Genomic DNA, 47,435 nt, shown 5'->3' with positions numbered 1-47,435 from the left:
GTGGCGGGCCGGTGGCCGGGAGGTTGAGCGGGGAGGCGTCCCGCTCCCGGGAGCGGGACGCCCGCTCGTCGGCCAGGGCGCGGTCGGCGAGCATCTCGCGGACCGGCTCCGCGCGCTGGTCGCCGTCGTCGCCGCCGGCGTACACCACTAGGCCCAGGCAGCAGGTCACGCCGCCGGCGAGGGCGAGCCGGACGGGAACGGCCGTCAGCAGGGCGCGGGCGCCGCGTCGGGGCGGTTCCGGGGCCCGGTGTCGGCCGATCCTCCGTTCGTTGGATGGGGCGTCGGCCGGACGGGTAACCCTGCGGGTATGGGTCTGCTGCTGCTCAGGGGAGTGGTCGGCAGGCACTCGCCGAGGCTAGAGACCTCAACGCCGGCTGCCACCGGGGCTATTGGTGGCATGCGCCACAGTTTGCCATGATCAGGGTGGGCAATTACCGTGCCTCACCACGAAGGCAACCTATGACGCAGTTGCCATCTGTCGTATATTTCCCTCTTTATCTAGACCGATTGCCGAGGGTTTCCGCTGCCGGACGCCCGGCTCGACACCCTCCTCCGTTCGGGTGAACTGGTCGGTCCGTACCGGCGAATGGGTGTCCGCCGGCCGGGGGCGCCGATGTCCCACCCGCCCGCGGGCCGACGGCCGGCAGCCCCGGCCGTCGGCGCGGTGACCGCTGCCTCAGCGCCGGCCGTTGTCGGCGGGCGTCACCGTCAACCGGTGCCGGCTGGCGTCCCCGCTGGAGAAGGGCCAGATCCGGTCGGCGTGCGCGACCAGATCGGCCAACTGCTCGCGGCTCAGCCCCGCCGACGAGATCGACGCACGCACATCGGCGTGGTAGCGGCCGTCGTCGTCGCGGCCGAGCTTCGCCTCGGCGGTGACCTGGACGGTGTGCGCCTCGTCGGTGATCTCCCCGGCCACCTCCACCGCCGCGTGGTGCAGGCAGGAGGCGAACGCGGCGGCCAACAACTGCTCCGGCGTCAGGCCCGTGCAGTGCGGCGCCAGCGGTGACGCCAGCGCCGTGGACAAGCCGCCGTCCTCGGTGCGGACATGACCGCCGCCCGCGGTCGCGGTGGCCTCGTGCAGCCAGGAACTCGGATCCGGCATGGCGTTCCTCCCGTCACTCACCGGCCGGCGTTCCCGACCTCGATCCGGTGAAACGCACCGCCGACGCGCGGCTCAGGTCGGACGGGACCGCTCGTCGAGGGCGACCGCCTCGGTGACCTCGGTGGCGGCCCGCTGGCTCCACGGCGAAATCGGCGCGGAACGGGGCCGGGGCACCGAGGCCAGCATCGGCACGTACACCCGGGCGTCCACTGCCTCGGCCAGCAGCAACGCGGCCATCAGGCTGGTCGGCCGGCGGGTCGGATTCTCGGCCAGGCAGCATCGGCACAGGTCGGCGACCTCCGCAGGCAGCCCCTCGACCGGCGGCAGCGGCTCGGGCACCACCCGACGGCGGGCCCCGACCAGTTGGGTCGCGGTCGTACCGGCCGCGTACGGCAGCCGTCCGGTGAGCCCGTAGTAGAGCAGGACGCCGAGTGCGTACATGTCGGCGGCGGGGGTGGCCGGCTGCCGGTCGAACTGCTCCGGAGCCAGGTACGCCGGCGTGCCCACCACCATCCCGTCCGGGGCCTCGTCGGCCGCGCCGGCCGGCGTGGCGATGCCGAAGTCGAGAACCTTGACCCCGCACGGGGTCAGCATGACGTTGGCGGGTTTGACGTCGCGGTGCACGATGCCGTGCGCGTGCGCGGCCGCCAGCGCCGCCGCGACCTCGGCGCAGACCCGCACCGCGATGCGCCAGTCCAGCGGCCCGTGGCGCAGGTGCGCGGCGAGCGTCTCTCCCTCGGCCAACTCCATCACCAGGTACGGTGCCTCCTGCCCGTCCGGCGTGGAGGCGGTGCCGAAGTCGTGCACGCTGGCCACGTTGGGGTGCACCAGGCGGGCCGCCGAGCGCGCCTCGGCCCGGATCCGCGCCACCGAACTCTCCTCGCCGTGCCGCTCGGGCGATATCAGCTTCACCGCCACCGGCCGGTCCAGCACCAGGTCGTGCGCGCGCCACACCTCGGACATGCCGCCCACGCCGATGCGCTGTTCGAGCTCGTACCGCCCGGCCAGCGTCCTCATCGACCCGCTCCCGTCCGTCTCGTGCCTCGTCACGTGTTCCGCGGTCGGCGTTCCGCAGCCGGTACCCTGGGCGCGAGCTGGACAAACCTTCTTCCTCAGCATCCCCCGCCCGGAACACGCCGTGCGGTACCTTGCCAGCCGGGGCACCCGGCCTACCTGGCCGAGGCGGGCGCGGGACAGGGGGCACGGATGGATGAGGTGGCCGTACGCTTCGTCGGTGGGCCGGCCGACGGGCTGCTCCGCGAGCTACCCGCGGACGCTGACGGCGAGCCGCCCGCCCAGTGGATCCTGCGGCACCCGGACGGCGACCAGCCGGCCGGCGGTGCCGGCCCGGACCACCTCTACGCCCGGCAGGCCCGCGCCGGCACCGGCCCGTGGACCATGCGTTTCGTGCGCACCTACCCTCTTGGCGTCGGCGAGTAGCGCCGTCCGGACCCTCTTGGCGTCGGCGAGTAGCGCCGTCCGGACCCTCTTGGCGTCGGCGAGTAGCGCCGTCCGGACCCCCTGTGCGTCGGCGGGTAGCGCCGTCCGGCGCGACCGGGCCATCCTGATCGCACAGCGGGCGCACAGGATAGCCACAGGCCGGCGCAAGCCGCGCCACGCACGATGGGGACATGGTGATGGAAGGGCAGGCAGCACGGCACCGGATCGAACTGCGTCGCCCCGACGGCGGGCCGGTTCGGGTGCTGGTGGTCGACGACGAGCCGACGCTGACCGACCTGCTGGCGATGGCGCTGCGCTACGAGGGCTGGAAGGTGCGCAGCGCCGGCGGCGGGATGGCCGCGGTGAGCGCGGCCCGGCAGTTCCAGCCCGACGCGGTGGTGCTCGACGTGATGCTGCCCGACCTGGACGGCTTCCAGGTGCTGCGGCGGCTGCGCGAGCAGGCCCCGACCGTGCCGGTGCTCTTCCTGACCGCCCGGGACGCGGTGGAGGACCGCGTCGCGGGGCTGACTGTGGGCGGCGACGACTACGTCACCAAGCCGTTCAGCCTGGAGGAGGTGATCGCCCGGCTGCGCGCCCTGCTGCGCCGGTCCGGCTTCGCGATCGCCAGCCGTGAGGAAGCGGTGCTCACCGTCGGTGATCTCAGCCTCGACGAGGACAGCCACGAGGTACGCCGCGGCGGTGACCTGGTCACCCTCACCGCCACCGAGTTCGAGCTGCTGCGGTACCTGATGCGCAACCCACGCCGGGTGCTGAGCAAGGCGCAGATTCTCGACCGGGTCTGGAACTACGACTTCGGCGGGCAGGCCAACGTCGTGGAGCTGTACATCTCGTACCTGCGAAAGAAGATCGACGTCGGCCGGCCCCCGATGATCCACACGTTGCGCGGCGCCGGGTATGTCCTCAAGCCCGCGGAGTGACCTGATCGGCCGGTGGCGCCGGGTACCGGCCGGCTGGTCGTTGCGCCGCCGGCTGGTGCTGGCGGTGGTGGCGCTGCTCGCCCTGGTCAGCATCGGCATCGGCGGGCTGACCACGGTGGCGTTGCGCCAGTTTCTGGTTGAACAGGTCGACAACCAGCTCGCCCAGGGTGACCGGCCGCGCGGCGGGCCGTTTCCGTGGAACCGCCCACGGGGCGAGGCACCGAAGCCGGATTCATCGCCGTGGCAGCTTCGACCCGACCCGCCACCCGGGTTTCCCGCCGAGTCGATCACCGCGCGGGTTGCCGGTGGTGCCGTCGCGTCCGCGCGCATCCGTACCCCGAGCGGCCCCGCCGAGGCCGTCGCCGCCGACCAGGTCGCCGCGCTGGCCACCCTGCCCACCGATGGACGGCCGCACACCGTCGACCTCGGCGACCGGGGCGACTACCGGGCGGTCGCCCGGCCGCTGACCGGCGGCGACGTGCTGGTCTTCGCGATCCCACTGGCCGGGGTGCAGGAGCTGGTCCGGCAGATGGTCGCGGCCCAGGCTGCCATCGCCACCGCCGGGCTGCTCGTCGCCGGCGGCCTGGGGCTGCTCATCGTGCGCGCCACGCTGCGCCCACTGAACCGGGTCGCCGCCACCGCGGCCCGGGTCGCCGAGTTGCCGCTGGACCGGGGTGAGGTCGCCCTGTCGGTGCGGGTGCCCGAGGCCGACACCGACCCGCGCACCGAGGTCGGGCAGGTGGGGGCGGCGCTCAACCGGATGCTGGGGCACGTCGCCGACGCGTTGGCCGCCCGGCAGGCCAGCGAGACCCGGGTACGCCAGTTCGTCGCCGACGCCAGCCACGAGCTGCGTACCCCGCTGGCCGCGATCCGCGGCTACGCCGAGCTCGCCCGGCGCGGCCGGGACCAGGTGCCGCCGGACGTCGCCCACGCGCTTCGCCGGGTCGAGTCGGCCAGCACCCGGATGACCGGGCTCGTCGACGACCTGCTGCTGCTCGCCCGCCTGGACTCGGGTCGGCCCCTCGCGGTCGAACCGGTCGAGCTGACCGCGTTGATCCTCGACGCGGTCAGCGACGCGCACGCCGCCGGGCCGCAGCACCGCTGGCAGCTCGACCTTCCCGACGAGGCGCTGCAGGTGCCCGGCGACGCCACCAGGCTGCACCAGGTGGTGGCGAACCTGCTGGCCAACGCACGGGTGCACACCCCGCCCGGCACCACGGTCACCACCCGGCTGGCAGCCGTGGCCGACGGCGTGGAGATCAGCGTCGCCGACGACGGACCGGGCATCCCACCGCAGTTGCAGGACGAGGTGTTCGAGCGCTTCGCCCGGGCGGACAGTTCCCGGTCCCGTGAGCACGGCAGCACCGGGCTCGGCCTGGCGATCGTGGCGGCGGTGGTGGAGGCGCACCGCGGAAGCGTCCAGGTCCGGAGCCGGCCCGGGCACACCGTCTTCACGGTTCGCCTGCCCGGAGCCGGACATCCCCTGCCCTGACCCTCGTCCCCGTGCCGGCGCGGTCGGCCGTCGTGGGGCCGTGGCAGGGTGGGCGGCGTGTACCGGGAGTGTCGAGCCGGCCGGATCGCCGGTGCGGTGATGTGGGCCAGCCGGAGCCGTCCGGGTGCGGCGCCGATCAGGGTGCTGCCGGACGGCTGTCTGGATCTGCTCTGGTCACGTCGGTCCGGGCTGCTGGTGGCGGGGCCGGACCGGACGGCCCACATCCCCCGCTGTGTGCCGGGGGAGCGGTGGCTGGGCCTGCGCCTGCCGCCCGGCACCGGCCCGGCGGTTTTCGGCGTCCCCGCCGACGTGCTACGGGACCGCCGGGTGCCGCTCGACGCGCTCTGGGGCCGGGCGGCGGGCGAGGCCGCCGAGCGGCTGGGCGACCGGCCGAGCGCCGCCGCGTTGGAGTCCGTGGCCGTCGACCGGCTGGTCGCCGCGGGTGGGCCGGACCCGATGGGCTGCCGGATCGCCGCCTCGCTCGCCGCCGGGGCGAGCGTCGCCGCGACCGCCGCCGATGTCGGCCTCGGCCCGCGGGCCCTGCACCGGCGCAGTCAGGCCCTCTTCGGGTACGGCCCGAAGACCCTCGCCCGCATCCTGCGGATGCGCCGGGCGTTGGCGCTGGCCCGCGCCGGTGTCCCGTGGGCCGACGTGGCGGCCCGCAGCGGGTACGCCGACCAGGCCCACCTCACCCGCGACGTTCGCGAGTTGGCCGGCGTCCCACCCACCCGGTTGCTGCCTGGTTGACTGGCGCCCTGGCGGCGGCTGCGGGGGCGCCGGCGTGCCGCCGCCGAAAGCCGTCCGGTTGGTGCCGCACCGCGTACCGCTGCCCGCAGGCCGGTGTGTCGACGGGCGTCCTGAACGAATCGGTCGGACGGTGGCCGGTGTGGCCCCGCGGGAGCCGCCGACCACGTACGGTGGAAAGGAACAACTCCGGCGTCAACGGTCTAAATGCCGCATACAGGCGTGCCTGATGCCGGGATGACAACGGCGAAGGAAGGGAGCGGTTGGTGATGCACCTGGCCTACCTGGACGCGGGATCCGGCAGCCTGATCGTGCAGGCGGTCGTCGGCGGGGTCGCCGGGGCGGCCGTCGCCGGCAAGCTCTACTGGCGCCGGCTGGTTGACCGCTTCCGGCGGCAGCCCACCGACCGCGGCTGAAAGCCTCACCGATGACCAGCTCCGACCTCGGGATCCGGGCCGATCCCGGCTCCTTCCGCGACCCGGCGAACCGGGTGTTCCACGCCGCCGGGCAGGTGTTGCGTGGGCTCGACCCGCAGGCCGCCCGCCACTGGGCCGCACTGGCCGACAGCACGTTCTTCACCGGGCTGCTCGCCGAGGGCAAGGTGTGCGGCACCGAGCAGGTCGAACCGGCGGTGCTGCCCGGCTGGGCCGCTGTGCTGCGCCACGAGCGCATCCCGTTCGTCTCCCACCCGTACGAGTGGTCGTTCGGCATGCTCCGCGACGCGGCGCTGCTACACCTGGAGATCCTGCGCCGGGCGTTGCCGGCCGGCTTCACCACCAAGGACGGTTCGGCGTACAACCTGCAGTGGCGGGGGGCCAGTCCGGTCTTCATCGACGTCGGCTCCTTCACGCCGCTGGTCGACGGCGAACCGTGGGCCGGCTACCGGCAGTTCTGCCAGACCCTGCTCTACCCGCTGCTGCTCCAGGCCCATCTCGGCCTGGACTTCCAGCCCTGGCTGCGGTCCCGGGTCGACGGCATCGAGCCCGACCAGATGCGCCGCCTCTTCCGCGGCGTCCGGCGCCTGCTGCCCGGCGTGCCGACCCACGTCCACCTGCACGGCGCGATGCAGCAGCGCCACGCCCGGGCGAGCAGCGTCGACGTGCGCGCCCAGCTCCGCTCCGCCGGCTACTCCCGCGAGCTGGCACTGGCCACCGTCCGGGGCCTGGAGAAGCTGGTCCACCGCCTGGACCGGCGCGAGAAGCCCAGCCACTGGGTGGACTACCAACGCACCTGCAGCTACAGCGCCCAGGACCGGGCGGAGAAGGAACACTTCGTCGAGACGGCGGTGCAGGCCGCCGGCACCCCTTGCCTGGTGCTCGACCTCGGCGCCAACGACGGCCGGTACGCCCGGATCGCCGCCGGCCACGCCGCCGCGGTGGTCGCCGTCGAACAGGACCCGGCGGTGGCCGACGCCCTGTACGGGGCGCTGCGCGCCGAGGGCGACCGACGGATCCTGCCGCTGGTGATGGACCTGGCCGACCCGTCCCCGGGCGGCGGGTGGGGTGGCGTCGAACGGGCCGGTTTCGCCACCCGGGCCCACGCCGACGTGGTGCTCGCCCTCGCCGTGGTGCACCACCTGGCCATCGGCCGCAACGTCCCGCTGGGCCAGGTCGTCGACCAGCTCCTCGGCTTCCTGCGCCCCGGCGGCCGGCTGGTGGTGGAGTTCGTTCATCCCGACGACCCCATGGCACGCCGGCTGCTGGCCAACAAGCCGGACGGCCTCTTCCCCGAGTACCGCCGCGACGTCTTCGAGCGGCTGCTCGCCGCGCACTGCCGGGTCGAGCGCCAGCGGGAGCTGCCCTCGGGCACCCGCACGCTCTACCAGGTGGTCGCGGGTGGCTGACCGTACCCTCACCGCCGCCGCGCCGCCGTGCCCGGCCGACGTACGGCCGGGGCAGCCGCCACCGTCGCCGGGCGGCTGGCGGGCCGAGCTGCGCCGGCTGCTGGAGGTGAGCGCCCTGGTGGGGCTGGTGGTCACCCAGCCGCTGCTCGACGTGCTCGGCCGCAGCCCGGACTTCTTCCTGTTCCACCGGGCAGCGCCCGGCGACGTGCTGGTGCTGGTGGGGTTGATCGCCGTCCTGCCCACCGTGCTGGTCGCCGCGTTCGGCCTGGCCACCCGGCTGGCCGGCGTACGGGCCCGGACGGTGGCGCACACCGCCGTCGTGGGGCTCCTGCTCGCCGCGCTCGCCGTGCAGGTCGGCCGGCAGGTCACGCCGCTGCGTGGGGCGCCACTGCTGGTGGCCGCCGGGGTGGCCGGCGTCGCCGGGGCGGCGGCGTACCGACGGTGGCGGGCGGCCGGGCGGGTGCTGCGGGTCGCCGCGATCGGCCCGCCGGTCTTCGTGGCGCTGTTCCTGTTCGCCTCGCCCGCCTCGGCGGTGGTGCTGCCCCGGGCGCACAGCGGGGCGGCCGGGGTGGTCGGGCCGGGGGAGCACCCGCCGGTGGTGCTGATCGTCCTCGACGAACTGCCGCTGGTCTCCCTGCTCGGCCCGGACGGCCGGATCGACGCCACCCGCTATCCGCACTTCGCCGAGCTGGCGGCCGGCTCGACCTGGTACCGCAACGCCACCGGGGTCAGCGGTTGGACGCCGTACGCGCTGCCGGCCATGCTCACCGGCCGCTATCCGGCCCAGTCGTACGCCCCGCACTACGCGCAGTACCCGGACAACCTCTTCACCGCCCTCGGCGGCCTGTACGACATCCGTGCCGAGGAGAGCATCACCCGACTCTGCCCACCGAGTCGTTGCGACCAGCCGGTCACCCCGGAGCACGGCCTGGGTGTACTGGTACGGGAGAGCGGCAAGCTGCTGCGTCGCCTGGCCGCTCCGGTGGACAGCCGGGTCGATCCGCAGGAGTCCTACCGGGAACGGACCGCGGCCGAGGCCGGTCTGGACGCCGCCGAGCCGGTCCCGGACGACCCGAAGTTCCGTTGGGACAGCCTGGACGACAACCAGCCCGCCCGGTTCACCCGCTTCCTGGCCGGGCTGCGTGCGTCCAGCCGCCCCACCCTGCACTTCCTGCATCTGTTGATGCCGCACGCGCCGTGGGTGTACCTGCCGTCGGGGGCCCGCTACGAAGCCCCGGAGGACCTGTCCAACCAGGGTGCCGGCTGGGCCGAACTGGCCCGGGCCCGGCACCTGGCCCAACTGGCATACACCGACCGGCTGGTCGGCGAGACGCTCCGGACGCTGCGCGCCACCGGCCTGTACGACCGGTCACTGCTCGTGCTCACCGCCGACCACGGGGTCAGCTTCCAGCGTGACTGGCAGGGGCGCGGGTTGGGGGCGATCAACCACGCCGCCGGCGAGGTGGCCTGGGTGCCGACGTTCGTGAAGACGCCCGGCCAGCGGGCGGGCCGGGTCGACGACCGCAACTGGGAGCACGTCGACCTGCTGCCCACGATCGCCGACGAGGTGCACGTGCGGATCCCCTGGCAGATGGACGGCAGGTCGGCGCGGCAGGCGCCGCGCGAGCGTACCGAAAAGGTCTTCTACGACCGGCCGGGGCAGCCGTTGACGCTGCGCGGTGGGCTGCCGACCCGACCGCCGGGCCCGAAACCGCATCCGCTGCTCGGCACGACGGTCGCCCAGCGTCCCATCGGCGGGCGGGCCCGGGTGCACAACCGGGCGGCCTTCGACGCCGTCGATCCGGCCGCGGGCGAACTGCCGGCCCTGGTGTGGGGCAGCGTGTCGCCCGAGGTGCCCGACGGTACGCTGCTCGCGGTCGCGGTCAACGGCACGATCGGCGCGGTGGTGCCCGCGGTGCCGCAGGACGAGGGGGGTCGCCGCTTCGCCGCCTTCCTCCCCGACGACCACCTGTTCCGGGCCGGCGCCAACCGGCTGGACCTGTACCGGATCGATCCCGACGGCGGCGGCCTGCGCCGGTTGGCAGTCGACTGATCCCTTCCTCCCCGACGTCCGTCATCGTCGGATTCGCCCGTACCGACCAGGGTTTCCGATCCTTCGGGTCGGGAATGAGGTGACGCATACCTCACCACCGACCCACGACGGGCGGTGTCCCGGAAGCCGCGAATACGGTAGAAGCGAAGGCAATTCAAGGAAGATTCGCCGGCGAAGCGAGGAACCACATGTCGGAAGTCAAGCTCGATCACCCCGGTGGGCAGCTCTCGATGCCGGTGAACGACGCGGTCGAGGGCCCCTCGGGCATCGGGGTGAGCAAGCTGCTGAAGGAAACCGGGATGACCACCTACGATCCCGGCTTCGTCAACACCGCGTCCTGTTCGTCCGCGATCACCTACATCGACGGCGACGCGGGCATCCTGCGGTACCGCGGCTACCCGATCGAGCAACTGGCCGAGAAGAGTTCCTTTCTGGAGGTCTCCTATCTGCTCATCTACGGCGAGCTGCCGACCCAGCAGCAGCTGACCGACTTCAGCGAGCGGATCCGCCGGCACTCGCTGCTGCACGAGGAGATGCGCCGGTTCTTCGACGGCTTCCCGCGCGAGGCGCACCCGATGGCCGTGCTCTCCTCGGCCGTCAGCGCCATCTCCACCTTCTACCAGGACAGTCTGGACCCGTTCGACTCCGGGCACGTGGAGATGTCCACGGTACGGCTGATGGCGAAGGTCCCCACCATCGCCTCGTACGCCTACAAGAAGGCGATCGGGCAGCCGCTGCTGTACCCGGACAACGCGCTGGGCTACGTGGAGAACTTCCTGCGGTTGACCTTCGGTGTGCCGGCGGAGCCGTACGAGGTCGACCCGGTGATGGCCCGGGTGCTGGACATGTTGTTCGTGCTGCACGCCGACCACGAGCAGAACTGTTCGACCTCCACGGTACGGCTGGTCGGCTCCAGCAACGCCAACCTCTTCGCCTCGGTCTCGGCGGGCGTGAACGCCCTGTTCGGGCCCCTGCACGGCGGCGCGAACCAGGCCGTGCTGGAGATGCTGGAGAAGATCGCCGCCGACGGCGGCGACGTGCAGGCATTCGTCCGGAAGGTGAAGGACAAGCAGGACGGCGTCAAGCTGATGGGCTTCGGCCACCGGGTCTACAAGAACTACGACCCGCGCGCCGCCATCGTGAAGAAGGCCGCCCAGGACGTGCTGGGCCGGATGGCCAAGCCGGACCCGCTGCTGGACATCGCGGTGCAGTTGGAGGAGATCGCGCTCGCCGACGACTTCTTCGTCTCCCGCAGGCTCTACCCGAACGTGGACTTCTACACCGGCCTGATCTACAAGGCCATGGGCTTCCCGACCAAGATGTTCACGGTGCTGTTCGCCCTGGGTCGGCTGCCCGGCTGGATCGCCCAGTGGCGCGAGATGATCAACGACCCGGAGACCAAGATCGGCCGGCCGCGGCAGCTCTACACCGGCGCCGCCGAGCGGGACTACGCCCCGATCTCCGAGCGCTGACCCCACCCGGTCCGCACCCGACACAGCCGCCGGCCCGCTGGGCCGGCGGCTGTGTCGTTCGGTGTGATCGACTCCGGTTGCGCCGAAGTGCGCCCTCCCCGGGCGCTGATCCACCCACCTGCCGCAATCGGAGTCCACCCCGCCCGGCCAACCGGCCCGACCGGCGGGACCGGTCGACCCCGCGGGCGGTCAGCGCAGGCCGGCGGCGGCGAGCAGGTTGCCCTGCGGGGTCGGCGCGACGGTCCGGCCGACGGTCATCCGCAGCTCGGCCCGGGCTGCCGTGAAGGCCGAGTCCCCGGCGATCGCCGCGGCGTAACTGGCCGCGGTCCGATGGGCGATGGCCGACCAGCCGTACTGCTCGCGGACCATGTCCCGGGCCCGGCGGGCGAGCAGCCGGGCCCGGTCCCGGTCCGACAGCAGCGCGTCGACGGCCTCGCTGAGCCCGTCGGGGTCCTGCGGGGCGAAGGTCACTCCCGTGACGCCGGGCTCGACGATCTCGGCCAGCCCGCCGGTGCGGGCCACCGCCAGGGGTGCTCCGGCGGCGGCGCCCTCCAGCGCGACCATGCCGAACGGCTCGTAGATGCTCGGCACCGCGAAGCAGTCCGAGGCGGCCATCACCGCGGGCAGGTCGGTGCCGCCGAGGAAGCCGGGCATGCTGACCATGCCCCCGAGGCCGAGCCGGTGCACCTCGGCCTCCAGCACCGACCGGTACGGGCCGTCACCGACGATCACCGCGCGCAGCCCCGGGTGCCGCTCCCGCAGCCGGGGCAAACCGGCGAGCAGGTGCTGCACGCCCTTCTCGTACACCAGCCGGCCGGCGAAGGTGACCAGTGGGCCGTCGCCGGCGAAGCGGGCCCGGGCCGAGGCGACCGCCGAGGAGGGCACCCGCCAGCGCTGCGGTTCGACGCCGTTGGGCACCACGTCGATGCGGTCGGCGTTTACCCCGAACAGCGCGCCGACCTCTTGGCCCATGTAGCCGGAGCAGGCGATGATTCGGCCGGATTCGCTGGTCAGCCAGTGTTCGACGCCGTGGATGGTGCGGTTCATCTCGTCGGGTAGCCAGCCTTGGTGTCGGCCGGCTTCGGTGGCGTGGATGGTGGTGACCAGGGGGATGTCGAGGTGTTCGCGCAGGGTGATGGCGGTGTGGGCGACGAGCCAGTCGTGGGCGTGGATGACGTCGTAGGTGCCGGTGTCGGTGGCGCGTAGGGCGGTGCGGGTGAGGGTGTGGTTGAAGGCCATGGTCCAGGCCAGGAGGGTGTTGGTGGCGAGGGGGAAGGTGACGGGGTCTTCGGGGGCGCGCAGGATGCGTACGCCGTCGGCGTATTCCTCCAGGGGTGCGCCGTCGGCGTGTCGGGTGATGACGGTGACCTCGTGGCCGGCGGCGGCGAGGGCGACGGAGAGGGCGTGCACGTGGCGGCCGAGTCCGCCGACGAGCACCGGCGGGTACTCCCAGGAGAGCATCAGCACCCGCTGGTGCCGGGCGGGGTTGATGTCGATCACGTCGGCGTCAGGTGACATGCGGCCCCCTTTGAGTTGTGTCCGGGACACGCGCGGATGGACACCGAAGGGGGTGCCGTCGCCCTGGCCCGGGTTCGGGCCAATCCTGCCGACTGGTGGCTAACCAGCGGAGACGTGGGGATTGCCGGTGTGTAACGCGTGCCTATCCGGCTTTCCGGACGCGCAGCAGCTCGGCCACCGACCACGCCTGGAACGGGCAACCGGTGGCGGCGTGCGGCGCGGTGCCGTCAGCCGTCTCACTCACCGATCCTAGGCCATACTCCCCCAAATGGCCTACAAGTCCGACCAAAAGGTCATCGGTGGCTAGTCCGGCCTTCCGGTACGCGTCGACGAACGGGCCGATCAGCCACGGCCAGACGGTCCCCTGGTGGTAGGCGGTGTCCCGTTCCGCCGGCCCGCCCCGGTGCCGGGGCGCGAACTCCGGACAGTCGGGGGAGAGGCTGCGCGGCCCCAACGGCGTGGCCAGCCCGGCCGCCAGTCGGCGCAGCACCGCCGGCTCCGGCGCAAGCGGGGCGTACGGCAGCGACCAGGCCAGCAACTGGTTCGGCCGGAGCAGGTCGTCGTCGTGGTGCGCCGCCCCGCCCAGCGGGTACGCCGGGGCCGGCGCGTCCACCACGTCGTGCAACCAGCCGGTCGATGCCGGGAACCGCTTGCCGAACGCCTCCTCGGCCCGGGCGTGCAGCCGCCACAGCTCGGCGGCGTCCCCGCCGGCCAGCTCGGTCAGCTCCGCCAGGCCGGCCAGCCCGCTCACCCAGAGCGCGTTGACCTCCACCGGTTTGCCGGTACGCGGGGTCACCGGCACCCCGTACACCCGGGCATCCATCCAGGTCAGGGCGGCACCCGGGGTGCCGCCCTGGGTGATCAACCCATCGGCCGGGTCGACCCCGATGCCGTACCGGGTGCCAACCACGTGCGCCCGGACCACCTCGTGCAGCGCCGGCAGCAGCTCGTCACCGAGATCCGTGTCGCCGGTGACGGTGACGTGCCGGCTCACCGCGTGCAGGAACCACAGGGTGGCGTCGACGGTGTTGTACTCCACCCGCCCGGTGTCGGCGGTGTTCGCCAGCATCCCCTCCGACAGCGTCGCCGCGTACGACCGCAGCAGCTCCCGCCCCTCGTCGGCCCGACCCGTGCCGAGGAACAGCCCCTCGTACGAGGTCATCGTGTCCCGCGACCAGGCGCCGAACCACGGGTACCCGGCCACCACGTCCGGCCCCGTGGCGGTGCGCACCACGAACGCGTCGGCGGCCAGCGCGAGGGTGGCACCGACGTCGTCGGCCGGCCGGGCCGCGGCCACCACCTGCCGGTTACGCCGCCGGGCGGCCTCGACCACCTCGGTCGCCGGTGGCGGCTCCGAGCCGAGATCCTGCGCCCAGGCCCGTACCGACACCGTGTCGCCGGGCCGCTCCAGCGCCCCGGCGAAGCGGCCCGCGTACCACAGGTCCTCCTCCGGGTGCAGGCCCCGGGCCGCCTCCTCGCGGTGGCGCACCCCCAGCCACCACTGCCCCTCCGGCCGCCAGTCCGGCCCGGAGAGCCGGTACGCGCCCTCGACCACCGCGCCGTCGTCGACCGGCTCCATCCGCAACGGCGGACCGTCGGCCCGCCGTTCGCCGTGCGCGTCCCGCCAGGTGCACGCCGCGCTCAGTTCCAGCCGAACCGGCCCGCCCGCGACCAGCCGGTGCACCACCGCCACGCAGGACCGGCCGGGCAGCATGGCGATCTCCCGCTCGATCACCACGTCACCGATCCGCCACCGCCAGCGGGGCAGCCCGTCGACCAGGTCGAAGCGTTCCAGCAGCTCGAAGCCGCGCGGGTCGACCACCCGGGAGGACCACTCGTGCACCCCGAGGCGCACCCGCGCGCCGGAGGGCAGCAGCACCGCCGGGTCCAGGCTGACCAGCCCCACCTTCCGGGCGGCCGGGGTCTCCCCGGAGGTCACCAGCAGGCCGTGGTAGCGGCGGGTCCGCAACCCGCTCACCGTACCCATGGCGTACCCGCCGAGACCGTCCGGCACCAGCCACTCCCGGGTCGTCCCGGTGGCCAGATCAGCGCAGACCTGCGGCCCGAACCCGATGTCGATCACCTGGTTTCCTCCCACTGCGGCGAGGTGTAACACGACACGACGACAATGGCCGCTGTGGTCAAGTACCCCGACGACGTCCAAGATGTGCTGGTGTTCACCGACAGCTCACCCTCCGACGCACCCTTCCCCGACGCCGAACGCCTCCGGCTGGCCCAGGCCGACGCCGGGGAGCAGGACTGGCGCGCATGGGGCCCCTATCTGTCCGAGCGGGCGTGGGGAACGGTCCGAGAGGACTACAGCGAGCACGGTACGGCGTGGGACTACTTCCCGCACGACCACGCGCGGTCCAGAGCCTACCGGTGGAACGAGGACGGCATGGCGGGCGTCTGCGACGACCGGCAGACCTTCTGCTTCGCCCTCGCCCTGTGGAACGGCCACGACCCGATCCTCAAGGAGCGGATGTTCGGCCTCGGCGGCGACGGCGGCAATCACGGCGAGGACGCCAAGGACTACTGGTGGTACGAGGACTCCACCCCCACCCACTCCTGGATGCGCTGGCGGTACCACTACCCGCAGGCCGCGTTCCCCTATGACGAGCTGGTCGCGGTCAACGCGCTGCGCGGCCGGGACGAGACCGAGTACGAGCTGGTCGACACCGGCGTCTTCGACGACGACCGGTACTGGGCGGTCACCGTCGACTACGCCAAGGCGTCCCCGACCGACATGTGCATCCTGGTGACCGTGGCCAACCGGGGCGACGAGGCGGCCACCCTGCACGTGCTGCCGCACCTGTGGTTCCGCAACACCTGGGCCTGGGGTCTGCCCGGCGCCGACCGGGTGCCGAAGCTGGTCGGGAAGGGCTCCCGGCTGCTCGGCGAGCACTGGGTGCTCGGGCAGGTCCTGCTCGAGGGCGACGGTGATCCGACCCCGCTGCTCTGCGACAACGACACCAACGCCGAGCGGCTGTGGGGGCTGCCGGGCCGGTCGCCGTACCCGAAGGACGGCATCAACGACCACGTCGTGGCCGGCGCGGCCACCGTCAACCCGGCGGGCGAGGGAACCAAGGGCGCACTGCACTACGTCCTCGACGTCCCCGCCGGCGGCCAGCGGCAGATCCGGCTGCGGCTGACCCGGACCGCACCGCCACCCGGCGGCGCGACCCCACCGCGATCCGACCTCGGCGCCGGCTTCGACGCCGTGGTCTGGGCGAGGCGGGCCGAGGCGAACCACTTCTTCGCCGGCGTCATCCCCGCCGCGGCCAGTGCGGACGAGGCCCTGGTCGCCCGCCAGGCCATCGCCGGGCTGATGTGGGGCAAGCAGTTCTACCACTTCGACGTCAAGCGGTGGCTGGAAGGCGACCCCGGCTCGACGCCCCCGCCGGCCGGTCGCCGGCACGGGCGTAACAGCGCCTGGTGGCACATGACCAGCTTCGACGTCATCTCCATGCCCGACCCCTGGGAGTATCCCTGGTACGCCGCCTGGGACCTGGCGTTCCACTGCGTGAGCATCGCCCGGGTCGACCCGGGCTTCGCCAAGGAGCAACTGCTGCTCCTGCTGCGCGAGTGGTATCTGCATCCCAACGGGCAGATCCCGGCGTACGAGTGGGCCTTCGGCGACGTCAACCCGCCGGTGCACGCCTGGGCGGCGCTCAAGGTGTTCGAGATCGACGGGAGCCGGGACCACGAGTTCCTCGCCCGGGTGATGCACAAGCTGCTGCTGAACTTCACCTGGTGGGTCAACCGCAAGGACACCGGCGGCAACAACGTCTTCGAGGGCGGTTTCCTCGGGCTGGACAACGTCGGTCCGTTCGACCGGTCGGCCGCGCTGCCGGTCGCCGGGGTGCTGGAACAGTCCGACGGCACCGGCTGGATGGCCATGTACGCGCTCAACCTGCTGGACATGGCGATCGTGCTCGCCGAACACGACCGGGCGTACGTGGACACCGCCACCAAGTTCTTCGAGCATTTCGCGTACATCGCGGCGGCGGCGTACGAGCAGGGGCTCTGGGACGACGAGGACGCCTTCTTCTACGACGTGCTGCGGCTGGCCGACGGCAGCAAGGTGCCGCTGAAGGTCCGCTCGGTGGTCGGGCTGCTGCCGTTGGCGGCCACCACCCGGCTCACCGCCCGTACCCTGCACCGCCTGCCCGAGCTGGGTGCCCGGCTGCGGTGGTTCCTCAGCCAGCGTCCCGAGTACGCCGCCGTGATCGGCACCCGCCGGATCGGTCCGGACGGCCGGCAGCAGCGGCTGCTGTCCATGGTCGCTCCGGAGCAGGTGGTCCGCCTGCTCGCCCGGATGTTGGACCCGGACGAGTTCCTCTCCGAGTACGGCCTGCGCACGCTCAGCCGGGCACACCTGGACGAGCCCTTCTCGGTCACCCTGGGCGGGCACGAGTTCAGCGTCGGCTACGAGCCGGCGGAGTCGACCAGCGGCCTGTTCGGCGGCAACTCCAACTGGCGCGGGCCGATCTGGATGCCGACGAACTTCCTGCTGATCAGCGCGCTGCGGGACTACGCCGCGTTCTTCGGCGACGACCTTCAGGTCGAGTACCCGACCCGCTCCGGGCGCAAGTGCACTCTGGAACAGATCGCCGACGACCTCTCGGCCCGGCTGATCTCGCTGTTCACCCGGGACGGCTGGGGCCGGCGGCCGATCTACGGCGCCGCCCAGTTGTTCCAGACCCACCCGGACTGGCGGGACCTGATCTGTTTCCCCGAGTACTTCCACGGTGACAACGGCGCCGGCCTGGGGGCCTGGCACCAGACCGGCTGGACGGCCCTGGTCGCCGACCTCATCCTCACCCTGCGCCGGGAACCGCCACCTGCGGCGAAAACCGGCTGACCCGGTCGACGGCCCGCAGTAGCGTCTGCCGGACATGGAGACCGGGAGGGGCAGGATGTCACAGCGCCACAACGCGGCGGTGCTCGTCTTCGACGCCGACGACACGCTCTGGGAGAACAACCTCCTCTTCGAGCGGGTCATCGACGACTTCCTGGACTGGCTGGACCACCCCACCCTGGACCGCCGCGAGATCCGCGCCGTGCTGGACGACATCGAGGCCGCCAACGCCGTCGCCCACGGCTACGGCAGCAAGATTTTCCTGCGCAGCCTCGCCGAGTGCCTGGAACGGTTGCGCGAGCGCCCGGCCACCGACCGGGAACGCCGGGAGATCGACGAGCTGGCCGCCGCGCTCGTCGCCCACCAGGTCGAGCTGATGCCGGGGGTCGCGGACACCCTCGACGCCCTCGCCGGCCGGTACGACCTGCTCCTGCTCACCAAGGGCGACCGGGAGGAGCAGCAGCGCAAACTCGACGCGTGCGGGCTGCTGCACCACTTCGACGCCGCGCACATCGTGCCGGAGAAGAACGCGGCGACCTACCGGTGGCTGGCCCGTGAACACGGCTTCGACCCGGCACGCGCGTGGATGGTGGGGAACTCCCCGAAGTCGGACATCCTCCCGGCCAGGGCGGCCGGCATGTCCGCCGTCTTCATCCCGAACGACAACACCTGGGTGCTCGAACACGACGAACTCGACCCCGACGACCCCGGTGTGCTGCGCCTCAAGGAGTTCCCCGAGCTGCTTCGGCACTTCTGAGCGCCGGGCAGGTTCAGGCGACCTCGCCGCGCACGATCGCCACGGCCACCCGGCAGAACTCGTCCATGTCGGGCTGGAAGCCGGCCGCGATGTCCGGGTGCAGGCCGGATCGGGTCTCGTCCAGCAGCGACTGACAGACCTGCTCGACCGGCTCTCCGGCGTAGCTGGCGCGGACCCGGTCCGCGGCGGCCTGCAACGCCGAGGTCAGCTGCTCCTCCAGCGGACCGCGCAGCTTCTCCTGCACGGGATCGCGGGGGTCCAACGTGACATGTGGCTCTGACATCGGCGCTCCCTTCGTCGGCGTCCGCGGTACCCCACCGCGGGCGTCGGTCAAACCACGGTGGGCACCGCGGCCACCCGCACCTGGTAGGAGAAGTCCTCCGCGGGCTCCTCCCGGTACGACAACCGGCGAATCTGCCGGTCGTCGTCGTAGAGCGCGACGTCGACCAGGACGCCGAGGTGGGCCAGCCCGATGCTGGTGACCCGCTTCTTGTCCTGGAGCACCGCGCACACCCCGCCGAGCAGGGTGCTGGCGTCCGAGGTGCGGTGCCCCGGTGGGCACCGCAGGGTCAGGTCGACCTCGACCGGCCCGTCCAGCGGCGTCCAGCCGGTGCGCTGGGCCGCGGCGCAGGCCGCTTGGAGCAGGGCGCGGACCCTCGTCGCCTGCCGGTGCCCGGCGGCGAAGATGGACAGCGCCTCGGTCTTGACCGGTGGCAGGCCGCTCACCTCGAACGTCAGGGCGAGAGCGCGGGTGTCCTGCACGACGGCACCTCCTCGTGAAAGCGATCCTGCCCAACCGGTGGATCGGCAGAGGGCGGTTCGCGCGAGAACCAACCGATCGGGCGGGCCGGGTCGGCCGAGGCGTGTCGACGACGGTGGCGGACGCGCAGGTCGATGCTAGTCCACCCGGGCGCTCGGAGTAATCGTCCGTTCACTCGGTCAGACGAGGCGGGAAGGCGCAGAACTGGGTGCCTTCCGGGTCGGCCAGCACCCACCAACTGATCTCCGCGTCCGGCTCGCGGACCAGTCGCGCGCGCCCGCCCGCAGCAACGGCGCCCCGCCCGGCTGCGCCGGACCGTCAGCGGCGACCGCGCTTGATCTCGTGGAAGACCGGCATCCGCAGCAACGGCAGCACCGAGTCCCAGACCGTCAGGGCGTCGTCGAGCTCGGGCACCTCGGTGAAGATCGGCCCGTGCAGGCCCCGATCGGCGTCCGGCACCATCAGCACCGGCGAGCCGATGTCCGGACCCGCCGAGGCGTACGCCAGGGCGTGCGAGGCACGTACCGCCTCGTCCCAACCGTCGTCGTCGAGGGCCGGCGCGTCCGCGCCCAGCCCGGCCGCCGCGACGGCCGCCTCCACCAGCTCGACCGACAGCGGGTCGCCGGCCTCGTGGGTGCGCGCGCCCAGTTCCGTGTAGAAGCGCCCGGCATCGTCGGCGCGGCCCTGCGCGTGCAACGCCTCCACCAGCCGCAGCGCCCGACTCGACGCGGCCAGCACCGGGGCGAACTCCGGCGACACCTTGCCGTCGTTGAGGATGGCCAGACTGAACGACCGCCACTCGACGCTCAGCCCGCGCGCCTGCGCGACGGTGACCAGCCAGCGCGAGGCGCGCCAGGTCCACGGGCAGACGGGGTCGAAGAAAAAGGTGGCATCCATCGGCCGAGCCTACGAGGGCACCACCCGAAGCGCCCGCCAGGGCCGCCGCCGGTGATGTTTCGCGACGTCACCGCTCGGGCAGTGTAGGCGCACGAAACGTCCGGGGGCGGCATACTTCACGACCCGCCCGTCCCGGGCCGTATCGCCGTGCACCGGGGCACGGGTGCCTCCCCGGTTTCTCGCCGAAGGAAGGGGGAGGGCGATGACGGACCCCGAGGCGCCTGGACACCGACGCCGACCGGGCGTACGGGTCGGCGCGGCAGCCGCCGCGCTGGCGCTGGTCGCGCCGCTGGCCGCGTGCGGCTCCGGCGACGACGGCGGTACGCCCACCATCAACCTGTACTACCCGCCGGAGCAGAACCTGCAACAGGTGGTCGACGACTGCAACGCCCAGGCCGGGGGCCGCTACACGATCGCCTACCGAGTGCTGCCCCGGCAGGCCGACGACCAGCGGGTGCAGCTGGTGCGCCGGCTCGCCGCCGAGGACAGCGGCATGGACGTGCTCGGCCTCGACGTCACCTGGACCCAGGAGTTCGCCAGCGCCAACTGGATCCGCGAGTGGACCGGCCAGGACCGGGCCGAGGTGGAGCAGGGCACCCTCGCCGGCCCGCTGGACACCGCCCGGTACGAGAACCGGCTCTACGGCGCGCCGAAGAACACCAACGTCCAGCTGCTGTGGTACCGCACCGACCTGGTTGCCCAGCCGCCGGCCACCTGGGACGAGATGATCTCCGCCGCCCAGGAGCTGAAGCGGCAGGGCAAGCCGTACCAGGTGCTCACCATGGGCGCCCAGTACGAGGGCCTGGTCGTCCTCTACAACACCCTCGCCGCGAGCGCCGGCGGCAAGATCGTCAGCGACGACGGCCGGCAGGCTGTCATGGACGAGGGTGCTGTGCGGGCGCTCGACCTGCTCAAGCGGTTCGCCACGTCGGGCGTGACCTCACCGTCGTTCAGCAACGCCACCGAGGATCCGGTCCGGCTGGAGTTCCAGTCCGGCAACGGCGCCTTCCAGGTCAACTGGCCCTTCGTCTACCCCGCGCTGCAGGAGGCCGACCCGGCGCTGGCGCAGAAGGTGCGCTGGGCCCGCGTCCCCGGTGTCGACGCCGGCACCCCCAGCCGGGTCACCATCGGCGGGATCAACCTGGCGGTCAGCGCCTACTCCCGGCACCCCGCCGAGTCGTTCGAGGCGGCGAAGTGCCTGCGCAACGCCGAACACCAGAAGTTCTCCGCGGTCAACGACGGCGTCCCGCCCACCATCGAGAAGGTCTACGACGACCCGGAGATGGCCGAGGCGTACCCGATGAAGGAGACCATCCTGGCGGAGTTGAAGGAGCCGGCGGTACGTCCGCTGAGCCCGGCGTACCAGAGCATCTCCACGGTGATGTCGGCGATCCTGTCTCCGCCCTCGGCGATCGATCCGCAGCGGACAGCCGACGAACTGCGGCAGGCGGTCGCCGCCGCGCTGGAGTCGAAGGGGGTCCTGCCGTGAGCATCAACGTCACTCCCGCCGGTGCGGACGTGAGCGCCGACGCGGAGCACGGCACCGGCCGGCACGCGGCCGTCCCGGCGCAGCGGGCCCGCCGCCGGGCCAAGACCCCGCTCAGTGAGAACAAGAAGGCCGAGCGTCGGCTGGGCTGGCTGCTCTGCGCCCCGGCCGCGCTGGTCATGGTGCTGGTCACCGCGTACCCGATCGTCTACTCGGTCTGGTTGTCGTTGCAGCGCTTCGACCTGCGCTTCCCGGACCAGCGTGAGTTCATCGGGCTGGAGAACTACGTCACCGTGCTCACCAACGAGTTCTGGTGGACCGCGTTCGGTGTGACCATGCTGATCACGGTGGTCACCGTCGCGGTCGAACTGGTGCTCGGCATGGGACTGGCGTTGATCATGCACCGCACGCTGGTCGGCCGGGGCATCGTCCGCACCGCCGCGCTGATCCCGTACGGCATCGTCACGGTCGTCGCCGCCTTCTCCTGGCGGTACGCCTGGACGCCCGGCACCGGCTACCTGGCCAACCTGTTCTCCGACGGTGCGCCGCTCACCGAGCGGGCCAGCTCGCTGGCGATCATCATGCTGGCGGAGATCTGGAAGACCACGCCGTTCATGGCGCTGCTGCTGATGGCCGGCCTGGCGCTGGTCCCCGAGGACCTGCTCAAGGCGGCCTCGACCGACGGGGCAACCGCCTGGCAGCGGTTCACCAAGGTGATGCTGCCGGTGATGAAGCCGGCGATCCTGGTCGCGCTGCTGTTCCGCACCCTGGACGCGTTCCGGGTGTTCGACAACATCTTCGTGTTGACCGCGGGCGGCAACGAGACCTCCTCGGTGTCGATGCTCGCCTACAACAACCTGATCCGGGGCCTCAACCTCGGCATCGGCTCGACGATGTCGGTGCTGATCTTCCTCACCGTGGCGATCATCGCCTTCGTCTTCGTGAAGCTGTTCGGTACCGCTGCCCCCGGCAGCGACGACGGAGAGAGGCGCTGAGATGGCCGTCGACACCACCACCCGGGCGAAGCTGCGCTGGGGTCTGCTGGACGTCATCGTCGTCGTCTTCGCGCTGATCCCGGTGCTCTGGATCGCCTCCCTGTCGTTCAAGACCCCGGCCACCCTCACCGACGGCCGGTTCTGGCCCCGGGAGTGGACGCTGGACAACTACCGGAGCATCTTCACCACCGACCAGTTCCTGCGCGCCCTGGTCAACTCGATCGGCATCGCCCTGATCGCCACCGCGATCGCGGTGGTGCTCGGTGCGATGGCCGCGTACGCGATCAGTCGGCTGGACTTCCCCGGCAAGCGGCTGCTCGTCGGCGTCTCTCTGCTGATCGCGATGTTCCCGCAGGTGTCGCTCGTGTCGCCGCTGTTCGAGATCGAACGGCAGCTCGGCCTCTTCGACACCTGGCCGGGACTGATCCTGCCGTACATCACCTTCGCGCTGCCGCTGGCGATCTACACCCTGTCGGCGTTCTTCAAGCAGATCCCGTGGGACCTGGAGAAGGCGGCGAAGATGGACGGCGCCACCCAGGGTCAGGCGTTCCGCCGGGTGATCGCCCCGCTGGCCGCGCCGGGGCTGTTCACCACGGCGATCCTGGTCTTCATCTTCTGCTGGAACGACTTCCTGTTCGCCGTCACGCTCACCTCCACCGAGCGGGCCCGGACGGTGCCGGTGGCGCTGTCGTTCTTCACCGGCGAGTCGCAGTTCGAGGACCCCACCGGGGCGATCTGCGCCGCCGCCGTGGTGATCACCATTCCGATCATCCTGTTCGTGCTCTTCTTCCAACGCCGCATCGTCTCGGGCCTGACCTCCGGCGCCGTCAAGGGATAGGTGACAACAATGGCTGACATCGTGCTGGACAAGGTGAGCAAGCGCTTCCCCGACGGCACCACCGCGGTACGCGACGTCGACCTGGAGATCGCCGACGGCGAGTTCGTCATCCTGGTCGGCCCGTCGGGCTGCGGGAAGTCCACCACCCTCAACATGATCGCCGGGTTGGAGGACATCAGCTCCGGCGAACTGCGCATCGGTGGGCAGCGGGTCAACGACAAGGCCCCCCGGGACCGGGACATCGCCATGGTGTTCCAGTCGTACGCGCTCTACCCCAACATGACCGTGCGGGAGAACATGGCCTTCCCGCTGCGACTGGCGAAGCAGGACAAGCAGACCATCGACTCGAAGGTCGAGGAGGCGGCCAAGGTCCTGGAGTTGACCCCGCTGCTGGACCGCAAGCCGGCCAACCTCTCCGGCGGCCAGCGCCAGCGGGTCGCCATGGGCCGGGCGATCGTTCGGCAGCCCAAGGCGTTCCTGATGGACGAGCCGCTGTCCAACCTCGACGCCAAGCTGCGGGTGCAGATGCGCACCGTGGTGTCCCGGCTGCAGAAGCAGCTCGGCACCACCACCGTCTACGTCACCCACGACCAGACCGAGGCGATGACCCTCGGCGACCGGGTGGTCATCATGCGAGGCGGCGCGATCCAGCAGGTCGGCCCGCCGCAGGAGCTGTACGACCACCCGTACAACCTCTTCGTCGCCGGATTCATCGGCTCACCGTCGATGAACTTCCTGCACGCCGCCGTCGAGGACGGAAAGCTGCGTACGACCCTGGGCGACGTGCCGATCGGCGAGCGGATCCGCCGGCAGCTCGAGGGCGCCGACGCGCCCCGCGAACTGATTCTCGGCATCCGTCCCGAGCACTTCGAGGACGCCGAGCTGGTCGACGACGACACCCGCCGCCGGGGCATGGAGTTCACCGCGCCGGTCGACATCGTCGAGTCGATGGGCTCGGACAAGTACGTCTACTTCACCGTCGAGGGACAGCGGGCCAGCGCCGCCGAGCTGGAGGAACTGGCGGCCGATGCCGGGGCCGACTTCAGCGGCGGCGGCGCCAGCCTGGTCACCCGGCTGTCGGCCGAGTCGACGGTACGGGAGGGCGAGGACCGGCGGGTCTGGTTCAACCTGGAGAAGATCCACCTGTTCGACCCGGGCAGTGGACACAACCTGACCCTGCACGAGGGTCGGTCGGGTGGGGCGCTCGCCGACTGAGCGCGGGCGCCGGATCCGGTGATCAGTCGGCCCACTCCACGAGGGTCGGCAACCCGAGGAAGCGCGCGTACGGGTCGACGGCCGCCACCACCCGCTCGCGCGTCGCCGGGTCGAGCCCGACCAGCGGATGCAGGGCGACCCGGACCCGGGTCCTGGTCACGGTGCGCTTCCAGGTGCCGACCACCCGGCCGGCGCGAACCACGGTGGGCCGGAAGACACCGTTGCCGCCCGGGACGATGGCCTGCTGGTGCACCGGGTCGAGCATCAGCGTGCGGTCCTTGTAGCCGAGCAGGTACTCGTCGAAGCCGGGCAGGGCCAGCACGTCGTCGGCCGGCTTCCGGGAGGCGTCGAGCAGTGCCGGGTCGAGCAGCGCCTCGACCCCGTCGACCTGGACGGCGGCGAGCGCGTCGCCGGCGACCGCGACGGCCCGCCGGGCGTCGGTGGCGGTCAGGCCCGTCCAGCCGGCGAAATCCTGCCGGGTGGTCGGCCCATGGCTGCGGAAGTACCGGGTCGCGAGAATGCCGAGAGCCTCGTCCCGTTCGGGCCGGTGCGGGTCGGGGGCCCACTCGTCGAGCAGGGCGAACGTCTGCTCGGTGCCGACGTGCGGGGCGATGCAGGTGACGCCGCGTTGGCTGGCGTACCAGAGCAGGTGGTAGCCGCGCTGGCCGGCGCAGTCGATACCGGCCGCGGCGAGCGTGGCCAGGCACTCGGCGCGGGTCAGCCGGACGCCGCCGGCCAGCGCCGTGCCGAGCACGTCGGCGGCCCGGTCGGCCTCCGCCTCGGTCAGGCCGAGCACCTCACGGCGCCGCTGCGCCCCCATCAACGCCCGTACGCCGGTGACCGCCAGCATCCACCGGGCGTCGCGCGACGGTACGAGGTGCACCGTCCCCCGCATCGGCCAGGTGCGCAGCGCCTCCCGTCGCTCCAGCGCCGCCTGCACGTCGGCCACCGTGCACCCGGGCAGCCGGACTCCCAGCGACCACATGCCGCTCGCGGCGTCCTGGGCCTGCATGGCGCCAAACCACCGCACGACACCGGCGACGTCCTGCGGCCGGCCTCGCGGGTGCGTCCGCAGCAGCAGGCTGGTCATCCGCAACGCCAGCGCCTCGTCACCGGTCAACCGCACGTCGGCCGCCCTTCCTGAACAGATCGACCGTCAGCCTAGGCGCAGCCACCGACACGTCTGCCGGTCGCGGCCGGCGGCACGGAGACGACACCGGGCGGACGGGCTGGTGCCCGTCCGCCCGCCGCCCCGGCACCCGCCGGGACCGTCGTGGTCAGCCGCGCCGTCGTGCCGACTCCGGCACGTCGACGTCGATCCGCTCCCGGCGAACCTGCTCGTCGATCGGCTGTTCCTCGACGATCTCGTCCTTGGCCAGCCGGACCCGCTCGACCGGGACCTGTTCCTTACCGACCACCGGACGCTCGGCGCGCAGCTCCATCTCCCGCTGCTCGTCGCGGATGTCCGGCCGGATCTCACCCCGGTTCGCGTCGGTGATCGGCTCGCGGATGACGCGCACCTCGTCGTGCTCGACCGGCACGGTGGTGTGCACGTTCTCGGTCACCACCTGCTTGCTCAGCCGGGCGGTGCCCGCCGGCTCGCTCTCGGTGCCGACCCGCAGCCGTTCCTCCGACCGGGTCAGCTCCGGCGAACCGGGCATCCGCTGCGGCGGACGCTCCTGCTGCTGGAGCTGGTAGTGCCGGTAGAGCTGGGCGAGCCGGTCGCTGCCGAGCGGCTGCTCGGTGCCGGCCTCCACCGTCGGTGCGCTCTTGACGGTCGCCTTGTCGTACGGCACGGTCACCTTGCCCTCGGATATGCCGGCCCCGGTCAGCGGGGCCATGTGCTCGTGCTGGCCCATCATGCCGGTCTTCACACTGACCCAGGTCGGCTCGCCGGCGGCGTCGGCCCAGACCTGTGCCACGCTGCCGATTTTCGCGCCCGAGCGGTCCTGGACGTCCTGTCCGTACAGCGAACGGACCTGCTGTTCGGTCAGTCGCATGGTTCGTCCTTCCTCTCGTGGGTCACCGCTGGCTACCCGACGGGTCAGGGCAGCATTCGTCCAAGCCGGCGTGGATACCGGCGCGGCCGGTGGTTCCCGCGGCGGGACCACCGCCGGTGCGCCTGGCGACGGGAGTGCGGCGTGCCGCTGCCCGGCGTCTACCTGCGAGGTGAGGCGGGAGGTCGACCGGAGAGATGTGGGGAGTTGGTCGACCTGAGAGGTGTGGGGGGAGTTGGTCGACCTGCGGGCACCCGGTGCGGTGTCGGCCCGGCGCTCGGATCCGGCGGCCGGTTCCGCCGTCATCGGGGCGCGACGAGGGCGGGCCGAGCCTCGCCCGGCACAGCGGGCCGACGACCTGCACGACGATCTCCGGTAGAGAGCGGTAGCCAGGCCGTCGACCCGCTGGCGGATCCCCCCAGCTGGAACGGGCCCCCTGATCGCGCTACGCCCGCCGTCGCGCGAGCGGAGCGCGATCCCCCGTTCAGGTTCCCCGGTGTCGGCGACGTTTGCGCCCCGTCGACATCCGTGCGAACAGGATCCCGGTTCGACCACGACCATGGCATCGCTCCCACGCAGAACTTGCGCAAATCTTGAGCTGAGTCGGGTGGGACTTCAGAGACGCCGATGCATGACCAGCAGATCGACGTCACCCTCGGTCGGGTGCCGGAATCCCGCCGGGATCCGACCGACCACCTCGAAGCCCAGCGATCGCCAGAGCGCGCCGGCCCGGGTGTCGGTCGCCACCACCGCGTCGAACTGCATCGCCCGATAACCGTCGGCGCGCGCCAACTCCAGCACGTGTACGCCGAGAGACCGGCCCACCCCCCGACCCGCCGCGGCCGGCGCCACCATGAAGCTGGCGTTGGCGACGTGGTCGCCCGGGCCGGCCTGGTTCGGCACCAGTTTCGCCGAGCCCAGCACGGTGCCGTCGGAGTCCACGGCCACCACCGTCCGCCCCGGTGGCCGGACCAACCACATGCCCCGGGCCGCCTCCTCCGACACATCCCGCGGCCAGGTGTAGGTCTCGCCGGCACCGACGATCTCCCGAAGGAAGGGCCAGATGGCCGGCCAGTCAGCGTCGGTTGCCGTCCTGATTCGCAGGCCCTGGAGCATCGCACGAAGTTTGACGGCGCAAACAACGGGTAGTCGCCGAAGCTGACCCGAAACGAGGAGGAATCGATGGACGGCCAGGTCAAGGTCGCGGTGATCTACTACAGCGCCACCGGTATCACCTACCAGATGGCGCAGGCAGCCTGCGAGGCAGCCGGGGAGGCTGGCGCCGAGGTCCGCCTGCGCAAGGTGCGCGAACTGGCACCCGACGAGGCGATCCGCTCCAACGCCGGCTGGCAGGCGCACCGCCTGGAGACCCAGGACGTCATGGAGGTCGAGATCGACGACCTGGCGTGGGCCGATGTGGTCATCCTCGGCTCGCCCACCCGATACGGCATGATCGCCGCGCAGCTCAAGCAGTTCATCGACACCACCGGCCCGCTCTGGGCCAACGGCGCGCTGGCGAACAAGGTCTACAGTGCGTTCACCTCCGCCGCCACGGAGCACGGTGGGCAGGAGTCCACCCTGCTGTCGCTGTTCACGGTCTTCCACCACTGGGGCGGCATCGTGGTGACCCCCGCCTACACCGATCCCAGTCAGTTCGTCGCCGGCAACCCCTACGGTGCCTCGCACACCAGCAACAACGGGGAGGTTCCCCCGGACCACGTGGCGCTGGCCGCGACCGCGCTGACCGCCAAGCGGGCGGTGCAGATCGGCGCGGCCCTCAAGCGCGGCCTGGCGGCCGGCTGACCACTGACGGGGCCCGGTGAGGCCGGGCCCCGTCATCGTCCGCCTACCGGCGATCCGCGGAACCGTGCGTGGTCAGTGCCGGATGCGCCAACAGGTGGCCGAGCAGGTCCGCCAGGACGGCCATTCCGTCCCGGCTGAGCACCGACTCCGGATGGAACTGCACCCCGGCGAAGCCGGGTCCGCGCAACGCGTGCACCGCCGCGTCGACCGGGTCGCGGGACAGCTCCGCCGCGCCGTACGGGGTGGTGACCCGGTCGGCGTCGGCCAGGGCGGTGAACGTGGAGTAGAAGCCGACCCGTCTCGGCGTGCCGAAGACGCTCACCTCACGTTGCAGCCCCTGGTACGGCGCCTCCCGCCGGTGCAACCGCAACCCGAGCAGGCCGGCGAGCAGTTGATGACCGAGACAGACCGCCAGCGTGGGCAGACCGGCGGCCAGCCGCGCGGTCAGCAGCCCACGCAACGCCGCCATCTTCGGCTCGTCCACCGCCCGCGGGTCACCCGGCCCCGGACCGATGACAACCAGGTCGTACGGGTCGAGCCTGCCGGGCCGCAGCCACGGGCGTACCTCGACGGCGAGGCCGAGCGCACCCAGCTGGTGGGCCAGCATCCCGGTGAAGGTGTCCTCGCCGTCGACGATCAGCGCCCGCCGGCCGACCAGCCCGGGCAGAGTGGCCGCCCCGGGCAGTCGCTGGTCGAGCCAGAACCGGGCCAGCGGGATGTTGCGCTCGGCGAGCGCCGCCTGTACCTGCGGGTCGTCGGCGAGCGCCGCGCCCGGCCCGTGCCGAACCGGAGGCGGGGTGGGAACGGGCGCCTGCGGGCCGAGCCCGAAGGCGGCGAGCACCCCGGCCGCCTTCGCGTGCGTCTCGGCCACCTCGCCGGCCGCCGTCGAGTGCCGTACCAGGGTCGCCCCCACCGGCACCCGCAGCTCGCCCGCGGGGGAGATCTCCGCCGTCCGGATCAGGATCGGGGCGTCCAGTGTCTGTCGGCCGCCGGCGTCCCGTCCCAGCAGGGCCAGCACCCCGGAGTAGTAGCGCCGGCCGGTCCGCTCGTGCCGGGCGATCACCCGGCAGGCGTTCTCCATCGGGCTCCCGGTCACCGTGGGGGCGAACATCGTCTCCCGCAGCACCTCCCGGACGTCCCGGGTTCCCCGACCCGCGAGCAGGTACTCCGTGTGCGCGAGGTGGGACATCTCCTTCAGGTACGGCCCGACCACCTGCCCGCCCTGGTCGGCGACCCTGGCCATCATCTTCAGCTCCTCGTCGAGGACCATGTACAGCTCCTCGATCTCCTTCGGATCGCTCAGGAAGCGCAGCAGCGCGTCCCGGTCCGCAGCGGCCCCGGTGTGCCGGAAGGTTCCGCTGATCGGGTTCATCATCACCAGGCCGTCGTCGACGCTGACGTGCCGCTCGGGGCTCGCCCCCACCAGGATGCGGGTCCCGGTGAACACCAGGAAGGTCCAGTAGGCCCCCCGCTCGGCGAGCAGCAGCCGGCGCAGCGCGGCGGACGCCGCGGCCAGCGGCGCGCCCTGCACGTTCGCGCGCAGCGTGCGGTGGATGACGAAGTTGGCTCCCTCGCCGCGCCCGATCTCCTCGGCCAGCACCCGCCCGACGATGTCGGCGTACTCCGCGTCGGTGACGTCGAAACCGGCGTCGTTGGTCACCACCGGCGCGTCCGGCAGCGCGGCGAGCGCGTCGGCCAGGGCGACCGGGACGTGTCCGGCTATCTCCAGGTACTCCAGCGGCGTGCCGTCGTCGACGCACTCGAAGCCGCGCTCGACGACCTGCCGGTACGGCACCAGCGCCAGCGTGCGGGGCCCGGCTGGGCCGTCCGGCAGCGGTAAATCGGTGAGCCGGTCGGCGACGCGCACCTGGCCGGTGAAGAGGTCCAGGTGATCGGCGCACTCGCGGCGGATCAGCGCGAACGGGCCGGGGTCGGTGCCTCGGGCGAGGGCGGCGAGTAGGCGGTGCGGGTTGATCATGGAATCTCCTCGATGGCCTTCGCCGTCCGCCGGGGCGGCTCGGGAGCCGGGAGAGACCGGCGGCCGCCTCGTCGGGCGGCCGCGGAAAGCTACGCGCGGAAGGGGGCCGCCAGGTCGGCGGGCCACCAGTAGGACAGGGGCGCGAGCATGTCGTCACCCTATGCCGGGACGGCCCGGGCCCGGTAGCCGTTCCCACTTCGTGGCGGAAGGTTCCGGCGACCGATCGCGACGTCGCCGGCCCGGTGGTTCGGTACCGTGACCCGGGATGAACATTCTCGCTCTCGACCTCGGCACCTCCTCGGTACGCGGGCTCGTGCTCGACGCCGACGCGAAGCCGCTGCCCGGCGCCCTGGCCCGGCGCCGGCTGGGCGTGGCGGTGGCCGACGACGGCACCGGCACCCTCGACGCGGCCGGCTATCTCGCCTGTCTGGTCGAGTGCCTGGACGAACTCGCCGACGGCGGGCACCTGCGCGACGTGACGCTGGTCGCGCTCTCCGCCCAGTGGCACTCGGTGGTTCCGCTCGACCCCACCGGCACGCCGCTCGGGCCGGTGCTCACCTGGCTGGACACCCGCCCGGAGCCGCTGCCCGGCGCGGTCGGCCCGGCCGATCCGGCCGCGTTCCACCAACGTACCGGCACCTGGTGGCACCGGTCCTACTGGTCGGTGCGGCTGCCGTGGTTGCGTGCGCGCTGCGGCCCGGTCGGCCGCTTCGTCGGGCTCGCGGAGTACGCCCTGGGCGAGCTGCTCGACGCCGCGCCCACCTCGGTGTCGATGGCCTCCGGCACGGGGCTGCTCGATCTGCGCGCGATGGACTGGGACGCCGAGGCCTGCGCGCTGGCCGGCGTTCGCCCCGGCGAACTGCCCGAGCTTGCGCCGGCGGGCTGGCGCGGGCGGCTACGCCCGGAACATGCCCGGCGTTGGCCGCCGTTGGCCCGCGCCGAGTGGGCCGCCGCGATCGGCGACGGAGCGGCCTCCAATGTGGGCTCCGGCTGCGTCGACCCACATCGGGTGGCGGTCACCGTCGGCACCTCCGCCGCGGTGCGCCTGGTGCAGCCGGTGTCCGTCGACGCCGACCTGCCTGCGCTGCCCGAGCAGCTCTGGCGGTACCGGGTGGACCACGAACACGTGGTGACCGGCTCCGCCTACTCCTGTGGAGGCAACCTGTTCGCCTGGGCCAACCGGGAGCTGCGGCTGCCGCAGGGGCCGGATCTGGACGCCGCGCTGGCCCGCGTGCCGCCGCACGGTCAGGTGGCGACGAATCCCCGCTTCGGGGGTGACCGGCCGCCAGGCACCACCCCGGCCGGGGCGGGCGAGTTGCGCGGCCTCACCTTCTCCACCACCGCGGTGGAGATCCTGGCCGGGTTGATGGCCGGGCTGTGCCGGATGGTCGCCGACGACCTGGTCGTCCTGGAGTCCGTGGTGGACGGCCCGGTCGACGTCGTGCTGGGTGGGGGAGCGGTGACCGCGTCCGCCTGGTGGCGATCGGCGTTCGCCGCCACCCTCGCCCCCCGGCAGGTCCGGCACCGCTCCGAACCGGAGATCGGGGCCACCGGCGCGGCGTTGGTGGCCCTCGGGCGCTTCGCCGCGGCGCGACGGCTCGCCGCTTCCGGTCCGACGGAGCACGCCTCGTCCGTACATCCGGCCGCTCCGGCCACCGACGGAGGCCCCCAGGGCCGTTGACACAGCTCGCTGGCCTGGTTGGATGGACCCCGCTCCCCGACGACGGGGAGCGGGGGGCCGAGGAGGCAGGTGTGGGTGCAGGTCCCGATCCGACCGGGGGCGGACAGATCGGTGGCGGCCGATCGGGTGCCGCAGTCGTCCCACACCGGCGGCGGTCGCCGTTGCGGCTGCGGGACTGGCGTATGCGGACGAAGCTCGCCACCGTGCTGGTCATCCCGTCGGTGGCCTTCCTGGTGCTGGCCGGTGTGCAGACCACCACGCTGGTGGGACGGACCACCGCGCTGAGCGACTTCGCGCGGCAGGTCGGCGTCGGCCGGCAGATCACCGTCCTGGTGGACCGGCTCCAGCAGGAACGCGACCGGACGGCGGGCGAGTTGGCCGAGCTGCGCCGAGACGGCCTCTCCTCCGACCGGGCGGCGACGGCGCTGACCTTGCGCCCGTTGCAGGACGACACCGACGCCGCAGCCGGGGAGCTGCGCCGCGCTGCCGCGCCACTGGCCGACGCGGACGCCTCCTGGCGGGTCTCCTACGGCAAGGCGTTGGAGGCGTACGACCAGGTCCGCGCCATCCGTGCGGCGATCCTGCCGGCGGTACTGAGTTCCGAGACCATCCTGGGCAACTACCACCGGGCGGTCGACACGCTGCTCAGCCTGTTGGCCGAGCCCTCGCCCGGTGAGGAACAGCCGGAGCTGACCGACGCGGTGCTGCGCTACGTGCAGCTGGCCCGGGTCAAGGAGCTGTCGTCGCGGGTCCGCGCTCAGCTCTACGCCGCCGCCCGGGCGGGCCGGTACCAACTCGACGACCAGATCGCCCTGACCGACCTGCGGGCCCAGCAGTTGGCTGCGCTCGGCGCGTTCCGCGTCGCCGCGACCACCAGGCAGATCCAGCTGTACGACCGCGCCTCCGTGCACCCCGGGTTCGTGGCCGCGACCAAGCTGGAGGAGAAGAGTCTCGCCAGCGGCGGGGCCCGACCGGCGGTGCTCCCCGCCGAGCAGTGGTGGGACGCCAGCGCCCAGCGGCAGGAGCTGCTGCGCCAGCTCGAGACGCGGGTGCTCGACGAGGCGGCGACCCGGGCCGAGGACGCCAGCGGCGACCAGCTGCGGGCCACCCTGGCGGTGGTGAGCGCCATCCTGGTGGTGCTGGGGCTGGCCGTGCTGCTCGCCCTGCTGATCGGCCGTTCCATCGCGCACTCCATCGGGTTGCTGCGCGGGCAGGCCCTGCAGATCGCGCAGGTGGAGCTGCCGCACACGCTGGACCGGCTGCGTTCGACGCAGGGCACGCTGCCCACGATCGAGGTGGCGCCGCCGGTGGTGACCAGCTCCGACGAGCTGGGCGAACTGGCAGAGGCGTTCGTGGCGGTGCACCGCAGCGCGGTCAGCGTCGCCGTCGAACAGGCCCAGACGCGCCGCAGCGTGAACGCGATGTTCGTCAACCTGGCCCGGCGTAGCCAGGTGCTGGTGGAACGGCAGCTGGAGCTGCTCGACGACCTGGAACGGGAGGAGGCGGACCCGGACCAGCTGGAGAACCTGTTCAAACTCGACCACCTGGCGGCCCGGATGCGCCGCAACGACGAGAGCCTGCTGGTGCTGGCCGGCACCGAGTCCACTCGGCGGTGGAACCGCCCGGTCGGCCTCGGCGCGGTGCTTCTCGCGGCCAGCGCCGAGATCGAGCAGTACCAGCGGGTCCGCCACGAGTCGGTGGCCGACCTGCACGTCGTCGGGCACGCGGTGGGTGAGCTGGTGCACCTGCTGGCCGAGCTGCTGGAGAACGCCACCGCCTTCTCCCGGCCGGACACCCTGGTCCGGGTGACCGCCCGCCGTGAGGGCGGTGGGGCGCTGGTGGACATCGTCGATCAGGGCATCGGGATGAGCCGGGCCGCCCTGGAACAGGCCAACGCCGTGCTCGCCGCGCCGCCGGCCGCGGACGTCGCCGCCTCGGAGCGGATGGGCCTCTTCGTGGTCAGTCATCTCGCCGCCCGGCACGGCGTACGGGTGCACCTGGCGCCGGCGGACCAGGGTCTGGTGGCCCGGGTACTGGTGCCACCGGCGCTGCTGGGTCCGGCTCCCATGCCGGAGCTGGATCCCCCGGCCGCTCGGATGATCACCACGGGAGGCGTCGGCACCGCCCGGCGCCGGCGTACCCTGCCCCGCCCGGGGCGCTCGTCGCCCGGGGAGCTGCCGGTGGCGGGCCGACGTCCCGACCCGACGCCCAGCTCCGGTCGGCCGATGCCGCTGCGCGCCGAGGACGTGCTCGCGCCGGCCGCGCCGCCGGCCGAGGCCGGCGGCTGGTGGTCCCGGCAGGGGCCGAGTGCCTCGTCGGTCGCGTCCACCGGGCATGTGACGCCAGAGCCGCCCGGGACGCCGGTGATCGGAGGCACCAGTGCGCGGGGACTTCCCGTCCGGGTGCCGATGGCACAGTTGTCCGCCGTCACCGAGCCGGCCCGGCCCACGGTCCCCGCCACACGCGAGGACCCGGACCCGGAGGCGGTCGGCGGGATGCTGTCCAGGTTGTACAGCGGCGTCCGCCGGGCGGAGGCCGAGGAGAAGACGGACATTGCCCTGCCGCCGGGTGGGGTGCACAGCGAAGGGGGACGACAGTGACGACGTTGAGCCAGGAGGCACGGGACCTGAGCTGGCTGGTCAACGCGTTCGCCGAGCGGGTGCCGGGGGTCGCCCACGCGGTGGTGGTCTCCTCCGACGGGCTCCTGGTCGCGATCTCGGCGCACCTGCCCCGCGACCATGCCGACAAGCTCGCCGCGGTGACCTCGGGGCTGATGAGCATCACCGCCGGGGCGGCGCAGATGTTCGACGGTGACGTGGTGAAGCAGACGGTGGTCGAGATGGGGCGCGGCTATTTCCTGGTGATGCAGATCCGGGACGGCTCGATCCTGGCCACCCTGGCCAACGCGGAGGCCGACATCGGAGTGGTGGGTTACGAGATGGCCCGGCTGGCCAAGCAGGCCGGAGACATGCTCACCCCGGCGCTGCGTGCCGAGTTGCAGCAGGCCCTGCCGCGCTGAGGCGCGGGTGCCGGTGGCACCGGACCGGCCACCGCGGCGGGCGGTCCGGCACCACCGGTCGGCGTACGGCTCAGAGCCCGTTGTGGCGGATGACCGACCGGTACCAGTGGGCGCTGCGCTTGAGCACCCGGCGCTGGGTGGCGTAGTCCACGTACACCAGCCCCCAGCGCTGGTCGTACCCTTCGGCCCACTCGAAGTTGTCCAGCAACGACCAGACGTGGTAGCTCTCCAGCGGCACGCCGGCGACGATGGCGCGGTGCGCGGCGGTGAAGTGGTCGCGCAGGAACGCGATCCGGCCGGCGTCGTCGACCACGCCGTCGGGGCCGAGCACGTCCGGGCAGGGCAGCCCGTTCTCGGTGACGGTGATCGGGACCGGGCCGTAGTCGCGGGTGATCCGGGTCAGGACGTCGTACATCCCGTCGGGGTAGATCTGCTGCCAGTCGGCCTGCGAGGTGGGCCAACGCCGGGTGGTGTCGCCGTCGGCGGTCACGTAGTACGGCGTGTAGTACTGCACCGCGAGCAGGTCCACCGGGGTGGAGATGACGGCCAGGTCGCCGTCGGCGATGCCCCGTACCATCCGGCTCCCGTCGCCGAGGTCGGCGAGCACGTCCTGCGGATAGGCACCCTTGAGGATCGAGTCCAGATAGAGGCGGTTCTCGTAACCGTCGTACAACCGGGCGGCGGAGGCGGCGGCGGCGGTGTCGTCGGCCGGGTAGCAGGGGTGCAGGTTGAGTGCGGGGCCGATCCGGGCGTCGGAGCCGTAGGCGCGCAGGGCGCGTACCGCCAGCCCGTGCGCGAGCTGGAGGTGGTGGGCCACCAGGTACGCGGCGTCCGGGTCCTGCCGGCCGGGGGCGTGGTGCCCCTGGAGGTAGCCGTTCTGCACCACGGTTTTCGGTTCGTTGACGGTCAGCCAGACCGGAACCTGGTCGCCCAGGGCGTGGAAGACGGCCTCGGCGTAGTCGGCGAAGCGGTACGCGGTGTCGCGGTTCTCCCAGCCGCCGGCGTCCTGCAGCGACTGGGGCAGGTCCCAGTGGAAGAGGGTGACCATCGGAGTGATGCCGCGTTCGTGCAGGCCGTCGATGAGCCGGCGGTAGAAGTCCAGGCCGCGCTGGTTGGGTTCACCGGCGCCGTCGGGCTGTACCCGGGGCCACGAGATGGAGAACCGGTAGCTGTGCAGACCCAGGTCACGCATCAGATCCAGGTCCTCGGACCAGCGGTGGTAGTGGTCGGCGGCCACGTCACCGGTGTCGCCGTTGCGGGTCCGCCCGGGCGTGCGGCTGAAGGTGTCCCAGATCGACTCGCCCCGGCCGTCCTCCTTGGCGGCGCCCTCGATCTGGTACGCCGAGGTGGCCGCGCCCCAGCCGAAGTCGTTCGGGAACAGCAGGGCCGGGGTGCCGGGAAAGGCTGCCGGTTCGAGGCCCGGCGGGACGCCGGGCTCGGCGGCCCCGGTCGGGGCCGCGGTGACCTGGTCCGCGGCGGGAGCGAGCCCGGCGCCGGCCGAGGCGGTGGCGGGGGGCGCGGCACGGCGCGGCAGTCGCCGTCGGGGGTGCATCGACATGGGCAGTTCTCCTCACGGTGCGGGCCACCCGACGGCCGGGAGCGCTCCCACGGTGGGCGCGCGACGATCCGGCCGTCTTGCCGGGCGGATCGTCAGCCTAGAAGGGGCCGGACCCGCGCCGGTGGCCGGGATGGAGTGTGGGGTGGGCGGAGCCGCGGGTCGGTCGGTGGGCCCGACCGTGTGCCGACAGCGAACGAGGCCGCCGGGTGGCGCGGACGCCTGTCCCGTCGGCCTCTTTCCCCCTGGACCACGGGGGTTTAGTGTGGGGACGGGGGAGGGCAACCCCCGTCCCCACCATGGTGCATACACGCACGGGTGGACTTGGCTGTTCGGTGTGCGTGTCGCGCGGGAGCCGGGCCACGCGAGTGGCTCTGTTCCACCTCCCTCCTCACGTCGGTGGGTGACGGCTGACGGCGGTGTCCGGGCTGGCCCGCCGTCAGCCTCTCGGGCTGTAGCGCCGCGGTGTAGTGACCGCGACCAATCCAACTGATTGCATCTACGTCGATGGAAGCGCTCCCATCGGCGATGCTGCGACTGTAACGCCCGTCACGACTTTGTGAAAGACCCTAAACGAGATCGAAATATAGATGTGCGTTTGAGCTGCGGTATTGTCGTGGGAGCGCTTCCATGGCACACTGTCGCAATCGCGACGCGGAGCCAGCTCGCGCGAGCGTGGGTCGCCGAGGGCATCCGGTTCTCCCGGACGGCACCCGAGGAGACGGCACCCTGCCCCGGCAGCACAGGCCGATTCCGACCGACCACCATCCCGGGCGCCTCCTTCCCCCCGCGACCCCTGCTCGCGTGGAGGTGCCCAGCCGGCGGCCCACCCCGGCCCCGGCCCGGTCCGAGGAGACACCGCGCACATGAGACTCATGGCAAGACGGCGCCGGACGGCGATACTCGCCGCCGCCGCCCTCGCCGTTGCTGGAGTGACCCTGCCCGCAGGCCCGGCACACGCCGCTCCGGCCTGCGACGTGACATACACGCCCAACGACTGGGGCGGCGGCTTCACCGCCAACGTCGCCATCAAGAACCTGGGCGACGCCATCAACGGCTGGACGCTCAAGTGGACCTTCCCGAACAGCAGCCAGCGGGTGACCAACGGCTGGTCGGCCAGGTGGAGCCAGACCGGTAGCGAGGTGACCGCCACCAACGAGGCGTGGAACGGCAACCTCGGCACCGGCGCCTCCACCACCATCGGCTTCCAGGGCACCTACAGCGGCAGCAACCCGAAGCCCGCCGCGTTCACGCTCAACGGTGTCACCTGTGACGGGGCCAGCGGCAACCTGCCGCCGACAGTCAGCCTGAGCATGCCCCCCGGCCCGTTCACGGCCCCGGCGGACGTCCCCCTGAACGCCGCCGCCAGCGACCGGGACGGGACGATCAGCAAGGTCGAGTTCTACCGCAACGGCCTGTTGGTCAACACCGACACCACCGCACCGTACGGCTACACGCTGGAAGACCTGCCGGCCGGCGACTACACCGTGCAGGCCAAGGCGTACGACAACCTCGAGGCCACCGCGATCGCCGAGCGGGCGTTCACGGTCCGCCCCGCCACCGGCCCGGCCCTGGTGGCCACCCCGTCCGCGGTCAGCGTCAACGAGGGCGGCACGGCCAGCTTCAACCTGAAGCTCAGCGCGGCCCCGAGCGGCAACGTCCCGGTGACCCTGACCCGCAGCGGGGACAGCGACATCACCGTGTCGCCCACCACCGTCACCCTGACCCCGAGCAACTGGAGCACCGGGGTCCCCGTCACGGTCGCGGCGGCGGAGGACTCCGACACGGTCGGTGGCAGTGCCACCATCACCGCCTCGGCCAGCGGCTTCGCCCCGCTGCCCATCGTCATCACCGAGATCGACAATGACGTTCCCGGTGGCGACAACGTCTACATCAAGCGCTTCCTGGACCAGTACGGCAAGATCAAGAACTCCGGGTACTTCAGCCCGGAGGGCGTGCCCTACCACTCCATCGAGACGCTGATCGTCGAGGCGCCCGACCACGGCCACGAGACCACCTCGGAGGCGTTCAGCTTCTGGCTCTGGCTGGAGGCCAACTACGGCCGGGTCACCCAGAACTGGGCGCCGTTCAACAACTCCTGGACGGTGATGGAGAAGTACATCATCCCGTCCTCAGCCGACCAGCCCTCCGCCGGCGCCGCGGGCACCCCGCAGTACGCCGCCGAGCACCCGCTGCCCAGCCAGTACCCGTCCAGGCTCGACCCGAACGTGTCCGTCGGTCAGGACCCGCTCCGCAGCGAGCTGCAGTCCACCTACGGCACCGGGGACATCTACGGCATGCACTGGCTGCTGGACGTGGACAACGTCTACGGCTACGGCCGCTGCGGCGACGGCACCACCCGGCCGGCGTACATCAACACCTTCCAGCGGGGCACCCAGGAGTCGGTCTGGGAGACCGTGCCGCAGCCGTCCTGCGAGACCTTCAAGCACGGCGGCAAGAACGGCTACCTGGACCTGTTCATCACCGAGCCGAACGCCCCGGCCAAGCAGTGGAAGTACACCAACGCCCCGGACGCCGACGCCCGCGCCGTGCAGGCCGCCTACTGGGCGCTGACCTGGGCCAAGGCCCAGGGCAAGCAGGCCGACGTGGCGGCCACCGTCGCCAAGGCCGCCAAGATGGGTGACTACCTGCGCTACGCGATGTTCGACAAGTACTTCAAGAAGATCGGCAACTGCGTCGGCGCGACCACCTGCCCAGCCGGCACCGGCCGGGACTCCGCCCACTACCTGATGTCCTGGTACTACGCCTGGGGCGGCGCGTACGAGGCCGGCCAGAACTGGTCGTGGCGGATCGGTTCCAGCCACAGCCACTTCGGCTACCAGAACCCGTTCGCGGCCTGGGCGCTGACCAACGTCAACGAGCTCAAGCCGAAGTCGCCGACCGCGGCCAGCGACTGGCAGAAGAGCTTCGAACGGCAGCTGGAGTTCTACACCTGGCTCCAGTCCGCCGAGGGCGGCATCGCCGGTGGCGCCACCAACAGCTGGGAGGGCAGCTACGCCCAGCCGCCGGCCGGCACCGCCACCTTCTACGGCATGTTCTACGACGTCGACCCGGTCTACAACGACCCGCCGTCGAACCAGTGGTTCGGCATGCAGGTCTGGTCGATGCAGCGGATCGCCGAGCTGTACCTGGAGACCGGCAACGCCAAGGCCAAGGCGCTGCTGGACAAGTGGGTGCCGTGGGCCATCGCCAACACCACGCTGGGCAGCAACTGGTCCATTCCGTCGGACATGAAGTGGACCGGCCAGCCCAACAACTGGAACCCCAGCAACCCGCAGCCCAACACCAACCTGCACGTCGAGGTGACGGTGAAGGGCCAGGACGTCGGCGTCGCCTCGGCCTTGGCCCGGACGTTGATCGCGTACGCGGCCAAGTCCGGCAACGCGGCGGCGAAGAACACCGCCAAGGGCCTGCTGGACGCGCTGCACGCGGCCAGCGACGCGAAGGGCGTCTCGATGCCGGAGAAGCGCGGTGACTACCGGCGCTTCGACGACGTCTACGACGCCGCCACCGGGCAGGGCCTCTACATCCCGCCGGGCTGGACCGGCAAGATGCCCAACGGCGACACCATCGCCCCCGGCAAGAGCTTCCTCGACATCCGGTCGTTCTACAAGAACGACCCCGACTGGCCGAAGGTCGAGGCCTACCTCAACGGCGGGCCTGAGCCGACCTTCAACTACCACCGGTTCTGGGCGCAGGCCGACGTCGCCATGGCGTACGCCGACTACGGCCACCTGTTCCCGAACGGGTGATCTGACCCTTCCGGGTGGGTGGCGCGGCGCCACCCACCCGGAGCCGACCGGGCCCGGGGGAGCGGACCGCCCGGTCGGCGGGCGGCCTGATTCCCACGGTCAGGCCGGGGGTGGGTCGACCGTCCGGCCAACGCAGCGGAGCGCGAGGCCCACCCCACCTTCCGCCAAGAGTTCCGTCGTTGCGCCTCCGTAGCCCGGGTTGCCCGGGGGCGCAACGGCACCGAGCGAAAAAAGACGGCCTCGCGGTATCACCCGGGGCCCCGACGGAGTACCGTGTTTCTCGGAGAGGCCGCTCCCCCCGTGGCGGCCTCTCCCTTTACGTTCCCGTCGCTCCGCGTTCCGGTCCCGCCCGCCGCCTTCAGGTGCCGTCCGGGTCGGCAGCCCTCGTCGGCACCGGGTGCCGTAACCCCGGGTGACCGGCCGGCAGCGACCGCCGGATCACCAGCCAGCTCACGGTCAGCGCCGCGGCCACCAGCGGCCAGCTCAGCGCCGCCCGGGCCACGGTCAGCTCGACCACCCGGTCGCCCAGGTACAGCGGCAGGAACACCGCCACCCGCAGTGCGTACGTCGCCGCCCACACCAAACTGCCCCGCGCGTACGCCCGCACCAGCGCCCGGTCCCGGCGCCACCGTCCCCGCTGCCGCAGCGCCACCCCGACCAGCACCCCCAGCAGCGGCCAGCGCACCGCGATGCTGACCGCCCACACCAACGCGCTGGCCGTGTTGGAGAAGAGCTGCACCAGGAAGAAATCGACCGCCCGCCCGGTGTACAGGGCGACCAGCGCGGCGACGCAGACGGCGAGCAAGCCGACCAGCACGGACCGGGGCCGGGAGCCGCGACGCAGCCGCCACAGCGCCACCGCCGAGCCGGCCAGCACGGCCACCACCACGCCCCCGACGACGGACCGGCCGGTCAGTAGCCAGCCGAGGGTGAACGCCACCGGCGGCACGGTCGCGTCCACCGCACCCCGGCGCCCGCCGAGCAGATCCGCCAGTGACTCCGGCCGGTCCGCGGTGGGTCGCTCCCGCTCCGACCGCTCCCGTTCCGACGTGTCCACCCCACACCTCCCGTGGTCCGGCCCCACGGTATCCGCAACGCGCTGACGGTCCCCCGAGCGACCTGCCGGGCGGACCGCTACGGTGTGCGGGTGCATGCGACGGCGCGGGGCGGGACGGCGGTCTGGTTGGTCGTACTGGCGCTGGCTCAGGTGGCCGCGTTCGCCCTGCTCTGGCGGCTGGCGGTGCACACCGGGACCGGCCAGTGGCTGGACACCGTCGCGTTGACCGGCAACCGGATCGGCCAGCAACGCATCGAGGGCCTGGTCGACCGGGTCCTCAACGCGATGTCGGTGGTCTCCCTGCTGGCCGTCACCGTGGTGATCGGCTTCATCGCGCTGATCCGGGGACGCAAGGCGCTCGCCCTCGGGGCCACCCTCCTCATCGCCGGTGCCAACGTCACCACCCAACTGCTCAAGTTCGGCCTCGATCGCCCCGCCCTGGGCATCGACCCGCAACGGGACGCGGTCGGCAACAGCCTGCCCAGTGGGCACGCCACCGTCGCCGCGTCGGTGGCGCTGGCGCTGGTGCTGGTCCTGCCGCCGAAGGTACGTGCGCTCGGGGCCTACCTCGGTGGCGCGTACGCGGCCGTCGCCGGCGTGGCCACCCTCTCCGCCGGCTGGCACCGGCCCAGCGACGCGGTGGCCGCCTTCCTGGTCGCCGGGGTCTGGGCGGCGCTGGCCGGGTTGTTCCTGCTGGTGTTCCAACGGGAGCAGGCCCAGGTCGCCCGTGAGGACGCGCACGGCCTCGCCGCCGCGGTGCTGGGACTCGGCGGCCTGGCCGCTGTCGTCGTCTCCGGGCTCGCCGTCTCCTCGCTGCTCGGCCAGCAGCAGATCGCCGTGGACGAGCTGACCCGACGCACCCTGTTCATCGGGTACGCCGGCAGCGCCGCCGGCATCGCCGGGACGATGGGCGTGGTGACCGCGCTGGTGCTGCTCTCGGTGCACCGGTTGGTGCCGCGCCACAAAGGCTGACGGTCAGCGCCGGTAGGTGCCCACCATGGTCCCACTGGCCAGCTCCCGGCCGGCGAGCGCGGCGTGCACGTCCGCCGCCTGGGGCGCGTCGGCCAGATCCAGCGGACGTTCCAGCGCGTACAGCCGGAAGAAGTACCGGTGCGCCGCCGTGCCCTGCGGCGGGTGCGGGCCACCCCAGCCGGTCGTGCCGAAGCCGTTGGGCCACTCCCGGCCGCCCTCGGGCACCTCACCCTCGGCGACCCCGCCCGAATCCGGCGAGATGCCGGTGACGAGCCAGTGCAGGAACGGACTGCGTCCGGCGTCCGGGTCCTCCACCAGCAGGAGCAGCTCGGTCGCCCCTTCCGGCACGTCGGACCACTGCAACGGCGGCGAGACGTTCCCGCCGTCCCGGGCGAACCGCCCCGGCAACTGGTCGTGGTCGGTGAACGCGGTGCTGCGCAGCATGATGCCGGCCATCTGTCGCCCGCCCCCTCTCGTCGGCCCGGCGCGTACCCGCCGACCGGGTGACGAAACCGTGTGAGAGGGTGAGGCGCGGAGGGGATGCGGTGGAGACGGTACGGGTGGCCTTCCGGGACGAGTGCGTCCGGCTGGACGGCATCCTGGGCGCGGTGGACGAGACGGACCTGGACCGCCCCACCCGCTGTCCGCCCTGGTCGGTACGGGACCTCATCGCACATGTCAGCACCGGCGCCGGGCGTCTGGTCGACATGCTCGCCGCGCCGGCTCCGCCCCGGGCCGAGGTGGACGCCGCCGGCTACTTCGGCATCGCCAAGTTCGCCCCGCAGGTGGACGCCGCCCGGATCGACAGCGCCCGCCGGGAGGCCCGCCGACCGGCCGACGCGGCAGCAGTGGCGGCGGCCTTCAGCGCCGCCTGGCGGGGCACGGACGCGGCGGTGGCGGCGGCGCCGCCGGGGCGGCTGGTCCGCACCCGGCACGGTGACGCGATGACCCTGACGGACTTCCTGGTCACCCGGGTGGTGGAGGTCGGCGTGCACGGTCTGGACCTGGCCGAAGGGCTGGGCCGGCCGCCGTGGCTGACCCCGACGGCCGCCCGGGTGGTCGCCGACCTGCTGACCGGCGGCCGGCCGGTGCCGGCGGCGTTCGGCGGGGATCCGCTCACCCTCATCGTCAAGGCCACCGGCCGTGCTCCGCTGACCGCCGGGGAACGAGCCGAGTTGGCGGCGGCCGGCCTCCGCCACCTCTCCTTCGCGGCCTGATTCGTCCGAGGCCGGGCCGCGGTCAGGCAGGCGCGGCTACCCACCCGCCGGGCCGGGTTCGTGGAATCAGGTCGGCTGGCGTGGCGCCGGCACCCGCGGGGCACGCCGCAGCTGGGTCAGCACGATCGGGTCGATCCGGCCCGGCACCAGCCGCTCCTCCAGGTTCGCCAACCCGGCCCAGGCGGCCAGCGCGTCGTCGAGCCCGGCCGGGTGGACCGGATGGCCGGCGGCGGTCAGCAGGGCGGTGACCTCGTCGGCGAGCGAGCCGGCGAGGTCGAGCAGAGTGGCCGGATCGGGCCGGCCGAACATCGTGGTGTGGATGTCGAGCAGCCGACCCAGCTCGGTGACCGGGTCAGGGTGGTCGTCGACCCGCAGGTTCACCACCTCGTCGCCGGTGCCGGCGTACCCGCCGTGGCGCTCGACCACCAGCAGGCCGGCGCTCTGCCGGCCGCGCCGGTCGCCGCCGGCCTGGTCGCCGGCCCGCAGCGCGGCGAGCAGCCGCTGCGCAAACGGCAGCGCCGCCCCGCCCAGCCAGGCGTCCCGGACCGCGTCCAACACGTGCGGGCCGGCGAGGATGTTGCCCTGCACCGCCCAGCCGTCGCCGGCCTGCCCGCCGGCCCAGGGACGGCACGCAGGACCGGTCCAGGTCGCGCCGACCCCGCCGGTGCCCACCACGCCGAGTTGGCGGTCGTCCCGGCCCGGGTCGGCGGCGACCAGCCCGGCCACCACGTCCACGGCGGCGACGCCGGTGCGCAGCAGGGCCAGCCCCTGCTGCCGGTAGGCCAGGTTGGCGTGCGCCTGGGTGGCGACCGCGCCGACTCGCGCCTCGGCTGCCGGCACCAGCGCTCCGGCGGCGAGGAACCGGCTGGCCACCGCGACGCCGTGCCGGCGTCCGTCGGCGCAGCGAGCGACAATGGAGAAGGTCACGGGTGGAGGCTAGCGGCGGCCAACCGCCGCCGACACGCCTGGTGACGGAAACCTCACACATCCGCTGGTGGTTCACATCGGCGGCGCGGCCTGCTCCGGGGGCTTGCCCCGGGCACGGCGGGCGTCGACCACCGCAACCCCGGCCAGCACCAGCGCGGCCAACGCCGCTGACAGCAGCGGTGGGGCGTGCACCAGCCACGGCACCGGCACCAGCATGACGCCCACCGCCACCCAGCGGGACGGGGAGACCCGACCAAACACCTCGTACTCGAAGCGGGCCCGCCCGGCGAGGAAGAGCACCGGACCGCCGATGATCATCGCAATCCAGGCCGCCTCGGGATGGCGCAGCGGGTACGTGATCGTCAACTCGTAGCCGATCGCGGTCGCCACCAGCCCCACCACCATCACCAGGTGGGTGTCCGACGCCGAGCGTCCGGTGGCCGCCGGCCGGCGCGACCTGGTCACCGCCTCGGCCAGAATCAGCCCGGCCCGCTGCGTGTAGATCCGCCAGAACAGCACCGATGTCACCACCGCCACCGCGAAGGCGGCCGTCGGGGCCGGGTCGTACGATCTGGTGCTGTACGTGAGCCCGGTGATCAGGATCGTCTCGCCGAGCGCGATGAGGAAGAACTGCTGGTACCGCTCGGCCAGGTGCTCCCCGGCGATCTCCCAGCGGCTGACCGGCGACCGGCCCATTCCCGGCACCGGCCAGTCGAGCCGGGCCGCGACGTACTCCAGCGCCAGCGCCAACGCCCAGAGCGCTGCCCGGGTGCCGACCGGCAGCAACGCGCCGGCGATCCACAACACCCCGGTGACGCTGAAGGTGATCAACATCCGCAGCTTGAGCCCGCGGTAGGGGTGCCGGCGCAACGCCAGCAGCAGGATCGCCGGGCGGGACACCTGCGCCGTCACGTACGCCACCGCGAACGCCATCCCGGCCGTGGTCAACGCGCGGGGGATCGCCACCCCCATCACCATGCTGGCCGCCAACGCGATGAACACGATCGTCTGCAACCAGCTGTGCCGCGGGTCGTAGCGACTGGTCGTCCAGGCCGTGCCCTGCCACACCGCCCAGAGCGCGAGCAGCAGCAGCAACGTCTTGCCGCCCCCGGTGATCGGCGACCAGCCGTCGGTGCCACGCGGATCCAGTGCGAGGTCCTCGAAGGCCCGGAACGAGATCCGGGTCAACGCGAAGATGTAGACCAGGTCGAAGAAGAGCTCCAGGAACGTGGCCCGCTGGGACGTGCGGGTCATCGCCAGGGGGTTCCCGTCCCCGGCTCTCACCGCCGCACCCCCGCCGACTGGTCCACCCCGCGTTCGTAACATCCCGGCGAGCCGCGGCGGCAGACAACGGCCGGATCCGCCGGCGGCATCGGCGCGCCGCTGGACCGCCGGTGCGTCGCCGAGGCGACGATCGTCGACCTGGCCGAGGAGCGTCTCCCCATCTTCCGCGTACCACGGTCGCCCGGCAGCGTGCGGCGTGCCGAGGACCGGACGGCTGGCCTGCGTGAGCTCGTCCGTCGGCGGGTCAACTGACCGGCTCTGCCAGGTCGGCCCGGATCGGGCGTCCCCGCTCAACCGGGTCAGGACCGCCAGCGCAGGGGCGCGGGGTGGACGGCCCAGAGGAGGCGACGCCACCAGGGCAGGGCGGCGCGGAGCGCGGCCACGTAGGCGGTCGCCTCCGTCGCCGCCCGCTGCGCCTGCGCGCCGGTCAGCGTGCCGGGGGCGAAAGCGGCCTGGTTGAGCAGCCCGGCCAGTTCCTCCACCCCGGCCGTCGTCGCCGCGGACCCGACCGGTGGGGCCTCCAGCAGCAGACCGCCGGTGCCGGGGACAGGGCCGCCGGCTGCGGGAACGGCGCCGACGCCGCCGACCGGGGCAGGGGAGCCGGTGCCGGCCGCGGAAGACGGCCCGGCGCTGTCGGTCCTTCGGCCGGTGCGGCCAGCAGACCTGCGCGGCGACGTTCTCGCTGCCGCGGCGCGTACCTCGACGAGGACCTGCCGGGCGCGGGCCGCCACCTCGGTCGCGGCCAGGTCCTCGCCGACCGGCCGGCCCGCCAACCGCAACGCGTCGGTGACGTGCCGCCAGGCGCCGGCGATCCGGTCGGCGGGGTCACCCCGACCGAGCCGGGCCCGGGTCTGCGCCCGGCGCATCCCGGCCAGGATGCCCAGGACCGCCCCGACCAGCAGGACCAGCACGCCCACCAGCAGAGCGGCCAGCGCTGGAGTCGACAACCCCCGGTCGCCGCCGTCCGCCTGCGCCGAAGTGACCGCCGGCGGGCTGGCGCTCGGCTCCACCGACGGCTCCGGCACCTCCGACGGCGGCGGTTCCTCCTTCGGCGGCCGGAAATCCTCCTCCACCGGTCGGGGTTCGACGTCCGGGCGGGGCAGCGGATCGAACGGCACCCAGCCCACCCCGGAGAAGAGCACCTCCGGCCAGGCGAACGCGTCCGCGGCCCGGACCGGCCCGGCGCCGGGCGCGGCGAACCCCACCACCACCCGGGTGGGCAGGCCGGTCAGCCGGCCCAGCACCGCGAACGCCGCCGCGAACTGCTCCGACGTGCCCCGCTGCCCGCCGCCGTTACGCGGACCGAACAGGAAGAAATTCACATTCGGGTACGCGTGCCCGCTCGGCGCGTCCGCCACCACCCGGTAGTGCTCGGCGAGGAACCGCTCGATCGCGGTGGCCCGCGCGTACGGTGCGGCGTTCTCCTGCGCGAACTGGGCGGCGAGCCGACGCAGCGGCTCCGGTGTCCCGTCCGGCACCCGCAGCACCCGGGCCACCTCGTCCCCGGCGGGCACGTCGGCGGTGGCGAGCAGGTTGACGTCCGGCTGCTCCCGTACCGACGTCACCGTGTACCGCAGCCCCGGCGTCAACCCCTCCGGGCGGATCAGCGTCCCGGTCGCCGGGTCGTACGCCACCCGCGCGCCGGTGACCTCGCGCGGGGTGGCCACCGCCGGCAGCAGCCGGCCGGTCAGGCCCGACACGGTGATCTCCTGGCGGACGGTGTCCACCGCCCCCGGCCCCGGCTCGGCGGCCGGCAGGACC

38 protein-coding genes and 1 pseudogene are annotated in these 47,435 nt (G+C 72.7%); 21 read left to right on the top strand and 18 right to left on the bottom strand.

The features are described 5' to 3' along the window. The 3 genes and pseudogenes from E1166_RS08250 to E1166_RS08240 all read right to left on the bottom strand — a co-directional run. Positions 1-346 (bottom strand): annotated as a pseudogene (locus E1166_RS08250) (hypothetical protein); the annotation flags it as partial. A gap of 330 nt (positions 347-676) precedes the next feature. Beyond that, positions 677-1,102 carry an OsmC family protein gene (locus E1166_RS08245; protein ID WP_132262089.1) on the bottom strand — a complete coding sequence of 142 codons (426 nt, stop codon included), beginning with the start codon at positions 1,100-1,102 and terminating at the stop codon, positions 677-679. Positions 1,103-1,174: 72 nt separating this feature from the next. After that, a complete protein-coding gene (locus tag E1166_RS08240) occupies positions 1,175-2,119 on the bottom strand; it encodes a serine/threonine-protein kinase (protein WP_132337215.1) in 945 nt (314 codons plus the stop codon). A gap of 189 nt (positions 2,120-2,308) precedes the next feature. Here E1166_RS08240 and E1166_RS08235 point away from each other — a divergent pair, with 189 nt between their 5' ends. From E1166_RS08235 to E1166_RS08205, 8 genes are all read left to right on the top strand, one after another. Then, positions 2,309-2,542 carry a hypothetical protein gene (locus E1166_RS08235; protein ID WP_132337213.1) on the top strand — a complete coding sequence of 78 codons (234 nt, stop codon included), beginning with the start codon at positions 2,309-2,311 and terminating at the stop codon, positions 2,540-2,542. Between the two features lie 197 nt (positions 2,543-2,739). Further along, positions 2,740-3,480, top strand: coding sequence for a response regulator transcription factor (locus tag E1166_RS08230; RefSeq protein WP_132337219.1), 741 nt, complete (start codon positions 2,740-2,742; stop codon positions 3,478-3,480). Next, positions 3,458-4,972: an ATP-binding protein gene (locus E1166_RS08225; protein WP_132337211.1), complete on the top strand. Its 1,515-nt coding sequence runs from the start codon at positions 3,458-3,460 to the stop codon at positions 4,970-4,972. Before E1166_RS08230 ends, E1166_RS08225 begins: the two co-directional genes overlap by 23 nt. Before the next feature lie 57 nt (positions 4,973-5,029). Further along, complete coding sequence (locus tag E1166_RS08220) at positions 5,030-5,719, top strand: helix-turn-helix domain-containing protein (RefSeq protein WP_132337209.1); 690 nt, start codon at positions 5,030-5,032, stop codon at positions 5,717-5,719. A 263-nt stretch (positions 5,720-5,982) separates the two neighbouring features. After that, positions 5,983-6,132, top strand: coding sequence for a hypothetical protein (locus E1166_RS30810; RefSeq protein ID WP_165942536.1), 150 nt, complete (start codon positions 5,983-5,985; stop codon positions 6,130-6,132). 11 nt (positions 6,133-6,143) lie between these two features. Further along, the gene (locus tag E1166_RS08215) at positions 6,144-7,559 is read left to right on the top strand and encodes a methyltransferase domain-containing protein (protein ID WP_132337207.1); all 1,416 of its coding nucleotides are present in this window, start codon (positions 6,144-6,146) and stop codon (positions 7,557-7,559) included. Further along, a complete protein-coding gene (locus E1166_RS08210) occupies positions 7,552-9,612 on the top strand; it encodes a sulfatase-like hydrolase/transferase (protein ID WP_132337205.1) in 2,061 nt (686 codons plus the stop codon). The genes E1166_RS08215 and E1166_RS08210 overlap by 8 nt, the downstream gene beginning before the upstream one ends. A 188-nt stretch (positions 9,613-9,800) precedes the next feature. Beyond that, on the top strand, positions 9,801-11,084 hold the full coding sequence (locus E1166_RS08205) for a citrate synthase (RefSeq protein ID WP_132337203.1): 1,284 nt from the start codon (positions 9,801-9,803) through the stop codon (positions 11,082-11,084). Between the two features lie 189 nt (positions 11,085-11,273). Here the strand turns inward: E1166_RS08205 and E1166_RS08200 are convergent, their stop codons facing one another. Then, complete coding sequence (locus E1166_RS08200) at positions 11,274-12,602, bottom strand: glycosyltransferase family 4 protein (RefSeq protein WP_132337201.1); 1,329 nt, start codon at positions 12,600-12,602, stop codon at positions 11,274-11,276. Between the two features lie 142 nt (positions 12,603-12,744). After that, entirely contained in the window at positions 12,745-14,685 is a 1,941-nt protein-coding gene (locus E1166_RS08195) for an amylo-alpha-1,6-glucosidase (protein WP_132337199.1), read from the bottom strand. A 45-nt stretch (positions 14,686-14,730) separates the two neighbouring features. Here E1166_RS08195 and E1166_RS08190 point away from each other — a divergent pair, with 45 nt between their 5' ends. Then, on the top strand, positions 14,731-17,466 hold the full coding sequence (locus E1166_RS08190) for a glucosidase (RefSeq protein ID WP_132337197.1): 2,736 nt from the start codon (positions 14,731-14,733) through the stop codon (positions 17,464-17,466). 55 nt (positions 17,467-17,521) lie between these two features. Further along, positions 17,522-18,220, top strand: coding sequence for an HAD family hydrolase (locus E1166_RS08185; RefSeq protein WP_132337195.1), 699 nt, complete (start codon positions 17,522-17,524; stop codon positions 18,218-18,220). A 13-nt stretch (positions 18,221-18,233) separates the two neighbouring features. Here E1166_RS08185 and E1166_RS08180 read toward each other — a convergent pair whose 3' ends face one another. The 3 genes from E1166_RS08180 to E1166_RS08170 all read right to left on the bottom strand — a co-directional run bounded on the left by E1166_RS08180 (position 18,234) and on the right by E1166_RS08170 (position 19,877). Beyond that, entirely contained in the window at positions 18,234-18,503 is a 270-nt protein-coding gene (locus E1166_RS08180) for a hypothetical protein (RefSeq protein ID WP_132262062.1), read from the bottom strand. Positions 18,504-18,550: 47 nt separating this feature from the next. Then, positions 18,551-18,982: a hypothetical protein gene (locus E1166_RS08175; RefSeq protein ID WP_132262060.1), complete on the bottom strand. Its 432-nt coding sequence runs from the start codon at positions 18,980-18,982 to the stop codon at positions 18,551-18,553. A gap of 316 nt (positions 18,983-19,298) precedes the next feature. Further along, positions 19,299-19,877 carry a DsbA family protein gene (locus E1166_RS08170; RefSeq protein WP_132337193.1) on the bottom strand — a complete coding sequence of 193 codons (579 nt, stop codon included), beginning with the start codon at positions 19,875-19,877 and terminating at the stop codon, positions 19,299-19,301. A gap of 202 nt (positions 19,878-20,079) precedes the next feature. Here E1166_RS08170 and E1166_RS08165 point away from each other — a divergent pair, with 202 nt between their 5' ends. Genes E1166_RS08165 through ugpC form a run of 4 tightly spaced genes read left to right on the top strand, consistent with a single transcriptional unit; the run spans position 20,080 to position 24,411 of the window. After that, positions 20,080-21,366 (top strand): ABC transporter substrate-binding protein, encoded by a 1,287-nt coding sequence (locus tag E1166_RS08165; protein WP_132337191.1) that lies wholly within the window; start codon positions 20,080-20,082, stop codon positions 21,364-21,366. Beyond that, positions 21,363-22,358 (top strand): sugar ABC transporter permease, encoded by a 996-nt coding sequence (locus E1166_RS08160; protein WP_132337189.1) that lies wholly within the window; start codon positions 21,363-21,365, stop codon positions 22,356-22,358. The genes E1166_RS08165 and E1166_RS08160 overlap by 4 nt, the downstream gene beginning before the upstream one ends. A 1-nt stretch (position 22,359) precedes the next feature. Further along, positions 22,360-23,196, top strand: coding sequence for a carbohydrate ABC transporter permease (locus E1166_RS08155; RefSeq protein WP_132262051.1), 837 nt, complete (start codon positions 22,360-22,362; stop codon positions 23,194-23,196). Between the two features lie 9 nt (positions 23,197-23,205). Next, positions 23,206-24,411 (top strand): sn-glycerol-3-phosphate ABC transporter ATP-binding protein UgpC, encoded by a 1,206-nt coding sequence (ugpC, locus tag E1166_RS08150; protein ID WP_132337187.1) that lies wholly within the window; start codon positions 23,206-23,208, stop codon positions 24,409-24,411. A gap of 22 nt (positions 24,412-24,433) precedes the next feature. Here the strand turns inward: ugpC and E1166_RS08145 are convergent, their stop codons facing one another. The 3 genes from E1166_RS08145 to E1166_RS08135 form a co-directional block, all read right to left on the bottom strand. Continuing rightward, on the bottom strand, positions 24,434-25,501 hold the full coding sequence (locus E1166_RS08145; RefSeq protein ID WP_132337217.1) for a winged helix DNA-binding domain-containing protein: 1,068 nt from the start codon (positions 25,499-25,501) through the stop codon (positions 24,434-24,436). Positions 25,502-25,688: 187 nt separating this feature from the next. Continuing rightward, on the bottom strand, positions 25,689-26,411 hold the full coding sequence (locus tag E1166_RS30800) for a PRC and DUF2382 domain-containing protein (RefSeq protein ID WP_207914094.1): 723 nt from the start codon (positions 26,409-26,411) through the stop codon (positions 25,689-25,691). Between the two features lie 612 nt (positions 26,412-27,023). After that, positions 27,024-27,524 (bottom strand): GNAT family N-acetyltransferase, encoded by a 501-nt coding sequence (locus E1166_RS08135; RefSeq protein ID WP_132337183.1) that lies wholly within the window; start codon positions 27,522-27,524, stop codon positions 27,024-27,026. A 66-nt stretch (positions 27,525-27,590) separates the two neighbouring features. Between E1166_RS08135 and wrbA the strand changes: the two genes are divergently transcribed. After that, on the top strand, positions 27,591-28,211 hold the full coding sequence (wrbA, locus tag E1166_RS08130; protein WP_132262043.1) for an NAD(P)H:quinone oxidoreductase: 621 nt from the start codon (positions 27,591-27,593) through the stop codon (positions 28,209-28,211). A gap of 43 nt (positions 28,212-28,254) precedes the next feature. Here the strand turns inward: wrbA and E1166_RS08125 are convergent, their stop codons facing one another. After that, positions 28,255-30,189: a chorismate-binding protein gene (locus tag E1166_RS08125; protein ID WP_132337181.1), complete on the bottom strand. Its 1,935-nt coding sequence runs from the start codon at positions 30,187-30,189 to the stop codon at positions 28,255-28,257. Positions 30,190-30,454: 265 nt separating this feature from the next. On the opposite strand from E1166_RS08125, the gene E1166_RS08120 reads away from it, so the two are divergent. The 3 genes from E1166_RS08120 (at position 30,455) to E1166_RS08110 (ending at position 34,889) form a co-directional block, all read left to right on the top strand. Then, the gene (locus tag E1166_RS08120; RefSeq protein ID WP_132337179.1) at positions 30,455-31,870 is read left to right on the top strand and encodes an FGGY family carbohydrate kinase; all 1,416 of its coding nucleotides are present in this window, start codon (positions 30,455-30,457) and stop codon (positions 31,868-31,870) included. Between the two features lie 182 nt (positions 31,871-32,052). Then, entirely contained in the window at positions 32,053-34,470 is a 2,418-nt protein-coding gene (locus E1166_RS08115) for a nitrate- and nitrite sensing domain-containing protein (RefSeq protein ID WP_243710248.1), read from the top strand. Between the two features lie 5 nt (positions 34,471-34,475). Further along, positions 34,476-34,889, top strand: a complete 414-nt coding sequence (locus tag E1166_RS08110) for a roadblock/LC7 domain-containing protein (protein WP_207914093.1) — start codon at positions 34,476-34,478, stop codon at positions 34,887-34,889. Positions 34,890-34,959: 70 nt separating this feature from the next. Here the strand turns inward: E1166_RS08110 and E1166_RS08105 are convergent, their stop codons facing one another. Further along, positions 34,960-36,447, bottom strand: a complete 1,488-nt coding sequence (locus E1166_RS08105) for a GH1 family beta-glucosidase (RefSeq protein WP_132337175.1) — start codon at positions 36,445-36,447, stop codon at positions 34,960-34,962. An 872-nt stretch (positions 36,448-37,319) separates the two neighbouring features. Here E1166_RS08105 and E1166_RS08100 point away from each other — a divergent pair. Continuing rightward, positions 37,320-40,217 carry a glycoside hydrolase family 48 protein gene (locus E1166_RS08100; RefSeq protein WP_207914095.1) on the top strand — a complete coding sequence of 966 codons (2,898 nt, stop codon included), beginning with the start codon at positions 37,320-37,322 and terminating at the stop codon, positions 40,215-40,217. A gap of 358 nt (positions 40,218-40,575) precedes the next feature. On the opposite strand, the gene E1166_RS08095 is transcribed toward E1166_RS08100, so the two are convergent. Beyond that, positions 40,576-41,274 (bottom strand): DUF3159 domain-containing protein, encoded by a 699-nt coding sequence (locus E1166_RS08095; protein WP_243710247.1) that lies wholly within the window; start codon positions 41,272-41,274, stop codon positions 40,576-40,578. Between the two features lie 84 nt (positions 41,275-41,358). On the opposite strand from E1166_RS08095, the gene E1166_RS08090 reads away from it, so the two are divergent. Next, positions 41,359-42,246 (top strand): phosphatase PAP2 family protein, encoded by an 888-nt coding sequence (locus E1166_RS08090; protein WP_132337169.1) that lies wholly within the window; start codon positions 41,359-41,361, stop codon positions 42,244-42,246. Between the two features lie 3 nt (positions 42,247-42,249). Here the strand turns inward: E1166_RS08090 and E1166_RS08085 are convergent, their stop codons facing one another. After that, positions 42,250-42,702 (bottom strand): YbhB/YbcL family Raf kinase inhibitor-like protein, encoded by a 453-nt coding sequence (locus E1166_RS08085; protein WP_132262024.1) that lies wholly within the window; start codon positions 42,700-42,702, stop codon positions 42,250-42,252. A gap of 89 nt (positions 42,703-42,791) precedes the next feature. Here E1166_RS08085 and E1166_RS08080 point away from each other — a divergent pair, with 89 nt between their 5' ends. Continuing rightward, entirely contained in the window at positions 42,792-43,463 is a 672-nt protein-coding gene (locus E1166_RS08080) for a maleylpyruvate isomerase N-terminal domain-containing protein (RefSeq protein ID WP_132337167.1), read from the top strand. 66 nt (positions 43,464-43,529) lie between these two features. On the opposite strand, the gene E1166_RS08075 is transcribed toward E1166_RS08080, so the two are convergent. From E1166_RS08075 to E1166_RS08065, 3 genes are all read right to left on the bottom strand, one after another. Next, positions 43,530-44,390 (bottom strand): DUF1028 domain-containing protein, encoded by an 861-nt coding sequence (locus E1166_RS08075; protein ID WP_132337165.1) that lies wholly within the window; start codon positions 44,388-44,390, stop codon positions 43,530-43,532. A 72-nt stretch (positions 44,391-44,462) separates the two neighbouring features. Continuing rightward, the gene (locus E1166_RS08070; RefSeq protein ID WP_132337163.1) at positions 44,463-45,644 is read right to left on the bottom strand and encodes a low temperature requirement protein A; all 1,182 of its coding nucleotides are present in this window, start codon (positions 45,642-45,644) and stop codon (positions 44,463-44,465) included. A 329-nt stretch (positions 45,645-45,973) separates the two neighbouring features. Next, positions 45,974-47,435 (bottom strand): transglutaminase-like domain-containing protein (locus E1166_RS08065; RefSeq protein ID WP_132337161.1); only part of this gene is annotated, 1,462 nt, incomplete at its 5' end.

Origin of the sequence: Micromonospora sp. KC213 (genome assembly GCF_004348325.1) — a bacterium.
GTDB lineage: Bacteria > Actinomycetota > Actinomycetes > Mycobacteriales > Micromonosporaceae > Micromonospora.
Note: the sequence above shows the minus strand (reverse complement) of the source record. Positions and strands in the feature narration are given on the sequence as shown.

Coding starts and splice junctions, on each gene's coding strand:
- E1166_RS08200 (WP_132337201.1), bottom strand. CDS start 12,602: ATGTCACCTGACGCCGACGTGATCGACATCAACCCCGCCCGGCACCAG.
- E1166_RS08105 (WP_132337175.1), bottom strand. CDS start 36,447: ATGTCGATGCACCCCCGACGGCGACTGCCGCGCCGTGCCGCGCCCCCC.
- E1166_RS08135 (WP_132337183.1), bottom strand. CDS start 27,524: ATGCTCCAGGGCCTGCGAATCAGGACGGCAACCGACGCTGACTGGCCG.
- E1166_RS08180 (WP_132262062.1), bottom strand. CDS start 18,503: ATGTCAGAGCCACATGTCACGTTGGACCCCCGCGATCCCGTGCAGGAG.
- E1166_RS08070 (WP_132337163.1), bottom strand. CDS start 45,644: ATGACCCGCACGTCCCAGCGGGCCACGTTCCTGGAGCTCTTCTTCGAC.
- E1166_RS08235 (WP_132337213.1), top strand. CDS start 2,309: ATGGATGAGGTGGCCGTACGCTTCGTCGGTGGGCCGGCCGACGGGCTG.
- E1166_RS08085 (WP_132262024.1), bottom strand. CDS start 42,702: ATGGCCGGCATCATGCTGCGCAGCACCGCGTTCACCGACCACGACCAG.
- E1166_RS08230 (WP_132337219.1), top strand. CDS start 2,740: ATGGAAGGGCAGGCAGCACGGCACCGGATCGAACTGCGTCGCCCCGAC.
- E1166_RS08225 (WP_132337211.1), top strand. CDS start 3,458: ATGTCCTCAAGCCCGCGGAGTGACCTGATCGGCCGGTGGCGCCGGGTA.
- E1166_RS08245 (WP_132262089.1), bottom strand. CDS start 1,102: ATGCCGGATCCGAGTTCCTGGCTGCACGAGGCCACCGCGACCGCGGGC.
- E1166_RS08120 (WP_132337179.1), top strand. CDS start 30,455: ATGAACATTCTCGCTCTCGACCTCGGCACCTCCTCGGTACGCGGGCTC.
- E1166_RS08170 (WP_132337193.1), bottom strand. CDS start 19,877: ATGGATGCCACCTTTTTCTTCGACCCCGTCTGCCCGTGGACCTGGCGC.
- E1166_RS08215 (WP_132337207.1), top strand. CDS start 6,144: ATGACCAGCTCCGACCTCGGGATCCGGGCCGATCCCGGCTCCTTCCGC.
- E1166_RS08115 (WP_243710248.1), top strand. CDS start 32,053: ATGCGGACGAAGCTCGCCACCGTGCTGGTCATCCCGTCGGTGGCCTTC.
- E1166_RS08155 (WP_132262051.1), top strand. CDS start 22,360: ATGGCCGTCGACACCACCACCCGGGCGAAGCTGCGCTGGGGTCTGCTG.
- E1166_RS08145 (WP_132337217.1), bottom strand. CDS start 25,501: ATGACCAGCCTGCTGCTGCGGACGCACCCGCGAGGCCGGCCGCAGGAC.
- E1166_RS08125 (WP_132337181.1), bottom strand. CDS start 30,189: ATGATCAACCCGCACCGCCTACTCGCCGCCCTCGCCCGAGGCACCGAC.
- E1166_RS08185 (WP_132337195.1), top strand. CDS start 17,522: ATGTCACAGCGCCACAACGCGGCGGTGCTCGTCTTCGACGCCGACGAC.
- E1166_RS30800 (WP_207914094.1), bottom strand. CDS start 26,411: ATGCGACTGACCGAACAGCAGGTCCGTTCGCTGTACGGACAGGACGTC.
- E1166_RS08240 (WP_132337215.1), bottom strand. CDS start 2,119: ATGAGGACGCTGGCCGGGCGGTACGAGCTCGAACAGCGCATCGGCGTG.
- E1166_RS08205 (WP_132337203.1), top strand. CDS start 9,801: ATGTCGGAAGTCAAGCTCGATCACCCCGGTGGGCAGCTCTCGATGCCG.
- E1166_RS08100 (WP_207914095.1), top strand. CDS start 37,320: ATGGCAAGACGGCGCCGGACGGCGATACTCGCCGCCGCCGCCCTCGCC.
- ugpC (WP_132337187.1), top strand. CDS start 23,206: ATGGCTGACATCGTGCTGGACAAGGTGAGCAAGCGCTTCCCCGACGGC.
- E1166_RS08165 (WP_132337191.1), top strand. CDS start 20,080: ATGACGGACCCCGAGGCGCCTGGACACCGACGCCGACCGGGCGTACGG.
- E1166_RS08190 (WP_132337197.1), top strand. CDS start 14,731: ATGGCCGCTGTGGTCAAGTACCCCGACGACGTCCAAGATGTGCTGGTG.
- wrbA (WP_132262043.1), top strand. CDS start 27,591: ATGGACGGCCAGGTCAAGGTCGCGGTGATCTACTACAGCGCCACCGGT.